This window comes from Micromonospora sp. LOL_013, assembly GCF_048060315.1.
Classification (GTDB): domain Bacteria; phylum Actinomycetota; class Actinomycetes; order Mycobacteriales; family Micromonosporaceae; genus Micromonospora_E.
The window spans coordinates 1-52996 of record NZ_JBHMIQ010000046.1; the positions used below are offsets into that span (position 1 = coordinate 1).

General features: G+C 71.1%; 57 protein-coding genes, 4 tRNA genes and 2 pseudogenes. 41 read left to right on the top strand and 22 right to left on the bottom strand.

Annotated elements, in window-relative coordinates:
* Nucleotides 1-2: 2 nt before the first annotated feature.
* Both ACFHWS_RS24690 and ACFHWS_RS24695 read right to left on the bottom strand, forming a co-directional pair.
* Nucleotides 3-1031: an IS630 family transposase gene (locus ACFHWS_RS24690; protein WP_416551391.1), complete on the bottom strand. Its 1029-nt coding sequence runs from the start codon at nt 1029-1031 to the stop codon at nt 3-5.
* A 51-nt stretch (nt 1032-1082) separates the two neighbouring features.
* A complete protein-coding gene (locus ACFHWS_RS24695) occupies nt 1083-1802 on the bottom strand; it encodes a helix-turn-helix domain-containing protein (RefSeq protein WP_416569200.1) in 720 nt (239 codons plus the stop codon).
* A 244-nt stretch (nt 1803-2046) separates the two neighbouring features.
* Here ACFHWS_RS24695 and ACFHWS_RS24700 point away from each other — a divergent pair, with 244 nt between their 5' ends.
* Together ACFHWS_RS24700 and ACFHWS_RS24705 are read left to right on the top strand one after the other, a co-directional pair.
* Entirely contained in the window at nt 2047-2346 is a 300-nt protein-coding gene (locus ACFHWS_RS24700; RefSeq protein ID WP_416569201.1) for a hypothetical protein, read from the top strand.
* A gap of 22 nt (nt 2347-2368) precedes the next feature.
* Nucleotides 2369-2638, top strand: a complete 270-nt coding sequence (locus ACFHWS_RS24705) for a hypothetical protein (RefSeq protein WP_416569202.1) — start codon at nt 2369-2371, stop codon at nt 2636-2638.
* Nucleotides 2639-2681: 43 nt separating this feature from the next.
* Here the strand turns inward: ACFHWS_RS24705 and ACFHWS_RS24710 are convergent, their stop codons facing one another.
* The 4 genes from ACFHWS_RS24710 to ACFHWS_RS24725 form a co-directional block, all read right to left on the bottom strand.
* Complete coding sequence (locus ACFHWS_RS24710) at nt 2682-3167, bottom strand: family 1 glycosylhydrolase (protein WP_416550799.1); 486 nt, start codon at nt 3165-3167, stop codon at nt 2682-2684.
* 94 nt (nt 3168-3261) lie between these two features.
* On the bottom strand, nt 3262-4647 hold the full coding sequence (locus ACFHWS_RS24715) for a dihydrolipoyl dehydrogenase family protein (protein ID WP_416569203.1): 1386 nt from the start codon (nt 4645-4647) through the stop codon (nt 3262-3264).
* Between the two features lie 64 nt (nt 4648-4711).
* Nucleotides 4712-6028 (bottom strand): cryptochrome/photolyase family protein, encoded by a 1317-nt coding sequence (locus ACFHWS_RS24720; protein WP_416550797.1) that lies wholly within the window; start codon nt 6026-6028, stop codon nt 4712-4714.
* A 4-nt stretch (nt 6029-6032) separates the two neighbouring features.
* A complete protein-coding gene (locus ACFHWS_RS24725) occupies nt 6033-7004 on the bottom strand; it encodes a phytoene/squalene synthase family protein (RefSeq protein ID WP_416569204.1) in 972 nt (323 codons plus the stop codon).
* Between the two features lie 65 nt (nt 7005-7069).
* Between ACFHWS_RS24725 and ACFHWS_RS24730 the strand changes: the two genes are divergently transcribed.
* The 20 genes from ACFHWS_RS24730 (at nt 7070) to ACFHWS_RS24825 (ending at nt 25206) form a co-directional block, all read left to right on the top strand.
* A complete protein-coding gene (locus ACFHWS_RS24730) occupies nt 7070-8242 on the top strand; it encodes a polyprenyl synthetase family protein (RefSeq protein ID WP_416550795.1) in 1173 nt (390 codons plus the stop codon).
* A 36-nt stretch (nt 8243-8278) separates the two neighbouring features.
* A complete protein-coding gene (gene crtI, locus ACFHWS_RS24735) occupies nt 8279-9766 on the top strand; it encodes a phytoene desaturase family protein (RefSeq protein ID WP_416550794.1) in 1488 nt (495 codons plus the stop codon).
* The gene (gene idi / locus ACFHWS_RS24740) at nt 9763-10389 is read left to right on the top strand and encodes an isopentenyl-diphosphate Delta-isomerase (protein WP_416550793.1); all 627 of its coding nucleotides are present in this window, start codon (nt 9763-9765) and stop codon (nt 10387-10389) included. The genes crtI and idi overlap by 4 nt, the downstream gene beginning before the upstream one ends.
* On the top strand, nt 10379-11335 hold the full coding sequence (locus tag ACFHWS_RS24745; RefSeq protein ID WP_416569205.1) for a MerR family transcriptional regulator: 957 nt from the start codon (nt 10379-10381) through the stop codon (nt 11333-11335). Before idi ends, ACFHWS_RS24745 begins: the two co-directional genes overlap by 11 nt.
* A gap of 133 nt (nt 11336-11468) precedes the next feature.
* Entirely contained in the window at nt 11469-12371 is a 903-nt protein-coding gene (locus ACFHWS_RS24750) for a polysaccharide deacetylase family protein (protein WP_416550791.1), read from the top strand.
* Nucleotides 12372-12495: 124 nt separating this feature from the next.
* Nucleotides 12496-12571, top strand: a tRNA-Glu gene (locus ACFHWS_RS24755).
* Between the two features lie 31 nt (nt 12572-12602).
* Nucleotides 12603-12676, top strand: a tRNA-Asp gene (locus tag ACFHWS_RS24760).
* A gap of 109 nt (nt 12677-12785) precedes the next feature.
* Nucleotides 12786-12859, top strand: a tRNA-Phe gene (locus ACFHWS_RS24765).
* A gap of 137 nt (nt 12860-12996) precedes the next feature.
* Nucleotides 12997-13416: a hypothetical protein gene (locus ACFHWS_RS24770; protein ID WP_416550790.1), complete on the top strand. Its 420-nt coding sequence runs from the start codon at nt 12997-12999 to the stop codon at nt 13414-13416.
* 9 nt (nt 13417-13425) lie between these two features.
* Nucleotides 13426-15069: a cation acetate symporter gene (locus ACFHWS_RS24775; RefSeq protein WP_416550789.1), complete on the top strand. Its 1644-nt coding sequence runs from the start codon at nt 13426-13428 to the stop codon at nt 15067-15069.
* Nucleotides 15070-15170: 101 nt separating this feature from the next.
* Nucleotides 15171-15941 carry an ABC transporter ATP-binding protein gene (locus ACFHWS_RS24780; protein WP_416550788.1) on the top strand — a complete coding sequence of 257 codons (771 nt, stop codon included), beginning with the start codon at nt 15171-15173 and terminating at the stop codon, nt 15939-15941.
* Nucleotides 15932-17665 carry an ABC transporter permease gene (locus tag ACFHWS_RS24785; protein WP_416550787.1) on the top strand — a complete coding sequence of 578 codons (1734 nt, stop codon included), beginning with the start codon at nt 15932-15934 and terminating at the stop codon, nt 17663-17665. The genes ACFHWS_RS24780 and ACFHWS_RS24785 overlap by 10 nt, the downstream gene beginning before the upstream one ends.
* Nucleotides 17666-17682: 17 nt before the next feature.
* Nucleotides 17683-18249 (top strand): flavin reductase family protein, encoded by a 567-nt coding sequence (locus tag ACFHWS_RS24790; protein WP_416550786.1) that lies wholly within the window; start codon nt 17683-17685, stop codon nt 18247-18249.
* 66 nt (nt 18250-18315) lie between these two features.
* A complete protein-coding gene (locus tag ACFHWS_RS24795; protein ID WP_416550785.1) occupies nt 18316-19293 on the top strand; it encodes an NAD-dependent epimerase/dehydratase family protein in 978 nt (325 codons plus the stop codon).
* On the top strand, nt 19290-20555 hold the full coding sequence (locus tag ACFHWS_RS24800; protein ID WP_416569218.1) for an LCP family protein: 1266 nt from the start codon (nt 19290-19292) through the stop codon (nt 20553-20555). Before ACFHWS_RS24795 ends, ACFHWS_RS24800 begins: the two co-directional genes overlap by 4 nt.
* Before the next feature lie 151 nt (nt 20556-20706).
* Nucleotides 20707-21927 (top strand): LCP family protein, encoded by a 1221-nt coding sequence (locus tag ACFHWS_RS24805; RefSeq protein ID WP_416550784.1) that lies wholly within the window; start codon nt 20707-20709, stop codon nt 21925-21927.
* Nucleotides 21928-21937: 10 nt separating this feature from the next.
* Nucleotides 21938-22273: a rhodanese-like domain-containing protein gene (locus ACFHWS_RS24810; RefSeq protein WP_416550783.1), complete on the top strand. Its 336-nt coding sequence runs from the start codon at nt 21938-21940 to the stop codon at nt 22271-22273.
* A gap of 64 nt (nt 22274-22337) precedes the next feature.
* Nucleotides 22338-23798 carry an ATP-binding protein gene (locus ACFHWS_RS24815; protein ID WP_416569206.1) on the top strand — a complete coding sequence of 487 codons (1461 nt, stop codon included), beginning with the start codon at nt 22338-22340 and terminating at the stop codon, nt 23796-23798.
* Nucleotides 23799-23809: 11 nt separating this feature from the next.
* Nucleotides 23810-24235: an ATP-binding protein gene (locus ACFHWS_RS24820; protein ID WP_416569207.1), complete on the top strand. Its 426-nt coding sequence runs from the start codon at nt 23810-23812 to the stop codon at nt 24233-24235.
* 89 nt (nt 24236-24324) lie between these two features.
* Nucleotides 24325-25206 (top strand): DUF5926 family protein, encoded by an 882-nt coding sequence (locus tag ACFHWS_RS24825; protein WP_416550780.1) that lies wholly within the window; start codon nt 24325-24327, stop codon nt 25204-25206.
* Nucleotides 25207-25218: 12 nt separating this feature from the next.
* Here the strand turns inward: ACFHWS_RS24825 and ACFHWS_RS24830 are convergent, their stop codons facing one another.
* On the bottom strand, nt 25219-26430 hold the full coding sequence (locus ACFHWS_RS24830) for an arginine deiminase (protein WP_416550779.1): 1212 nt from the start codon (nt 26428-26430) through the stop codon (nt 25219-25221).
* Nucleotides 26431-26596: 166 nt separating this feature from the next.
* Here ACFHWS_RS24830 and ACFHWS_RS24835 point away from each other — a divergent pair, with 166 nt between their 5' ends.
* The 5 genes from ACFHWS_RS24835 (at nt 26597) to pheA (ending at nt 30018) form a co-directional block, all read left to right on the top strand.
* Nucleotides 26597-27346, top strand: a complete 750-nt coding sequence (locus tag ACFHWS_RS24835; protein ID WP_416550778.1) for a hypothetical protein — start codon at nt 26597-26599, stop codon at nt 27344-27346.
* A gap of 180 nt (nt 27347-27526) precedes the next feature.
* Complete coding sequence (locus ACFHWS_RS24840) at nt 27527-28009, top strand: hypothetical protein (RefSeq protein ID WP_416550777.1); 483 nt, start codon at nt 27527-27529, stop codon at nt 28007-28009.
* Nucleotides 28010-28048: 39 nt separating this feature from the next.
* Nucleotides 28049-28447 (top strand): ACT domain-containing protein, encoded by a 399-nt coding sequence (locus ACFHWS_RS24845; protein WP_416550776.1) that lies wholly within the window; start codon nt 28049-28051, stop codon nt 28445-28447.
* Between the two features lie 4 nt (nt 28448-28451).
* Nucleotides 28452-29051 (top strand): hypothetical protein, encoded by a 600-nt coding sequence (locus ACFHWS_RS24850; protein ID WP_416569208.1) that lies wholly within the window; start codon nt 28452-28454, stop codon nt 29049-29051.
* A gap of 10 nt (nt 29052-29061) precedes the next feature.
* Nucleotides 29062-30018, top strand: coding sequence for a prephenate dehydratase (gene pheA / locus ACFHWS_RS24855; protein ID WP_416550774.1), 957 nt, complete (start codon nt 29062-29064; stop codon nt 30016-30018).
* Between the two features lie 58 nt (nt 30019-30076).
* Here pheA and ACFHWS_RS24860 read toward each other — a convergent pair whose 3' ends face one another.
* From ACFHWS_RS24860 to ACFHWS_RS24870, 3 genes are all read right to left on the bottom strand, one after another.
* A complete protein-coding gene (locus ACFHWS_RS24860; protein WP_416550773.1) occupies nt 30077-30769 on the bottom strand; it encodes an AIM24 family protein in 693 nt (230 codons plus the stop codon).
* 83 nt (nt 30770-30852) lie between these two features.
* A complete protein-coding gene (locus tag ACFHWS_RS24865) occupies nt 30853-31206 on the bottom strand; it encodes a metallopeptidase family protein (protein WP_278173063.1) in 354 nt (117 codons plus the stop codon).
* 174 nt (nt 31207-31380) lie between these two features.
* Nucleotides 31381-31812, bottom strand: a complete 432-nt coding sequence (locus ACFHWS_RS24870; RefSeq protein WP_416569209.1) for an OsmC family protein — start codon at nt 31810-31812, stop codon at nt 31381-31383.
* 74 nt (nt 31813-31886) lie between these two features.
* On the opposite strand from ACFHWS_RS24870, the gene ACFHWS_RS24875 reads away from it, so the two are divergent.
* The 5 genes and pseudogenes from ACFHWS_RS24875 to ACFHWS_RS24895 all read left to right on the top strand — a co-directional run bounded on the left by ACFHWS_RS24875 (nt 31887) and on the right by ACFHWS_RS24895 (nt 36478).
* Entirely contained in the window at nt 31887-32837 is a 951-nt protein-coding gene (locus tag ACFHWS_RS24875; RefSeq protein WP_416569210.1) for a hypothetical protein, read from the top strand.
* A 72-nt stretch (nt 32838-32909) separates the two neighbouring features.
* Nucleotides 32910-34175, top strand: coding sequence for a serine--tRNA ligase (serS, locus tag ACFHWS_RS24880; RefSeq protein ID WP_416550770.1), 1266 nt, complete (start codon nt 32910-32912; stop codon nt 34173-34175).
* A gap of 185 nt (nt 34176-34360) precedes the next feature.
* Nucleotides 34361-34651, top strand: coding sequence for a hypothetical protein (locus ACFHWS_RS24885; protein WP_416550769.1), 291 nt, complete (start codon nt 34361-34363; stop codon nt 34649-34651).
* 152 nt (nt 34652-34803) lie between these two features.
* Nucleotides 34804-35619 (top strand): annotated as a pseudogene (locus tag ACFHWS_RS24890) (HAD family hydrolase); the annotation flags it as partial.
* Nucleotides 35620-35623: 4 nt separating this feature from the next.
* A complete protein-coding gene (locus tag ACFHWS_RS24895; RefSeq protein WP_416569211.1) occupies nt 35624-36478 on the top strand; it encodes an HAD family hydrolase in 855 nt (284 codons plus the stop codon).
* Here the strand turns inward: ACFHWS_RS24895 and ACFHWS_RS24900 are convergent.
* Nucleotides 36433-37098: a bacterial proteasome activator family protein gene (locus ACFHWS_RS24900; protein WP_416569212.1), complete on the bottom strand. Its 666-nt coding sequence runs from the start codon at nt 37096-37098 to the stop codon at nt 36433-36435. The two genes, ACFHWS_RS24895 and ACFHWS_RS24900, sit on opposite strands and share 46 nt — an antisense overlap.
* A 226-nt stretch (nt 37099-37324) precedes the next feature.
* Here ACFHWS_RS24900 and ACFHWS_RS24905 point away from each other — a divergent pair, with 226 nt between their 5' ends.
* On the top strand, nt 37325-38530 hold the full coding sequence (locus tag ACFHWS_RS24905) for an ABC transporter substrate-binding protein (RefSeq protein WP_416550766.1): 1206 nt from the start codon (nt 37325-37327) through the stop codon (nt 38528-38530).
* 36 nt (nt 38531-38566) lie between these two features.
* On the opposite strand, the gene ddaH is transcribed toward ACFHWS_RS24905, so the two are convergent.
* Nucleotides 38567-39397, bottom strand: coding sequence for a dimethylargininase (gene ddaH / locus ACFHWS_RS24910; RefSeq protein ID WP_416550764.1), 831 nt, complete (start codon nt 39395-39397; stop codon nt 38567-38569).
* Nucleotides 39398-39465: 68 nt separating this feature from the next.
* Between ddaH and ACFHWS_RS24915 the strand changes: the two genes are divergently transcribed.
* Complete coding sequence (locus ACFHWS_RS24915; RefSeq protein ID WP_416550763.1) at nt 39466-39933, top strand: Lrp/AsnC family transcriptional regulator; 468 nt, start codon at nt 39466-39468, stop codon at nt 39931-39933.
* Between the two features lie 20 nt (nt 39934-39953).
* Here the strand turns inward: ACFHWS_RS24915 and ACFHWS_RS24920 are convergent, their stop codons facing one another.
* On the bottom strand, nt 39954-41039 hold the full coding sequence (locus tag ACFHWS_RS24920) for a T3SS (YopN, CesT) and YbjN peptide-binding chaperone 1 (protein ID WP_416569213.1): 1086 nt from the start codon (nt 41037-41039) through the stop codon (nt 39954-39956).
* A 185-nt stretch (nt 41040-41224) separates the two neighbouring features.
* On the opposite strand from ACFHWS_RS24920, the gene ACFHWS_RS24925 reads away from it, so the two are divergent.
* Nucleotides 41225-43495 (top strand): FdhF/YdeP family oxidoreductase, encoded by a 2271-nt coding sequence (locus ACFHWS_RS24925; RefSeq protein WP_416569214.1) that lies wholly within the window; start codon nt 41225-41227, stop codon nt 43493-43495.
* Here the strand turns inward: ACFHWS_RS24925 and ACFHWS_RS24930 are convergent.
* Entirely contained in the window at nt 43473-43733 is a 261-nt protein-coding gene (locus ACFHWS_RS24930) for a DUF6457 domain-containing protein (RefSeq protein WP_416550759.1), read from the bottom strand. The two genes, ACFHWS_RS24925 and ACFHWS_RS24930, sit on opposite strands and share 23 nt — an antisense overlap.
* Entirely contained in the window at nt 43730-44365 is a 636-nt protein-coding gene (gene mobA, locus ACFHWS_RS24935) for a molybdenum cofactor guanylyltransferase (RefSeq protein ID WP_416550757.1), read from the bottom strand. The genes ACFHWS_RS24930 and mobA overlap by 4 nt, the downstream gene beginning before the upstream one ends.
* Nucleotides 44366-44481: 116 nt before the next feature.
* On the opposite strand from mobA, the gene ACFHWS_RS24940 reads away from it, so the two are divergent.
* On the top strand, nt 44482-45279 hold the full coding sequence (locus ACFHWS_RS24940; RefSeq protein WP_416569215.1) for a DUF427 domain-containing protein: 798 nt from the start codon (nt 44482-44484) through the stop codon (nt 45277-45279).
* Between the two features lie 77 nt (nt 45280-45356).
* Nucleotides 45357-47075, top strand: a complete 1719-nt coding sequence (locus tag ACFHWS_RS24945; RefSeq protein ID WP_416569216.1) for a glycosyltransferase — start codon at nt 45357-45359, stop codon at nt 47073-47075.
* Here the strand turns inward: ACFHWS_RS24945 and ACFHWS_RS24950 are convergent.
* Nucleotides 47027-47986, bottom strand: coding sequence for a sulfotransferase family protein (locus tag ACFHWS_RS24950; RefSeq protein ID WP_416550752.1), 960 nt, complete (start codon nt 47984-47986; stop codon nt 47027-47029). The two genes, ACFHWS_RS24945 and ACFHWS_RS24950, sit on opposite strands and share 49 nt — an antisense overlap.
* Nucleotides 47987-48197: 211 nt before the next feature.
* Here ACFHWS_RS24950 and ACFHWS_RS24955 point away from each other — a divergent pair, with 211 nt between their 5' ends.
* The 4 genes from ACFHWS_RS24955 to ACFHWS_RS24970 all read left to right on the top strand — a co-directional run bounded on the left by ACFHWS_RS24955 (nt 48198) and on the right by ACFHWS_RS24970 (nt 50638).
* Complete coding sequence (locus ACFHWS_RS24955) at nt 48198-49184, top strand: glycosyltransferase family 2 protein (RefSeq protein ID WP_416550751.1); 987 nt, start codon at nt 48198-48200, stop codon at nt 49182-49184.
* 179 nt (nt 49185-49363) lie between these two features.
* Nucleotides 49364-49732: a hypothetical protein gene (locus tag ACFHWS_RS24960; protein ID WP_416550750.1), complete on the top strand. Its 369-nt coding sequence runs from the start codon at nt 49364-49366 to the stop codon at nt 49730-49732.
* A gap of 29 nt (nt 49733-49761) precedes the next feature.
* Nucleotides 49762-50607 (top strand): transposase, encoded by an 846-nt coding sequence (locus ACFHWS_RS24965; protein ID WP_416569219.1) that lies wholly within the window; start codon nt 49762-49764, stop codon nt 50605-50607.
* Nucleotides 50563-50638: transfer RNA gene (locus ACFHWS_RS24970), tRNA-Lys, on the top strand. Before ACFHWS_RS24965 ends, ACFHWS_RS24970 begins: the two co-directional genes overlap by 45 nt.
* Before the next feature lie 256 nt (nt 50639-50894).
* Here the strand turns inward: ACFHWS_RS24970 and ACFHWS_RS24975 are convergent.
* The 6 genes and pseudogenes from ACFHWS_RS24975 to ACFHWS_RS25000 all read right to left on the bottom strand — a co-directional run.
* Nucleotides 50895-51116, bottom strand: a complete 222-nt coding sequence (locus tag ACFHWS_RS24975; RefSeq protein ID WP_416569217.1) for a hypothetical protein — start codon at nt 51114-51116, stop codon at nt 50895-50897.
* 247 nt (nt 51117-51363) lie between these two features.
* The gene (locus ACFHWS_RS24980) at nt 51364-51480 is read right to left on the bottom strand and encodes an Imm1 family immunity protein (protein WP_416550748.1); all 117 of its coding nucleotides are present in this window, start codon (nt 51478-51480) and stop codon (nt 51364-51366) included.
* Between the two features lie 24 nt (nt 51481-51504).
* Nucleotides 51505-51642, bottom strand: coding sequence for a hypothetical protein (locus ACFHWS_RS24985; protein ID WP_416550747.1), 138 nt, complete (start codon nt 51640-51642; stop codon nt 51505-51507).
* A complete protein-coding gene (locus ACFHWS_RS24990; RefSeq protein WP_416550746.1) occupies nt 51642-52226 on the bottom strand; it encodes a hypothetical protein in 585 nt (194 codons plus the stop codon). The genes ACFHWS_RS24985 and ACFHWS_RS24990 overlap by 1 nt, the downstream gene beginning before the upstream one ends.
* Nucleotides 52223-52552, bottom strand: a complete 330-nt coding sequence (locus ACFHWS_RS24995; RefSeq protein WP_416550745.1) for a hypothetical protein — start codon at nt 52550-52552, stop codon at nt 52223-52225. Before ACFHWS_RS24995 ends, ACFHWS_RS24990 begins: the two co-directional genes overlap by 4 nt.
* A gap of 77 nt (nt 52553-52629) precedes the next feature.
* Nucleotides 52630-52996, bottom strand: a pseudogene (locus tag ACFHWS_RS25000) (hypothetical protein); the annotation flags it as partial.

Below are 52996 nucleotides of genomic sequence, written 5' to 3' on the forward strand. Positions count from 1 at the left end.
CGTCACGCCGCACCCCCTTCGATGAGTGTCGCTGTACTCATGCGACTTGCGTGTCGCACGATGCGGTTGAGCCAGGAACTGTTGGTCGGCGTGTAGGCGAACTCGACGTTGTTCGCGGCGGCCCAGTCGCCGACACGGGTGTCCTTCTTCGTGCTCAGGTGCGGGGAGTAGTTGTCGAGGACGATCGCGATTCGGGTCCGCGGCGGGTGCAGGCCGCGCAGGTAGCGGCAGAACTCCAGGAACCGTGTCCGGTGCTTCGTCGGCTTGATGTGGCCGTAGAGCTTGTCCGCGCCCAGGTCGTAGGCGGCGAACAGGTGGCGGACGCCGTGTGGGCGGTTGTATGTCGCCCGTCGGCGGGGCCTGGGCCCACGCTCGGGGTCCTTGTGCCGTCCGCCGCGTTCGGCCCACTGCCGTCCAGGGTGGGGCTGCAGATTCAACGGGCCGAACTCGTCCAGGCAGAAGATGACGTCGGGCTCACCGGCCTCGGGTACGACCTCGTCGTCGGCGATCGCGTAGAGGTGCTCGACGCGGGCCTTCTTGGCGGCGTAGTCGGGGTCGCGGGAGGTCTTCCAGGTCTTCACCCGTTGAAAGGACACGCCCTCCTCGCGGAGCAGGACCCGTAGGCCCTCGTGGCTGATGTCGTCGACCACCCCCTCAGCGACCAGGAAGTCGGCCAGCTTGGCCAGACTCCAGGTCGAGAACGGCAGACCGTGCTCGGCCGGCTTGGACTTGGCGATCTTCTTGATCTCGCGCCGTTCCGGCAGGGTGAACGTCCGGGGCCGGCCACCCTTGTACCTCGGGTAGAGCGAGTCGAAGCCGTCAGCGTTGAAGTTGTGGATCACGTCGCGGACCCGGTCCGCGCTGGTGAACGTCACCTCCGCGATCTTCCCCACTGGCATGCCCTGCGCGGACAGCAACACCATCTGAGCCCGTCGCCAGGTCACCACCGAGCCGGTGCCTCTACGGATGATCCGCAACAGGCGCTGGCCCTCGTCGTCGTCGATCTTACGGACGCGTACTCGCTCTCCCACCCGGACAGCCTGGCGGCACCCCACCGCCCGGACCAGCACCCGCACGGCGCGTCACGAGGCAAACGTTCCCTGACACGGCACTAGTTCCAGTTCGAGTACGTCACCAGCGGTGGTGGCGACGCGTCCTCGCAGCAGATCGTCCAGATAGCCGACCCGCCTCCCGTCGCTCATGGTGGCCAGCGCCAGCGGCCCACCGAGGCCAGCGTGGAGCCCGGCCGACTCGGGGACCGCACGGATCCGGATGTTCGGCCGGTGCCCGAGGTCGACCAGGTGGGCAAGCTGATCCTTCATCACCTCGCGCGGACCGCGACGCAACGCCGTCTCCTCGACCAGGGCCACCAGATCCACCGGGGGATCGCGGTCCAGCACCGCGCGCTGTCGCTCCTGACGGGTCGCGATCACCTCCTCGAACCGGACCCGGTTGGACGGCACGGCAGCGAAGACCTGCCGCATGTACGCCTCGGTCTGCAGCAGCCCAGGGACCAGGGTCGGCTCCCAGGCCCGCAGCAACACCGCGCGTCGCTCGTGATCGACCCAGGAGCGCAGCCACGGCTGGCGGTCCTCTCTGCCCTCCCTCGACAGCTGTTGAAGCTGGTCACCGGAGTTCAGTAACTTGTCGAGGTCCTTCGCGGTGTCCTCCTTCGGCACCAGCCGGCCGGTCTCGAAGCTGGCGATGAGCGACTTCGACACGCCTACCGCTTTGGCCAACTGGGTCTGGTTCATGCGCTGAGACAGCCGGAGCCGTCGAAGCTCTCCAGGTAGTTCAGTCATGTTTATAACCTCCAATAACTCGGGCTCATCTCTATCTCTGCGACTTTCATATTGCCCTATGTTCGGGTGGGAGTCCAGGGTGGATTGCGACGGGAAATTGACTCGATGAGTGAGGGGGCGACGGTGGAGGTGGGGGCGCTCGTCGGGGCGGCGCTGCTCGGCTTCTGTGCCGGGCTGTGGTCGTTCAAAGTGAAGTCCAGATGGTGCCCCAGCTGTGGGCGTGCGACCTGGCCGATGGAGCGCGGTGCCGACGGCGTCCAGCGGCCACGCGGCGATGGAAGGCCCGATGGGTAGCCGGCTGCTGCGGACGCCGGAGCCGAAACCAGGGGACGTGCTGTTGATCGGCCAGGAAGCGAGCATGCAGTTCGCCGGCGACCGGAGAATTCGATTTCGGGTCATCTCGGTGGACCGGAAACCGACCTACGACGGTTGGATCTGGCTCACCGGCTACGTAATAGACGAACGCGGATACGCCGCCGAGCGGCGGGAGATCTTCGTGCAACGCGACGGACTCTACCGACTGGCCAAACGGCAGTCGACGTGACAATTGATCAAGGAGAGAAAAGATGATCACAGAGATGGTACGGGACTGGTGGCTGCGCTGGCTCGACTGGCGTTCCGGCCGGTCCACGGCGTCCAGGCGCCTCGAACACCTGCGCCGCGAACGGCTCGGACAACAGCAACGCAGCCGTACGACGGCCCGGCACCGCCGGCTCGACGGCAACCGGGGACGCCACTGGTCGGCGGAGGCTACCGTCCTGGTCCCGACGCTGCGCCCACTGATGACGTACGGCCAACAACTCGGCTACCGGCTGCCGCCGCACGGCATGACCTGACCGGCGGCGTACCGCCGGATGATGAGTGGAGGGTGCGGGATGATCAGGGCAGGGCGCGGCTGGTTGCGACGGCGGCGTACCGGGCGGTGCTCGGCTTCGGGGTCCGAGCGAACGTCTCCCGGTCGACGGTGTGCAGGCCGAAGTGGAAGCGGTAGCCGGCGGCCCACTCGAGGTTGTCCAGCAGCGTCCAGTGGCAGTAGCCGAGCACCGGTACGCCGTCGTCGATCGCGTCGAGCAGACCGGCCAGCGACGGTTCGATGAAGTCCGCCCGCAGGGCGTCGTCGTCCACACCGACGCCGTGCTCGGTCACGAAGACCGGCACCCCGCTGACCTGGTACGCGTACCGCACCGCGCCGCCGAGTGACGTCGGGTCGATCACCGCGCCAGCTGATGGAGCCCGGCCGGATCGTTCGGCGAGGACCGTCGGCGTGACGTGCTCCAGGAACCAGGTGTCGCTGGTGTTGTCGCCCTCGGTCTGGTGACCGGAGGTGGCGACACCGAATAGGAAGCCGTCCGGGAAGCGTCTCATGGATGGACATTTCCGTGGCCGGCTCAAGATCACATGACGAAAAACTGGGACGCCACCGGCGTGTCGCCCGAATTTTCGTCAAGTGATCATGGAGTCAGGTGAGCTGCTGTACAGCGGACTGGATGGCGCGGTGCACCGTCGGGTACGCGTAGATCATGTGCCGCAGGCTGGTCAACGGCACCTCGCCGTGCACGGCGACGGCGAGTGCGCCGAGCACCTCGCCGCCGGTCGGTCCCGCCGAGGTCGCCCCGACCAGCACGCCCCGACTCGCGTCGGCGACCAGCTTGATGAAACCGTCGTTACCCGGCCCATGGATCCAGCCACGCGACGACTCGGCGACGTCGGTCACCGCCACCGCGACGTTCACGCCCTGCTCGCGGGCCTGGCGCTCGGTCAGGCCCACCGCGCCGATCTCCGGGTCGGTGAAGGTGACCCGGGGGACCGCCCGGTACTCGGCGGCCGGTCCGCCCTGGTCGAGGATGTCGCGCACCGCCACGTCCGCCTGGTACATGGCCAGGTGGGTGAAGGCGCCGTGGCCGGCGACGTCACCGACCGCCCACAGCCCGTCGGCGACCCGCGTCCGCTCGTCGGTGACCCGCATCCGCTCGTCGACCGGCAGGTGCCGGGCCGCCGGGTCCAGTCCGACGGTGTCGAGGCCGAGTCCGCCGAGGTCGCTGCGCCGGCCGGTGGCGACCAGCAGCCGCTGTCCGTTCTCCGGGCCGCCCTGCGACAGGTGCACGGCGAACGTGTCGTCGCGGTGCTCGACCCACTCGGCGCGGCTACCGAGCCGGAGCCGGATCCCGTCGTTACCGAGGGCGCGGGCGGCCAGCGCCGACGACTCCGGCTCCTCCCGGGACAGCAGCCGCTCACTGGGCTCGACGATGGTCACCCGTACGCCGAACCGGGCGAACACCTGGGCCAGCTCCAGCCCGATCGCGCCGCCGCCGAGCACGACCAGCGACTCGGGCAGGTCGGTGACCTCGATCGCTTCCTTGTTGGTCCAGTACGGCGTGCCGGCGAGCCCGTCGATCGGCGGCACCACCGGGACGGTGCCGGTGGCGAGCACCACGCCCCGGCGGGCGGTGAACACCTGCCCGTCGACGTCGACCCGCCCGGGTCCGGTGAGCCGGGCGGTGCCGTGCAGCACCCGTACCCCTTTGCCGGTGAGCCGGTCGACGGCGGCCGTGTCCGACCAGTCGGCGGTGGCCTCGTCGCGGATCCGTCGGGCCACCGGCGTCCAGCCCGGACGGATGTCGGCGGTGCCGGCCAGGCCGTCGATCCGGCGGCCCTCAGCGAGTGCGTTCGCCGCCCGGATCATCATCTTGCTCGGCACGCAGCCCCAGTACGGGCACTCGCCGCCGACCAACCGGCGCTCCACACCGACCACGTCCAGCCCGGCCTGGCTGAGCCGGCCGGCGACCTCCTCACCGGCCACGCCCAACCCGACGACGACGACGTCCACCTGTTGCGGCTCACTCATCCGGCCAGCATGTCACCACCGCCGGCAACCCGCAGACCGGGCGGCCCGCTGACCGGACGCCGACTCAGCGGTCCGACAGTGGCGGCGGGTAGTCCAGGCCGGCGCGGACGGCGAGCGGCAACCGCCACGGCTCATGCACCGCCGCCCCGGCGACACCGGCCAGCTCCGGCACCCACCGCCGGACGTACTCCCCGGCCGGGTCGAAGCGGTGCGCCTGGCGCAGCGGGTTGAAACCCCGGTACGGACGGGTGTCGTTGCCGGTGCCGGCGACCCACTGCCAGTTGCCGGAGTTGTTCGGCAGGTCACCGTCGAGCAACCAGCGATCGAACCAGCCGAGGCCGTCCCGCCAGTCCAGGCCGAGCTCCTTGGTGAGGTACCCGGCGGTGATCAGCCGGGCGCGGTTGTGCATCCAGCCTTGCGCCTGCAGTTGCCGCATGCCGGCGTCGACGATCGGCACCCCGGTGCGGCCGGTCTGCCAGGCGTCGAGGGCGTCGGCGTCGTAGCGCCACTGCTCGGCGGCCCCGCGCCGGTACGCGGTGGTCGCCAGGTCGGGGAAGGCGTTCGCGACCTGGTAGTGGAAGTCCCGCCAGCACAGTTGCCGGACGAACGGACCGGCGCCGTCCCCGGCGGCGGTGGCGACCTCCAGCGGCGACAGACAGCCGAACCGCAGGTAGGGGCTGAGCCGCGAGGTGGCGTCGCCAGCCAGGTCATCGTGGCTGTCGCCGTACCGATCGAGGCGGCTGCTGCCGTACCGGTCGAGGTCACCCAGCCAGTCGTGCAGCCGGCGCCGCCCGGCGGTCTCGCCCCCGGCGGCGGCCTGCGGCGACTCACCGTCCGGCAGGGCCGGCAGCCGTCCGACGGCGGGACCGCCGGGCAGCCGGATCCGCGCCGGATCGGCGCTTTCGGCACGCCAGTCGGCGCCGGCCCAGGCCCGGAAGTACGGCGTGAAGACCTTGTAGTGGTCGCCGTTGGTCGGGGTCAGCGCGCCCGGGTGGACGACGGTCAGCCCGGGAAAGGCGCGGTACGCGATCCGGTGCCGCTCGCATTCGTCGGACAGCCGCCGCTGCCGGTGCCGGGCGTAGTGGCTGACGTCGGCGGAGATGGCGACGCCGTCGGCGTCGACCTCGCGGGCCAGCCGGATCGTCTCGGCCACCGGGTCGCCGCGGCGGATCAGCAGGTCGCCGCCGAGCCCGCGCAGAGTCGCCCGCAGGTCGGCGAGGCTCTGGTGCAGGAACCGGTCGCGGTTGGCCGACCGGCCGGCCAACCGTGGGTCGAGGACAAACAGCGGCACCACCTGTTCGGCGGTGGCGCAGGCGGTAGCCAGCGCCGGCTGGTCGTGCACCCGCAGGTCGCGGGTGAACAGCACGACAGCGGTACGCACGGCGCTACGGTGCGGTCGGCGTGGCGGCGGTCGGCCTTGGGGCTGGCGCCGGCGTCGGCGGTGCGGGGACGTCGACCGGGCCGGGCAGGGTGACCGGGGTGCCGGCCGGGGTGAGCAGGGACCTTAACGCAACAGCGGCCCGGCGACGGTTGGGAACGGTGGCCCGGCGACGGAACACGTCGTAGCCCTGCGCGGCGATTTCGTCGAGGATGCCGCCGTACAGCGCGTACGCGGTGCGGATGCAGGCCTGCGACGCGGGTTCGAGCAGGATGACGCCGGGGGCGGCCGCCGCGTAGTGGCCCCTGGCCCGGCCGACCTCGTAGCGGATCATCTCGATGATCGGCGGAGTCGCCCGGCGCTGTCGGGCGGCGTCGACCAGGTCGGCCCGGGTGATCCCGAACCGCGCCAGGTCCTCGTCCGGCAGGTAGGTACGGCCACGGTCCAGGTCCTCGGCGACGTCCCGGATGAAGTTGGTGAGCTGGAAGGCGAAGCCGAGCTGCCGGGCCGGCTCCCGGGCGGCGGCCCGGTCGGTGCTGCCCAGGATCGGCAGCATCATGGTGCCGATCACCGCCGCCGAGCCCTCCATGTAGTCGAGCAGGTCGGTGTAACGCGGGTACGAGGTGACCGTCAGGTCCATCGTCATGCTGCGCAGGAACGCGGTGAAGTCCGCCTTGTCCAGGTCGAACACCGCGATGGTGTGCAGCACGGCGGGCAGCAGCGGATCGTCGACCGGGGCACCGTGCAGGCCGGCGAGGAACCGCTGCCCCCACTGGTCGAGTGCGGCTGCCCGGCCGGCGGGTGGCAGTTGGTCGGTGCGGTCGACGATCTCATCCGCGTACCGGGTAAATCCGTATAAAGCATGAACATGCCGGCGTTTCCACTGCGGGAGCAGCCGGGTCGCGAGATAGTAGGTGCGCCCGTGTCGTCGGTGCAGGTCACGGCAGTTCCCGTAGGCAGCGGACAGATCGACGTTCATCGGGCCCCCTCGGCTATCGACGCAAGAATCGACGCAACTTCTGGCCCTAGGGTACGCTCGATCGCGTGGCCAATCACACAGTTGCCGACACCGACCGAAGCGCGTCGGTCGACGAGCCGGCCGGGTCGGCCACCCCCGGCTCGCCCCCGGCCCGCCGCCGTGACCTGCTGACCGCAGCCGTCGACGACACGTTGATCGATTTCCTCTCCGCCGAGATCGACGCGCTCGACCGCATCGATCCGGCGCTGCGCCCGTTCGCCCAGATCGCCCGGGACACCGTGCTCGCCGGCGGCAAACGGCTGCGGCCGGTCTTCGCCCACTGGGGCTGGCGCGGGGTGGCCGGCCCGGACGCGCCGCTGGCTCCGGTGCTGCCGGCGCTGGCCGCGCTGGAGCTGCTGCACGCGTTCGCGCTGGTGCACGACGACGTGATGGACGGCTCCGCGACCCGTCGCGGCCGCCCCACCGCCCACCGCCGGTTGGCCGGGCAGCACCGGGCGGCCGGCCGCGACGGCGACCCCGACCGGTTCGGCGACGGTGCCGCCGTGCTGGTCGGTGACCTCTGTCTGGTCTGGGCCGACCGGCTGCTCGGCCAGGCCGGCGTGCCACCCCGGACCCTGCTGGACGTGCGGCGCCGCTACGACCAGATGCGGGTCGAGACGATCGCCGGGCAGTACCTGGACGTCCTCGGCGAGACCGAGGCCGACACCTGGTCGGTCGACCGGGCGCTGCGGGTGGCCCGGCACAAGACCGCCAGCTACACCGTGCTGCGGCCGCTGCACCTCGGTGCGGCCCTCGCCGGACCCGGCGCCGACCCGGCGATCCACGAGGCATACCGGCGCTACGGCATGAACGTCGGCGAGGCGTTCCAACTGCGCGACGACCTGCTCGGCGTCTTCGGTGACCCGGCCACCACCGGCAAACCCGCCGGCGACGACCTGCGGACCGGCAAGCCGACGGTGCTGCTGCTGATCGCCCGCGAGCTGGCCACCGAGGCCCAACGCGCCGAACTCACCCGGCCGCCGTCCGGCGCCGGACGGGAGTCCGGCCGGGAGATCGATCGACGGGTAGGCCGGCTGGCCGAGATCGTCGTCGAGACCGGCGCCGCCGACCAGGTGGAACAGCTGATCGAGCAACGGGTACGGGACGCGGTCGACGCACTGGGCGACGCCCCGATCGACGCGGCCGCCCGTCGTGTGCTCACCGGCCTGGCGGTGACCGCCACCACTCGGCAGGCATGATGTGAGCGGCGTTCAGAAGAAGGAGGTGGTCGCGGCATGCGTACCGTGACCGGGGCGACCGAACGCGTCGTCGTGGTCGGTGCCGGGCTCGGCGGGCTCGCCTGTGCCCTGCACCTGGCCGGTGCCGGACGGCAGGTCACCCTGCTGGAACGCGAGTCGGTGCCGGGCGGGCGGGCCGGTCGGCTGGCGCTCGACGGCTACGAGTTCGACACCGGGCCGACCGTGCTGACCATGCCCGAACTGATCGCCGAGGCGCTCGGCGCGGTCGGCGAGGAGCTCTCCGACTGGTTGGAGCTGATCCCGCTCGACCCGGCCTACCGGGCGTACTATCCGGACGGATCCACCCTGGACGTCGTTACCGACACCGCCCGGATGGCGGCCGAGGTGGCCCGGGTCTGCGGCCCCCGGGAAGCCGACGGCTACCTGCGCTTCGTCGACTACGCGCGGCGGCTGTGGCAGCTGGAGCGGGCCGACTTCATCGACCGCAACCTCGACAGCCCGCCGGACCTGCTCACCGGCAACCTGCTGCGGCTGCTGGCAGCCGGAGCGTTCCGGCGGATGCAGACCAAGATCGGGCAGTTCTTCACCGACCCCCGTACCCAGCGGATCTTCTCGTTCCAGGCGATGTACGCCGGGCTGGCGCCACACGACGCGCTGGCCATCTACACCGTCATCGCCTACCTGGACTCGGTGGCCGGGGTGTCGTTCCCCCGGGGCGGCATGCACGCGGTGCCCCGGGCGCTGGCCGGCGCCGCCGAGAAACACGGCGTACGGATCCGCTACGACACCACGGTGACCCGGGTGGAGACCGCCGGTGGTCGGGCGCGCGCGGTGCTCACCGCGGACGGTGACCGGATTCCCGCCGACGTCGTGGTGCTCAACCCCGACCTGCCGGTCGCCTACGCCGAGCTGCTGCCGCCGGCCCGCCGCCGGCGGCTGCGCTACTCGCCGTCCTGCGTGGTGCTGCACCTCGGCGCCCGGCAGGGCTACCAGCAGATCGCCCACCACAACATCCACTTCGGCCGGCTGTGGAAGGGCACCTTCGACGAAGTCATCCGCCGGGGCGAGCTGATGAGCGACCCCTCGCTGCTGGTCACCAACCCGAGCCGGACCGACCCGTCGGTGGCCCCGCCCGGCGGGCACACCTACTACGTCCTCGCTCCGGTGCCCAACCTGGACAGCGGCCGGCTGGACTGGCGCGGTGACCTGCCACAGCGGTACGCCGACCAGCTGATCGCCACCCTGGCCGAGCGCGGCTACCGGGGCCTGGCTGACGGGATCGAGGTCCGCGAAGTGCTCACCCCGGCCGACTGGGCCGACGCCGGAATGGCCGCCGGGACACCGTTCGCCGCCGCGCACACCCTGTTCCAGACCGGCCCGTTCCGGCCCGGGAACCTGCACACCACCCTGGAGAACGTGGTCTTCGTCGGCTCCGGCACCCAACCGGGGGTCGGCGTGCCGATGGTGCTGATCTCCGGCAAACTGGCCGCCGGTCGGATCACCGGTGCGGGGGGTGCCCGATGACCGGGACGTCGCGGGAAAGCCATCTGGTCGAGTTGGTCGACCGGGCCGGGCGACCGGTCGGATCGGCCACCGTCGCCGCTGCCCACCAGCCGCCGGGCCAACTGCACCGGGCCTTCTCGGTGATCCTGGTCGACCCGGCCGGCCAACTGCTGCTGCAACAGCGGGCTGCGGTGAAGACCCGGTTCCCGCTGCGCTGGGCGAACACCTGCTGCGGCCATCCGCTGCCCGGCCAATCGGTGACCGAGGCGGCCAACCGCCGGCTCGGCGAGGAGGTGGGCGTCGCGCCGGTGCCGTTGACCGAGCTCGGCGTGCACACCTACCAGGCCACCGACCCGGTCACCGGCCGGACCGAGTACGAGTACGACCATGTACTGCTGGGGGAGCTCGATCCGGCCTCCCCGCTGCGGCCGGATCCGGCGGAGATCGCGCAGCTGCGCTGGATGCCGCCGGATGAGCTGCGGGTCGGCCTGACTGACGACCCGCACGCCTACGCTCCGTGGCTGGCCGGCGTGGTCGACCAGTTGTTCGCGCCGGGCCGGCGGGACCACGACGCGGCTGCGGAGCGGAACGGCGCGAACGCGGAGCGGCACGGCGGGGCTGCGGAGCGGCCAGGTGAGCGATGACGCGCTGAGCGCGGGCAGCGTGGCACGCCGGCTCGGCGTGGCGGTGACCACGCTGCGCACCTGGCACCAGCGGTACGGGCTCGGCCCGACCCGGCACGTCAAGGGGCATCATCGCCGGTACAGCCGGGAGGATCTGGCCCGGCTGGAGGTGATGCGCCGGCTCACCGCCGAAGGCGTGTCCCCGGCCGAGGCGGCGCAGTGGGCACGCGGCAACGCGGCGTCTCCCACCGCTGAGCCTGGTCGGGCCGGCGGCGGGCACACCATCGCGGTCGGCACCGCCGGCCCGGCCGCCCGTGGCCTGGCCCGGGCCGCCGTACGCCTGGACGACCTGGCCATGCGGGAGATCATCGAGCGTGGGCTGCGTACCGACGGGGTGATCTCCACCTGGGACCGGGTGGTTCGCCCGGTGCTGGCCGGCGTCGGTGACCGGTACGCGGCCACTGCCGGCTTCGTCGAGGTGGAGCATCTGCTGTCCCGGTGCGTCTCCGCCGCGTTCGCGTCGGTGACCGGGCCGGCCCTGCCGGCCGCGGTGGGTCATTCTGCGGACGGCCCGCATGACGGCGGCGGCCCCGGAGCGCTCCTGGCCTGCACCGACGAGGAGCAGCACTCCCTGCCGCTGGAGGCGCTGGCCGCCGCACTCGTCGAGGTCGGCGTGGTCGCCCGGTTGCTCGGTGCCCGGGTACCGGCGACCGCGCTGGCCGCCGCGGTCGACCGGACGGGGCCGGCCGCCGTCGTGCTCTGGTCGCACACCCCGGCGACCGCAGATCTCGGGCAGCTGCGCGTGGCCCGATCCGGACGGCACCGTCCGGTGCTGGTTCTCGCGGTCGGGCCGGGCTGGCCGGTCACCGAGCTGCCGGACGGGGTCCGGCATTGCGCCGACCTGACCGACGCGGTGACGCTCTGCCGGTCCGCCGACCGAGTCGTCGCCCAGCAGCACGGCCCGTAGCTTTCTGTGGTACTGCCCGTCACAGCCGGCGGTCGGCGGCGCTCAGATCCGATGTGCGGGTTCGAGTTGAGCGGATTGATCGACTAACGTGTGCTTCGCTCGATCTCCGTCCACCCCCTCGCCCGGAGTCGACATGTCGAAACGCACCGTGTCGAAACGTGCCATGGTCGCGGCAGGCTTGGCGGTGTTCGCGCTGCTGGTCGGCAGCGAAAGCATCGCCGCGCTGCGTGGTGCCCGGCAGGCGCCGACTCAGGTGCCGGCCACCGCCGCCCTCGGTGTCGCGCCGGACCGCGCTGCTCCCACCCCTGAGCCGGTGCCCTCACCCGGCCCCCGCGACCCGGTGCCGGCACCGACCGCTGAGCCCGCCGACCAGCGATCCTCGGCCACCGAGACCGGCGGCTCACCCGAGGCGTCCGCCCGGCCCGCCGTCGACGAGAGCCTGCTGCAGCGGCGTACCGGTGGCCGGCAGGTGGCGTTGACCTTTGACGACGGCCCGCACCCGAAGTGGACACCGCTGATCCTCGACGAGCTGCGGGCGGCCGGGGCGCGGGCCACCTTCTGCGTCGTCGGTGCCCAGGTACGGCGGTACCCGGCCCTGATCGCCAGGATGGTTCGGGAGGGGCACGCCCTGTGCAACCACACCTGGAGCCACGAGCTCGATCTCGGGTTGCAGCCGCCCGACGAGATCCGGGCCAACCTGCTGCGGACCAACAAGGAGATCCACAAGGTGGTACCCGGCGTGCCGATCGAGCACTTCCGGCACCCCGGCGGCCTGTGGACGCCAAAGGTGGTCACCGTGGTCGAGGAGCTGGGGATGGTCCCGCTGGACTGGGACGTCGACCCGCAGGACTGGCGTAAGCCCACCAAGGAGGAGCTGGTGTCGCAGGTCACCGACGGGGTCCGGCTCGGGTCGATCATCCTGCTGCACGACGGTGGCGGTGACCGGTCGGCCACCGTCGCCGCGCTGCCGGTCGTGGTTAAGGAGCTGAGGCAGCGGTACGGCATCACCCTGCTCGGTGCTAGCCTTTCCCCCTGATCCGTCCGGTTCGCCGATCTGGTTTGGTCCGGGGCATACTCGTCACGTATGCTTTCGCAAGCTTCCGGCGGGGCCGGATGGGAGCACTACCGTCGGAGTCGCGATGTGCGATGATGACGGGGCCGCCCTCATCGTCTAGCGGCCCAGGACGCCGCCCTTTCAAGGCGGTAGCACGGGTTCGAATCCCGTTGGGGGCACCACCGGCCGGCCGACCGGCCGGAGCAAGACCGAGGTCCTGTGGAGCAGTCGGAGTGCTCGCCGCCCTGTCAAGGCGGAGGTCGCGGGTTCAAGTCCCGTCAGGACCGCGCAACGCCGATCGCCGTGCGTTTCCCACGCGCGGCGTTTCGTTTTCGGGGCCGACCCGACCGGTCCGGGTGTTCTCACCGGCAGGCGGGTATGATGTCCCGGACACCCGGCCAGGTAGCTCAGTTGGTACGAGCGTCCGACTGAAAATCGGAAGGTCGGCGGTTCGACCCCGCCCCTGGCCACAAAGCCTCTCGCCGGGCTTCAGCAGCGCCCAATCGCCTCCTGCGGTTGGGCGCTTCGCTGTCGGACGACGCGTCGTGGCTCCGTCTGCGCCGGGGACTGCCCTTGACATTCCGCGACGGGCCGTGAGACTGCCGGCATGGCCGAACACGACGGCACCGGCCCCGCCGCGGCGCCCCCGCCCGCCAATTCGCCACCCCGGCGGGTGCGGGTCGTGCTGGGCGAGGTCGGCCGGCGCGGGGACGCCGACCGGCTGCGTACCGACCTGGCTGAGCAGACGCAGATCGGCGAGGCACTGGTGCGCGGCCTGGTCCGGGCACAGTTGGCGTTGGCGATGCGGCTGGCGGTGGTGGTCATGGTCGGCCTCGGGTCGCTGCCGATGCTGTTCGCGATCGCCCCCGGCGTCGCCGAGATCAAGATCGTCGGCGTCAACCTGCCGTGGCTGCTGCTCGGGGTGGCCGCGTTCCCGTTCCTGGTGGCCGTCGGCCTGACCTACGTTCACCTCGCCGAACGCAACGAACAGGACTTCGTCGCGCTGGTCCGCCGGCCGGAACGCTGAGCGGCGCCGATGACCAACCCGTACGTGATCCCGGCGCTGGTCGTGGTCACTCTGGTAACCGTCGCGATTGGCTTCTACGGGCTGAAGCTGGCCCGGACCACGTCCGACTTCCTGGTCGCCTCGCGTACCGTCAGCCCGTCCTGGAACGCGGCGGCGATCAGCGGCGAGTACCTTTCGGCCGCGTCGTTCCTCGGTATCGCCGGCCTGATCCTCAAGTACGGCGTCGACGTGCTCTGGTATCCGGTCGGCTTCGCCGCCGGCTACCTGGCCCTGCTGCTGTTCGTCGCGGCCCCGCTGCGCCGGTCCGGGGCGTTCACCCTGCCGGACTTCTGCGAGATCCGGCTCAGCTCCCGGCGGCTGCGCCGGCTGGCCACCGTCTTCGTGATCTTCATCGGCTGGTTCTACCTGCTGCCCCAGCTGCAGGGCGCCGGGCTGACCCTGGCCACGGTCACCGGCGCGCCCTACCCGCTGGGAGCGTTGCTGGTCGGCGGGGTGGTGACCGCCAACGTGGCGCTCGGCGGCATGCGGGCGGTCACCTTCGTGCAGGCGTTCCAGTACTGGCTCAAGTTGACCGCGCTCGCCGTACCGGCGGTCTTCCTGGCCATGCAGTGGCAGTCCGACGGACGGCCGCCGGTCAGCCCACCGGACGGGTTGACCTTCACTCAGGCGACCACCGTGGTGGTCGAGCGGTCCGCGACGCTCAACTACGCCGACGGGCGGACCGAGCAGGTGACCCCGGGCACCGAGCTGACCTTCGCCGCCGGGGACCGGGTCCCCGAGGTGTCCGGGGCCGAAGCCTATTGGGGCGCCGCCTGGCTGCTGCCCGGTGACCCGGACCGAGGTGACCAGGGGCTGTTCGCCACCTATTCGCTGATCCTGGCTACCTTCCTCGGCACGATGGGGCTTCCGCACGTACTCGTGCGGTTCTACACCAACCCCGATGGTGCCGCCGCCCGCCGGACCACCCTGGTGGTGCTGGCCCTGGTCGGCCTGTTCTACCTCTTCCCCACCCTGTACGGGGTACTCGGTCGGGTTTACACGCCGCAACTGCTGATGACCGGACGCTCGGACGCGGTCGTGGTGCTGCTGCCGGAGGCGGCGCTCGGCGGCGGACTGCTCGGTCAGCTGCTCGCCGCGCTGGTCGCCGCCGGGGCGTTCGCCGCCTTCCTGTCCACCTCGTCCGGGTTGCTGACCAGCGTCGCCGGGGCCGTCTCGACCGACGTGCTGCGGCGCAACTCGGTACGCGGGTTCCGGCTGGCGGCCCTGGTCGCCGGCGCGGTACCGATGGTCCTCGCGCTGAACGTCTCCGGCCTGGACGTATCGCAGGTCGTCGGGCTGGCCTTCGCGGTGGCCGCGTCGAGCTTCTGCCCGCTGCTCGTGCTCGGCATCTGGTGGCGTGGCCTGACCGACGCCGGTGCCGCCGCCGGCATCGTCGCCGGTGGTGGCGCCGCCGTCGGCGCGGTGCTGTGGACCGTGCTGGGTCCGCCACTGACCGGCTGGCCGGCGGTCCTGGTCGCCCAGCCGGCGGCCTGGACGGTGCCGTTGGCGTTCGCGGTGATGATGCTGGTGTCGGTGGTCACCCGGCGGCGGTTGCCGGGTCAGGTGAACGCCCTCATGCTGCGACTGCACGCGCCGGAGAGCCTGCGCCCGTGACATCCTGCGTCGGTGTCGCCGTCGCCGTCGTACCCGGGTAGGAGAGCCGGATCCTCCCTCAGCGGGAGCGTATCCGGGATGCCGGTAGTTACCGTCGGACCATGACAGATGCTGCCCAGCCCGGCGGGCCGGCGCTCGTCCTGCGCGGCCTGGCCAAACGGTTCGACGACAAGGTCGCGGTCGCCGGGGTCGAGCTGGACGTCCCGGTCGGCTCCTTCTACGGCCTGCTCGGCCCGAACGGTGCCGGCAAGACCACCACGTTGTCGATGGCGGTCGGGCTGCTACGGCCGGACGCCGGCCACGCCCACGTCCTCGGCCACGACGTCTGGGCCGACCCGGTGCGGGCGAAGCAACTGCTCGGCGTACTGCCGGACGGGGTGCGGCTGTTCGACCGGCTCACCGGTGCCGAGCTGCTCGCGTACCACGGTCTGCTGCGCGGCATGGACCCGGCGGTGGTCGACCAGCGGGCCGGCGAACTGCTCGACGTGCTGGCGCTCGACGACGCCGGACGCACCCTGGTGGTCGACTATTCGGCGGGCATGAAAAAGAAGATCGGGCTGGCCTGTGCGCTGCTGCACGGACCCCGGCTGCTGGTGCTCGACGAGCCGTTCGAGGCGGTCGACCCGGTCTCCGCCGCGCTGATCCGCGACATCCTGCAGCGGTACGTCGGCGGCGGCGGCACGGTGATCTTCTCCAGCCATGTGATGGCCGTGGTCGAGCGGCTCTGCAGCCACGTGGCGATCCTCGCCGACGGAGTCATCAAGAAGGTCGGCACGTTGGACGAGGTACGGGCCGGGCGGTCGCTGGAAGAGGTCTTCGTCGACGTCGTCGGTGGTCGTACGGCCACCGGGGAGGAACTGGCATGGCTGTGACCGGGCCGGGAACCGGCGGTGCGGTCACCGGGTCGACCGCCGACGCGCCCGCCGTCGCCGGCCGGCGCCCGGTACGGGCCCGGCACTTCGTCCGCCTCAAGCTGCGGGTGATGGGCAACAACCTACGTGGCCAGGGCTGGCGGATCGCGTTGTTCATCGGCGGGATCATCGCCGGGCTGTGGTTCGCCGGCAACGGTTTCCTGATCCTCGCCGCGCCGGGGTTCGTCGACAGCGAACAGGGCATGCTGCTGGCCGCCGGGTTCGGCGGCTCCCTGCTGGTGCTCGGCTGGCTGCTGTTGCCACTGGCCTTCTTCGGCGTGGACGAGACGCTCGACCCGGCCCGGTTCGCGCTGCTGCCGCTGCCCCGGCGGACCATGGTCACCGGGCTGCTGGTCACCGGACTGATCGGCGTACCGTCGATCGCCACCGGTCTGGCCACCCTGGGGCTGGTGCTCAGCGCGGCGCTGCTCGGCGGCCCGCTGGCCGGCACGGTCCAACTGGTCGGGGTCGCCGCAGGTCTGCTGCTCTGCGTCCTGGGTAGCCGGGCGATCACCAGCGCGTTCGCCGGCATGCTGCGGTCGCGCCGGGTGCGTGACCTGGCCGCGGTGCTGCTCGCCGTGCTGGCCGCCCTGCTCGGTCCGCTGCAACTGCTGGTCATCGGCGGGCTCGGCAACGCCGACTGGGACCGGCTGGCTGAGGTGGCGGGAATCCTCGGTTGGACTCCACTGGCCGCCCCGTACACGATGGGTTTCGACGTGGTCGCCGGGCGGCTCTGGGCGGTACCGGTGAAGCTGGCGGTCACCGCCGTCGCGTTGGCCGGCCTGTACCGGTGGTGGTCGAGGTCGCTGGAGTCGGCGATGGTCGGCACCGCGAGCGGCGGCCCGGCCAGGTCGGTGGCCGCTGCGTCCGGAACCCCGGTGAGCCAGTTGTTCCCGCGGCTGCTTGCCCGGACCCCCCGCGACCGGTACGGCGCACTGGTCGCCCGGGAGGTGCGCTACTGGTGGCGGGACATGCGGCGGCGGGCAAACCTGATCACCGTCGCCGTGGTCGGGGTGTTCATCCCGGCGCTGATCAACGCCGGCGGTTTCAGCGCCTTCACCTACGATCCGGACGGTTCGGTGGGCACCGGACCGTCCGCGTCGGCGACCAGCGTCAGCATCTCGATGCTCTTCGTCGGCGCGCTCGCCGCCGTGACCCTGGCCAACCAGTTCGGATTCGACGGCAGCGCGTACGCGGCGAACGTGATCGCCGGGGTGCCGGGTCGGCTGGAGCTGCGTGCCCGGGTGGTCGGGTTCTCGGTCTACATCGGGCCGCTGCTGGTGGCGATCTCGGCCGGCTTCGGGTTGTTCCTGCGCGAACCGGGCTGGATCCCGGTCGCCGCCGGGACGCTGTTCGCCGCGTACGGTGCCGGGCTGGCGGTCAACCTGATCGTCTCGGTGGTCGGTGCCTACTCGCTGCCGGAGACGTCGAATCCGTTCGCGCTGAACAGCGGTGCCGGCGTGGCGAAGAGCATGCTGGCGCTGGTGGCGATGGTCGCGTCGGCGGCGGCCGCGGTGCCGATCGTGCTGGCCACCGCGCTGCTCGGCGAGGTCTGGTACTGGTTCGCCCTGCCGGTCGGCGTCGGATACGGCCTGGGTGCGGTGGCCCTGGGCCTGTACATCACCGGTGACCTGCTGGACCGACGGATGCCGGAGCTGGTCGCCACGGTGACGCCGCGCCGGTGACTCCCGACTGGGTCACAATGTTTCACGTGAATCATCCCGAGCCCGGTGCCGAGATCCACTATCGCGACCCGTTCGCCACGGCGAGTGAGGACCGTTCGCCCGCGCGGCGGCTACGTGGCCGGCTGGCCGTCCCGGTAACGCTGTGGACGGCCGGTGGTGGGTCGGCTCCACTCGCCGGATTGACCGTGTCGTCAACGGTGCTGGCCGACGGTGACCCGCCGCGACTGCTCGGGCTGCTCGACGAGGAGTCGCAGCTGTGGGAGGTGCTCCGCGAGTCGGGCAGGTTCGCGATGGTTCCGCTGGGTCCGGCGCATCGGCAGCTCGCGGACCGGTTCGCTGGGCTGATGCCGGCGCCGGGCGGACCGTTCAAGGCAGCGGACTGGCAGTTCACCGAGTACGGCCCGGTCCTGGCGGGGGCAAGCGGGTGGGCGGGCTGCCGGCTCGACGACGCCCGACCGTACGGGTGGGCGATGCTGGTGGAGGCGACTGTCGAGTCGGTCACGGTCGGCGACGAAGGCGACGCCGGGCCGCTGATCCACTACCGCGGCCGGTACCGCGAACTCGGCGAGCCGCGCGGCCGGTAGCTCGGTCCGGGCCGACCCGGGTGGCAACCGCTGGCCGGCCGGGGCGCTACCACTAGGCTCGGGAGCATGCTGCCTGTTCCCCGATTCGGCGACGGCCATCGAGTGTTGGTCACCGGAGGTGCTGGTTTCGTCGGAAGCCACCTCGTCGACCGGTTGGTCGCGCGTGGTTGTGCGGTGGTGGCGGTGGACAACTTCGTCACCGGCTCCAAGGAGAACGTCGCCCACCTCACCGACGAACCTCGGTTCACCCTCGTCGAGGCGGACATTTCGGACGGATTGCCGGATCATCACCCGGCGTTGCGTCAGCGGTTCGACGCGATCATGCACCTTGCCTCGCCAGCCAGCCCGACGGACTTCGCCACGCTGCCGATCGAGATCCTCCGGGTCGGCTCCCTCGCCACGTTGCACCTGCTGGACCGGGCGGTCGCCGACCGGGCCCGGTTTATCATGGCGTCGACCTCCGAGGCGTACGGCGACCCGTTGGTGCACCCGCAACCGGAGACCTACTGGGGCAACGTCAACCCGATCGGGGTGCGCAGCGTCTACGACGAGGCCAAGCGGTTCGCCGAATCGGCGACGATGGCGTACCACCGGTACCGCGGGCTGGACGCCGGCATTGTGCGGATCTTCAATACGTACGGGCCCCGGATGCGGCCGGACGACGGCCGGGCCATCCCCACCTTCATCAGCCAGGCGCTGCGCGGCGAGCCGATCACCGTGCACGGCACCGGCGGGCAGACCAGGTCGATCTGCTACGTGGCGGACCTGGTGACCGGGATCGTCGCACTGCTCGACTCCACCGAGACCGGGCCGATCAACTGCGGCACCGAGCATGAGTTGACCATGCGGGAGCTGGCCGAGCGGATCGTCCAACTGGTGGGCAGCTCGTCGACGATCAACCTGGTCGCCCGCTCCTCGGACGACCCGGAGATGCGCCGTCCGGACCTGACCCTGGCCCGCACCAGGCTCGGTTACCAGCCGACGGTCGATCCGCAGGACGGGCTGCGCCGCACCATCGCCTACTTCCGCCAGCGACTCGGCTGATCGGCGGCGACTCGGCTGATCGGCGGCGGCCCGGCAGTCGAGTCATCGGCGGGCGAGCGCCCGGTACGTACGCTGGAGGCATGCCAGCCAGCAACCAGCACGGTGACCGGTCAGTCAGCAGCCGCCCCGGTGGCCGGGCCGTCCCCGGCCGGACGACCGGTCCGGCCGGCACCGCCTACGGGTCCTCGAGCGGCCGGGCGCAGGTGCCGGTCGGCGGTCGTGCCGGCAACCAGTACGGTGGCCCGCCACGCCGGCTGCGGCCCCGCTGGGGGCGCATCGCCCTGGTCGGCGGGGTGGCGTTGGTGGTGCTGGCGCTGCTCGCCAGCGGTGGGCTCTGGGCGTACGCCCGTGGGCTGGACCAGGATCTGGGGCGGACCGATCCGTTCTCGCAGATCACCGAGGGGCGGCCGCCGGCCGCAGTCGACGGCGCGCTGAACATCCTGCTGATCGGCACCGACTCGCGGGATCCGGACGCCCCGGTCGACCAGGCCGGCAAGTGGCGGGCGGACACGATCATCGTGATGCACATCCCGTCGTCACACGACCGTGCCTATCTGGTGTCGATCCCGCGTGACCTGTACGTGCCGGTCCCGTCGGACGCCGCTGCGGCCTGCGAGACCGGCGAACGTGCCAAGATCAACGCCGCGTTCGCCTGGGGCGGGCTGCCGCTGGCGGTACGCACCGTGGAGTGTTTCACCGACGTGCGGATCAAACATGTGATGTCGATCGACTTCGCTGGTTTCGTCGAGGTCACCGACGCGCTCGGCGGGGTCGACCTGACCGTCGAGCAGGACACGACGTCGATCCACAAGCCGTACCGGCAGTTCAGTGAGGGCGTCAATCACATGAACGGCACCGAGGCGCTGGACTGGGTCCGCCAACGCAAACAGTTTCCGGATGGTGACTTCGCGCGTATGCGTCACCAACAAGAGTTCCTCCGCGCACTGATGGACAAGGCTGTGAGTTCCGGCACACTGTCGAACCCGGTCAAACTGAATGCGTTTCTCAAGGCGACGACCCAGGCGGTGACGGTCGACCAGGGCTTCTCCCTGGTCGACATGGCGCTGCAGTTCCGCAAGCTCAGGGGAGAGAGCCTGCACTTTCTGACCAGTCCGCACAACGGCAGCGAGACGATCAACGGCGAATCGGTGGTGGTCTCCGACCGGGAGAAAGCGTTGTCGATGTACCGGGCGATGGCGGCCGATCAGATGACCGCCTGGGTCCAGGCCAACGTCACGCCCAGTCCGGGTGCCAGTGACTGACAGCCCTGATCCGGTGACTGAGTGGATATTGCCGGTCGTCACCGGGTGACCGGTCAATCCGACACAAATCTGAAACCCGAGCAGGGTCGATAAGTCGACCAAGTTTCCGTACAGTGGGCTCGCCCTATTGTCACGCCCCCCAGGAGCAGGCATGCCGGTTCAGACCCGCCGACGTTCGACGTCGACCGAGTCGGGGAACCCGCTCGCCACCCGCGGCGCGGCCGGACGTCGGTCGAGCGGCCGGTCGGGTCCGGGCTCCGGCCGCAGCGGCTCGGGCCGGCGGCCCCGCCGCAAGGACCCGGTCTGGGCTCGCACGATGGTCGTGCTGGGTGCGCTGCTGATGATGCTCAGCGGCACCACGATCGTCGGCAGCAAGTGGCTGATCGCCCAGGCGACCAGCGGGATCGAGCAGTCGGACCTGCTCGGCGTCGCCGGCAAGACCGACGCTGAGGGCGGCGACAGCCTCGAAGGCCCGATCGACATGTTGCTGCTCGGCATCGACCACCGGGCCAGCTGGGCGGAGTCGGACACCCGGGCCGACACGATCATTATCCTGCACATCCCCGCTACTCACGACCAGGCCTACCTGATCTCCGTCCCCCGGGACACCGAGGTCGAGATTCCGCCGTTCGACAAGAGCGGGTGGCCGGGCGGGGTCGGCAAGGCCACCGAGGCGTTCTTCCACGGCGCACAGAACGGTGCCGGGCACAAGGGCGGTGCCCAGCTGATGGCAGAAACGATCAAGAACCTCACCGGGGTCAGCTTCGACGGCGCCGCGATCATCAATTTCAGCGGCTTCAAGTCGGTCATCGACAGCCTCGGCAGCGTCCGGCTCTGCGTCGATGAGGACACCCCGTCGATCCACATGACCCTGGTCGACGGCCAGCCGATGTGGAACTCCGACGCCGACAAGGTCAGCGGGGAGAAGCAGCAGGTCGTGCACAAGAAGGGCTGCCGCGAGATGCAGGGCTGGGAGGCGCTGGACTTCTCCCGGCAGCGATACGGGCTGGACAACGGCGACTACGACCGGCAGAAGAACCAGCAGAAGCTGATCAAGGCCATGGCCAAGAAGGCGATGTCCAACGGGGTGATGACCAACCCGCTCAAGCTGAACGAGCTGATCGACGCGGCCGGCAAGGCGTTCGTGCTGGACACCGGCAAGGTGCCGCTGCCGGACTTCGTCTTCACCCTGCGTGGGGTGGCCGCCAACGACCTGGTCATGCTGCGGACCAACGGCGGCAGCTTCAACGGCAACGACGCCGGCCGGGAGAACATCGATCCGCTCAGCCAGGAGATGTTCCAGGCGGTCAAGAACGACAACCTCGCCGAGTTCATCCTCGCCAACCCGTCGGTACTGGCGGGCCAGGAATAGGCTGTTCGGCATGCATGGGCCACCGATCCCCACCGTTGACGTCCCCGACGTATCCGCCGACGCGTACCTGCTGGACGTCCGCGAGCCCGAGGAATGGGCGGCCGGGCACGCGCCGGGCGCCCACCACCTGCCGATGATGGAGATCCCGCACCGGTTGGCCGACGTCCCGCAGGAGGGCGACGTGGTGGTGGTGTGCCGGTCCGGCGGCCGGTCCGGGCAGGTCGTCGCCTACCTCAACCAGCACGGCTGGGACAACGTCCGCAACCTCACCGGCGGCATGCAGGACTGGGCGGCGCACTCCCGACCGATGGTGAGCGAGTCCGGCGAAGCGCCCCGGGTCCTCTGATCGGCGGCGCGGCGCTGGCGGCCCGGCACTGCCCAAATCCGCCGGCACCGGGCAGACTCGAAGCATGCCGGAACGCCCCGACTATCCGAGTCTGATCGCTGGACACACCGTCGTCCTCGATATGATCAACAGCGGTGAGTCGGGGCTGCCGATCCTGCACCACCTGCTGCGACTCGCGCAGCGTGCGCTCGGCGCCGCCGGGACCTCGTTCGCCGAGTACGGACCACACAGGGGTCGGATCATCGCCGCCACCGGTGCCGCCGAATGGTCGGTCGGCCGACCCGTCGACCTCGACGAACCCGCCACCGCCCGGCTGCTCACCGGACCGCGGACCGTCGAGTTCCCGGTGACGGCGCTCGCCGCCGGCCCGGCCGACCAGATCGCCGGCCGAGGCCTGCATCGGATGCTGATCGCGCGCGCCGAGATCGGCGGGGTGCTGATCGGCAGCCTGCACGCCTACTACCCGGATCCGGACCGGAGCGCCGGCCCTGACCATCACACGCTGATCGCCTACCTGGCGTCCTGCATCGCCAACATGTACGGCGACCAGACCGGGCTGCCGGTGCACGGCGACGGGCCAGTGGTCGCCGCGCTCGCCGACGGACTGGCCATCGTCGATGACGAATCCTGCGTGCGGCTGTGGAACCCGGCGGCTGAGCGACTCACCGGCAGCACCGCACAGGACCGGCTGCACCGACCGATCCCGTTCCCGGTGCCGCCCCCCGGACAGGTCGTGGACCATCAGCAGCCGGACGGCCGGTGGCTGCGGATCACCTCCGGGGAGCTACCGGGCTTCGCCGCCTCCCGGGTGGTCACCTTCCGGGACATCACCGACCAGCACCACCGCGACCACGACGTCGACCTGTTCATCGCGGTCACCAGCCACGAGCTACGCACCCCGGTCACCGTGATCAAAGGGTACGCGGAGACCCTCAGTGATCACTGGGAGTCGTTGACCGACCGGGACCGACGGGAGGCCGCCCGGGTGCTCGGGCAGCGGGCCACCGAACTGGCCCGGCTGGTCGACCGGCTACTCTCCGCCGCCAATGACTCGGGACCGGCAGCCGGCACGCCGTCCGCCCCGTTCGATCTGGTCGAGGCACTGCGGGCCACTGTCGAGAATCTGCCCGCCGGACTGCGTCAGCGGCTCACCGTCGAGCTGCCCGACGACCTGCCGAAAGCGGTCGGAGACCGGGCGAGCCTGATCACCGTACTCACCGAACTTGCCACCAATGCCGACAAGTACTCGCCATCGGGCAGCCCGATCGAGGTCACCGCCATCGCCGACGAACGCTCGGTGGCCTTGCGGATTAGTGATCGCGGCATCGGGGTACGTCCGGAACACGTGGAACGAGCGTTCGATCGGTTCTGGCAGGGCGAGTCGGGCGACCAGCGCCGTTACCCCGGCGCCGGACTCGGCCTGTACCTGGTCCGACAGATCGTCGAGCGCCAACACGGCTGGGTGTCCCTGCGGCCCCGTGACGGCGGAGGTACGGTCGCCGAGGTGCGGCTGCCCCGCAGTTGAGAGGAGGCGGCGTGACCTCGGCACTGGCGGGACGGGTGTGGAGCATGCTGGTACCGCACCATGCCAGCGGTGCCCGGTTCGCCCGTCACCAGCTCGCCCGGACGTTGGCCGACCGGATCCGCCCCGACTTCCTGTCCGACGTGATGACGGTCGTGGCCGAACTGGTCGGCAACGCCGTACGGCACGCCCGGCCGCTTCCGGACGGAACGATCCGGGTGACCTGGCAACTGACCCCGCGCCGGCACAGCCGCACGGTCCTGCTGCGGGTGACCGACGGCGGGTCCGAGGACGTTCCGCAGGCCCGGACCGCCCCGTCGGATGCGCTCAACGGCCGTGGCCTGGGCATCGTCGCCGCCCTGGCTCGCCGGTGGGGGGTAGAGCCCGCCGGCTCCGGCCGTTGCGTCTGGGCAGAGATCGGCGAGCCGAATTCGGGCTGAGCCGGGCCGGGGGCAGATTCCAGCGGTCGCAGACCCGGGGGCCGGGCGGATCCCCCGGTGGCGGGCCGGTTCCTCTAGGCTGTCTGGCCGTGGGCAAGCGCCGAAAGCAGGACCGGGCCGCCAGCGGCGGCAAGCGGGAGAAGATCCGCGACGTATTCGTGCCCCGGCCGTTCGCCGGGCTGGCCGACGAGCCGGACTGGGTCGCGCTGCGCGAACTCGTCCCAGCGGCCACCGCGCCGTTGATCCTCGAAGCCGAGCTGGCCGGCAAGTACGCCGACCGGACGGTGACGCTGGCCACCGTGCTGCCGATGGCGGCCCCGGCCGTCGTCCGAGCCGACGGCCAGGTCATGATCGGGCTGCAGCGGCACGCCCAGTCCGGGGACGTCTCTCGCGACCTGGCGGCGGCGTTGCTGGCCGCGCTGGAGACCGAGCCGGGCGACACGGTGCCGGTGCCGCCGCTGCCCGGCCCCGGCCCCCGGCTGCAGGACGTGCTCGCCGACGGGGCGCTGACGGTCCAGGTGCACGACAGCTTCGCGTTCTGGGTGGAGCCCGAAACGGCCGCCAACCCGGCGGTGCAGGCCTCCCTGGAACGGGCCGACGCGTCCATCTATCCGACGACCCGGATGGCGGCGGCGCCCGCCGCGTACTGGTGCCGGGTGGGGGAGCGGGCGCACGTGCGCTGGGTACTGCCCGGAGACGAGGACCGGACGCTGGACACGCTGGCCCGGCTGAGCGCCGCCGGTGACCTGCCGATCGGGCCGCAGACCCGGTTCGCCGGGATGTTCCGGGCACACGGGCTGCTGGTGCCGGTGTGGGACCTGCCGTCCGGGCCGGAGGCCGCCGAGTGGGAGCAGCCGTTGGCCGAGTTCGCCGAGCGGCTCGCGGCGGCGGCCAGCGTCACCGATCCGCTCGACGCCGCCGCCCGCCGGTCCCGGCAGGGGCTGCTGGGCCGGCAGCTCACGCTGCGCTGACCCGGCGGCCGGTCAGTCGGGCCGGAGCGGATCCCGGACCAGGGGTGCCGACATGCACCGTGGGCCGCCCCGGCCGGACCCGAGTTCGGCGCTGGGGATCGTCACCACCTCGATCCCGGCCCGGCGCAGCTGCGTGTTGGTCGCCGTGTTCCGCTCGTACGCCACACACACCCCGGGAGCCAGCGCCAGGGTGTTGTTTCCGTCGTCCCACTGCTCCCGTTCCGCGGTGACCGGGTCCAGCCCGGTGCCGACCAGCCGGAGCCGGTCGATGTCCATCGCGTCGGCGGCAGCCCGCAGGAACGGCGCGGGTCCAGCGACCTGCAGGTCGCCCGAGGCGGTACGGATCACCGTGTACGCGGCGAGCTCCTCGGCCATCGGCGGGTACATCAGCACCGCGTCCACGTCAACCAGCGTGCAGATGGTGTCCAGGTGCATGGTCGCCCGTCGTTGGGTGATCGGCACCACCAGGACGGTGTGGGCCAGCCCGTCGCCGAGCACCCGCCGGGCCAGTCGCTCCACCCCGGCGGGTGTGGTCCGTTCGCCGACGCCGACGGCCAGCACGCCAGGGGCGAGCAGCAGCACGTCGCCGCCTTCGACGTGTTCCTGGTCCGGCCGGTGGATCAGCTCGGTCCCGGCGAACCGCGGGTGGTGCCGGTAGATCAGGTCGGTGAGCCGGCCCTCCCGGCGGCGGGCAGGCATCGCCAGGCTGGTCACCGCCACCCGGTCGCGGATCCAGACCGATGAATCGCGAGTGAACAGCAGATTGGGCAGCGGGTCGATGATGAAGTCGTGCTCGCGCAGCAGGGCATGCACCAGCCCGGCCGGCCGGTCGTCGCGGCGGGGAAGTTCGCCACGGGCCAGGCCGGCGACGAGCACCCGGGCCAGTCCGGCCGGGTCGAGGTAGGCGAGCTGCTCGGCGACCCGGTCGCGCAGGGTTTCGCCCAACCGGCGGCCGGCCAGTACGGTCGCCACGGCCTCGGCGCGGGCCGGGGCGGCGGCGAGCGTCTCAGTGAGCAGTTGTTCGAGGTAGAGCACCTCGACACCGCGCTCGCGCAGCACGGCGGCGAACGTGTCGTGCTCGGCCTGGGCGCCGGCGACCCAGGGGATCGCGTCGAAGAGCAGGGCACCGGTGTTGCGGGGGGTCAGCCGGGCCAGCTCGCTGCCCGGACGGTGCAGCATGACCACCCGGAGGTGGCCTACCTCACTGTCGACGTAGTGCGTCACACTCGCAGCCTATGGCAGTCGTTTGGCACCATCTGTTGAAAGAGTCGTGGGGTGAATAGGGCATTCATCCCTACTCACTCCGGCCTGGTGTCTTGCTTTAGTACCGGTGTCGCCACGTACGGTAGTTGGTAGTCCATCGTCCAGGGGACCTTTGCCGGAGGTCGTGATGACTGTCTTCCATGAGCGCCGCGTGCTGCCCGCCCAGCGGGCGCTGCCCCGACCGGATGAACGGGCGATGGAGGAGTCCGCACCTGGCACGTTGGAGGCCATCCGGCCGTCGCCGATGGAGTGGGCCCGACGCCGTCGGGCCGAGCGTGGCGCCAAGCGGATCGAGGCGGCCGGTGCCCGTGCGCTGAACCGTCTTGATCAGCTCGGCCCGTCCTGGCACGTGGTGAACTGGCCGCGTACCGACAGCCCGGACCGGGTGCTCGGGCTGGAGACCGCCGGCCGCGAGGAGCGTGCCGGGTTCCTGGCCATCGGGCCCAGCGGGCTCTTCGCGGTCACCGTCGTCGACCACGGCCGCAGCCGGGTCCTGGTCGCCGGTGACGTGGTGCAGATCAACGGCAAGCGACCGACGTACGTCGCCGAGGCCCGCCGGGACGCCAAGCGGGCGAGCAAGGCGATGTCCGCCGCGGTCGGGCACACCATCCCGGTCGCTCCGGTGCTCACCTTCGTCGGTTCCGGGGTGATCAGCGTGTACGGGCTGCCCAAGGAGTGCATGGTCACCACCCATCGGGAGCTGGATCGGCTGCTCATCGCCGGGGGCACCCGGATCAGTTCGGCCACCGCCGAGAAGCTGTACCAGGTGGCCCGGCACCCGGAGACCTGGCTGAACGCTCCGTACCGCTCGGCGACCGACTACCGGTGGTACGGGGCCGGCCGTTCAGCCGCTGACAAGCCGACCAGCCGGCGGTAGCCTTCGGGGCGAAGGCGCTGACGACCTCACTACGGCGTACGTCCCGCTGCCGACCAGCTTATGACGACTGCACCCGTTCACCCCGGTCTGTCCGATCCTGAGCCTGCTCGGCATCAGTCGACGGACCCGGCAGAGACCGGATAGCGTTGCTGTTGTCCGGTTGAGTCAGGGGAGGCGCGGGTGGCGCACGTCGAGCTCTCGATCTCGGAACCGCTGGTCCCTCAGGCCCGCGAGCCGATCGAGCCGATGCGCGTGGACAACTTTCAGCTGTGGGCGGCCACCGCCGCTACCGCGCTGGAGCCGTGTCTCGTCCTGCGCCAGGACCTGACCGTCGCCGCGATCTCCCGGTCCTGCTGCGACTTGCTGGGCCTCGGCGAACCCGGCCGGGTCGAAGGCCGGCCGCTGCTGGCCGGCCTGCGGCTGGTCGACTTCACCGCGCAACGCGGCGAGCTCGACGAGACCGAGATCGACAAGATCCCGCCGCTGCTCGCGCTCAGCTCCGGGCGGCTCGCCCGCGGCCTGCTGCGAGTCGACAGTGACGCGGCCACTGCCCAGGGCGACGGCACGGTGGACGCGATCGCCACCCCGGTGTGGACCGGCAAGAAGGTGACCGGGTCGCTGACCTTCTTCGCACCGATCACCACCGCGTACTCGGCCGGATGACCGGCCCGCCGGTCGACGCCTCTGCCGTACGCTGCCCTCATGCTCGACCTGGACTTGCTGCCAGCGGAGTACGCCGTCTGCCGCCTACCGGCCGGGTCCTCGCTGCCGGCCGAATACCTGGCCGGCCCCACCGCCGGGGTCGTCTCGGTCACCTGGACCGAGGACGAGGTGTCGGTGATCTGCCGCACCGACCGGGTGCCGCCCGGTGCCAAAGTCGAGACGCCGTGGCGCTGCCTGCGGGTGGTCGGCCCACTGGACCTCGCGCTGACCGGGGTCCTCGCGTCGCTCGTCGGTCCGCTGGCTGAAGCCCGGGTCAACATCGTGGCATTCTCGACCTTCGACACGGACTATCTGCTGGTGCCGACCGTCCGGCTGTCCGAAGCTCTGGCCACGCTGACCGGCAGCGGCCACCGGGTCGCCGGCGCAGCCGTACCATGAGTTGGTGCTGTCCGCACGTCGACGGTCCCGGGCCGGCAGCCGGCACCCCGGCCGGCGCGCCGGCTTCGGACTGCTGCTGATCAGCGCGGCACTGCTCGGCGTATCGACGGTCGCCGGTTGCGGTCGGCCGCCCGGGGTCGACGCCTCAACGGCGGACGCGGCGCCGGCGCCGGCACTGACCGGCACATCGCCGCCGACCGCACCGCCAGGTACGCCCACGCCGACGCCGGCCAACCCGCCGTCGGCCACCCCGAGCAGCTCCCCGACGGCCGACGGCTTCCCGGTGGCCGTCGCCGTCGACTGCGCCGGGCGGCCCACCGCCGCCCAGGTGGTGGCGCTGCTGCGCCGCACCGACGGGCTGCTACCAGCCGGCGCCCAGGTCAGCGTGCCGGTGGCACCCCGGTGCGCCGGCAGTTGGCAGTACACGGTGGTGCAGATCCCGTCCCGGGAGCCGTTGCAGGTGGTCACCGAAGGGTCGCCGACCTCGTTCACGTTGGTCACCGCCGGTACGGACGTCTGCGTCATCCCGGTCCGGGTCGTCGCGCCGGCCGGGATCCGTACCCTCGCCTGCGAGTCGGTGCCGATCCCGCCGACCACTCCGTAAGCTGGCCGGCATGTCCGTCCCTGCGCCGACCCGATTCGCCTTCCTCGGCCCCGAGGGCACCTTCGCTGAGCAGGCCCTGCTGACCATCCCGGCGGCCCGGCAGGGCGAGCGGGTCGTGGCCCGCAGCGTGCCGGAGGCGCTCGACGCGGTCCGGGCCGGCAACGTCGACGCGGCCCTGGTGCCGCTGGAGAACTCGGTCGGCGGAGCGGTCGGCGTCACCTTCGACGAGTTGACCAACGGCAAGCCGCTCGTGATCACCCAGGAGGTGGTGCTGCCGGTCGACTTCGTGCTGGCCGCACCCGCCGGCACCACGTTGGAACAGGTCCGCACCGTCGCCGCCCACCCGCAGGCGTCCACCCAGTGCCGGTCCTGGCTCCGCCGGCAGGTGCCGAACGCCGCCGTGGTCGACGTACTGTCCAACGGCGCGGCGGCCGTCGGCGCGGCGGCCGGTGAATACGACGCGGCGATCTGCGCGCCGATCGGCGCCAGCGGCCACCGACTGACCGTGCTGGCCGACAAGATCGCCGACCACGTTGACGCGGTGACCCGGTTCGTCCTGGTCCGGCGCCCCGGACCGCCGCCGGCCCCGACCGGCGACGACATCACCACCCTGGCGGTCTACATCGCCCACGACCGGGTCGGCGCCCTGCTCGCGGTGCTGATGGAGCTGGCCGTCCGGGAGGTCAATCTCACCCGGATCGAGTCCCGGCCGACCGGGGAGGCACTCGGCCGGTACGCCTTCTTCCTGGACTGCTCCGGGCACGTCGCCGACGACCGGCTCGGCGACGCGCTGCGCGGGCTCCGCCGGGTCTGCGCCGACGTACGGTTCCTCGGCTCCTACCCGCGGCACGACTGGCCGCCGGCGGCCGGCGCCCGCACCACGGGCGGGCCGGCCGGCCGGCACGACGACGAGTACGCGCAGGCAGCCGCCTGGCTGGCCCGGATCCGCGCCGGCCAACTGGACTGAGCCGACCGGACACCGCCAACGGGGTCAGTCACCCGGCGCGTCCCGCGCGTCGGTCGGGCTACTGGGGGACCTGGCCGGCGCCGCGCACCGGCGGCTCCTCGGACGGCTGGACGATCACGAAGCCCTGGCCGGCGAAGCTCATCGTGAACGCCTCCCCGGTACGCCGGCCGAGCAGCGTACCGATGCCCAACTGTTCGGCCCGGTGGTAGCCGGTCTGCAGGCTGGCCGACCAGCAGACGGCGGCCTGCGGGTCGACGTAGGTCGGCTGGTCGACGGAGAGCACGACCGGAGTGCCCTTGGTGGTGATGGCCAGCCGTCCCTGCCCGGTGAAGACACAGTTGAACAGGCCGGAGGAGGAGGCGAAGCCCATTCCCTGGACCATCCGGATGTCGTACTGGAGCGTGGAGTCGAAGGCCAGCACGCTGGAGCCGTTGATGGACAGCGCGTCGCCCGGCTCCAGATCGATCAGGTGCACGTCGGCGGCCTCGTTGGCGAGGAACACGTCACCCTGGCCGGTCAGCTTCATCAGCGGTACGCCTTCGCCGGTGAGCTTCTGCTTGATGAAGTTGCCGAGACCGCCGGAGCCGAGCGCCTGGAACTGCACGTGGCCCTGGTAGGCGACCATCGAACCGGTCCGGGCCATCGCTTCGCCGTTGAGCTCGATCTTCAGCAGTTTGGAGTTCTGCAGCCGCAGCCCGGGCTGGGCGGACTCCTTCTCCAGGTGATCGGCGGAGAACAGGGCACTGCGCATGGGTTCCTCCTGGTCAGGTTGATCGACCGAAGGGTAGGTAACCCGCGCAACCGCACGTCATCGCCCGGCCGGACCATCCTTGGTCAACCCCAGCCCAGATCGTGTAGCCGTTCGTCGTCAATGCCGAAATGATGGGCGATCTCGTGCACCACGGTGATCGCGATCTCGTCGACCACGTCGGCCTCGGTCGCGCAGATCCGCAGGATCGGGTGCCGGAAGATGAGAATCCGGTCCGGCAGTACGCCGGCGTAGTCCCAGCCCCGACTGGTCAGGGCGTGTCCCTCGTACAGACCGAGCAGCTCCGGCTCGCCCGGCGGGGTCTCGTCCTCGACCAGGATCACCACGTTGCTCATCAGCCGCAGCAGCTCCGCTGGGACCTCGTCCAGCGCCTCCCCGACCAACTCCTCGAAGCGCTCGCGGCTCATGTCGACCGGCATCGGTCCATTCTGCCGCACACCGGCTCCCCGGGGCGTTTTCCGGGCCTGCCGGGTATCGATCACCGGGCTTGCTTCGGTATCGATCCCGGGCTCGTCCAGACACCGGCGAACGTGAGATCGGTCGACGGCGCCGGACAAGCCCAGGATCGTCAGGGTGGCGTCGTGGGCGGGCGGTCAGACGGAGAGGCTGGCGTTCAGGGTGATCTCGGCACCCGGCGACAGCAGGCGGGAGATCGGGCAGTTCGCCTTCGCCGCCTCGGCCAGCTTCTGGAAGGTCTCCGGGTCGACACCGGGTACCTCGCCCACCGTCTCCAGGTCGATCCGGGTGACGGTCATCCCGGAGTCCGTCTTGTCCAGGTGCACACTTGCGGTGGTCTGCACCGACGTCGGGGTGAACCCGGCGTCCGCCAGACCCTTCGAGAACGCCATCGAGAAGCAGCCGGCGTGGGCGGCACCGATCAGCTCCTCGGGGTTGGTGCCCTCGCCCTCATCGAAGCGGGACCGGAACGAGTAGTTTCCTTCGTACCCGCCTTTCCCGGTGCGGATAGTGCCAGAACCCTCGGTCAGATTGCCCTGCCAGCGGGCAGATGCGGTACGGATAGGCATGGGCATGACGCTAGCTCACCTCGATGCCCGACGCGACGATGCCCGTGCAAGGTCACCGAGGAGGCTCGGACCCGATGCCCGACGACGGCCGCCGTACCGGCGCGGAACCCGCCCTGCCCCGCCCGCCGGCCGACCAGCCGGCGGTGATCGAGCTCGGCGGCGACGACACCCCGCTGGCCGACGGCCCAGGTCCTGGGTCCGAACCGAGCCCTGGCCCCGGCAGGTGGACCGTCGTCGCTGAGCGGCTGTCCGGCGCGACCGCCGCGACCGTCGACCGGGCCCGTGCCGCTGCCGTAACCCGGTTCGGCTCGGCTGGCCGCGGCAACCTGCCGAGCCTGCTGCTCGCCGCCGTCGGGGTGCTCGCCGCAGCCGGCTCGCTCGGCGGCGTGTGGCTGACCTTCGAGATCCCCGGAACCGACGTCGGAAACGGCGGTCCCTATGCCGCCGCCGTGCGGCTCGCCGAACTCGGTGCTTTCGGCACCGGGTACCTGCTCGGTCTGCTGGCGTTGCTGGTCTGTGCGGCCCTGACACTGTTCGGCTCCCACCGCAACCGCCCCGACACCCGGATCGCCGGGCTGACCATCGGTGCCGGGCTGGTCGCCCTGCTGGTCACGGTGATGCTGAACGGCGACGAGCTGATCCGATCGTCGTTGCAGGTTCCCGCCGAGATGGAGGTGCTGGTCAGCCGTGGTACGGCGGTGACCGCCGGCCTGGTCGGCGTCGGCGCGTTGCTGCTGGCGCTGTACCTGGCCGGGCGGACCGCGGCCGGCCGTAGCGGGACCACTGGGAGTGGCGGTGCCGACATCGAAGGCGGTGTCGACCATGGTCGGGGGCTCGACGGGAGCGAACGACCCGCGACCGGCGACCCGGCGGGTCCGGCGCCCGCCCCGACCGACCTGCCGTGGCGTCGGCCGCGGGACACCGCTCCGGAACCGGGCGGGGGTGCACCCGCCGATTTGACGGTCGGGCCGACCGCCCCGTTCGTCCGGCCGGACAACCCGCCGCACCAGACACCCCACTGGTGAGGACGCACCGCTGGCGAGCCGGCCGAAAACCTGCGCGCGGGCCGACGCGGTGGGCCGGTATCGTTGACTTCCGTGATCGATCTCCGACTGCTCCGTGACGACCCGGACCTCTTCCGTGCCAGCCAGCGTGCCCGCGGCGAGTCCGAGTCCCGGGTGGACGATCTGATCGCCGCCGACGAGACGCGCCGCGCGGCGGTGCAGGCCTTCGAGGCGCTGCGCGCCGAGCAGAAGCAGCTCGGCAAGCGACTGCCCCGGGCGGAACCGGCTGAGAAGGCCGAGCTGCTGACCCGTACCAAGGAGTTGTCGGCCCAGGTGAAGGCGGCCGAGACCGCCGCCACCGAGGCCGAGCAGACGCTGCGCCGGGCGCAGTTGGCCTTCCCCAACCTGATTGAGGTCGGCGCGCCAGCCGGCGGCGAGGACGACTACGTCGTCCTGCGGGAGGTCGGTGAGCGCCCCGACATCGACGCACCCCGCGACCACCTGGCGCTCGGTGAAGCGCTCGGCGCGATCGACGTCGAACGAGGCGCGAAGGTCTCCGGCAGCCGCTTCTACTACCTGACCGGCGTCGGCGCGCTGCTGCAGCTCGGTCTGCTGCAGCTGGCCATCGCCCAGGCCGTCGAGTACGGCCTCACCCCGACGATTACCCCGGTGCTGGTCAAGCCGGAGTCGATGGAAGGCACCGGCTTCCTCGGCGAGCACGCCAGCGAGATCTACCGGCTCGAAGCCGACGACCTGTACCTGGTCGGCACCAGCGAGGTGCCGCTGGCGGCATACCACTCGAACGAGATCCTGACCCTCGACGGGCCGGTGCGCTACGCCGGCTGGTCGTCGTGCTTCCGGCGGGAAGCCGGCTCGTACGGCCGGGACGTGCGTGGCATCTTGCGGGTGCACCAGTTCGACAAGGTGGAGATGTTCTCCTTCTGCCCGCCGGAGCAGGCCCATGACGAGCACCTGCGGCTGCTCGCCTGGGAGGAGGAGATGCTGGCGAAGGTGGAGATCCCCTACCGGGTGATCGACGTCGCCGCCGGCGACCTCGGCACCAGCGCGGCCCGCAAGTACGACTGCGAGGCGTGGGTGCCGTCGCAGGGCCGCTACCGCGAGGTCACCTCCACGTCGAACTGCACCACCTTCCAGGCCCGCCGGCTGAACATCCGCTACCGCGACGCTGACGGTCGTAGCCAGCCGGTGGCCACCCTCAACGGCACCCTGGCGACGACCCGGTGGCTGATCCCGATCCTGGAGAACCACCAGCAGCCGGACGGCTCGGTACGGGTGCCGAAGGCACTGCAGCCGTACCTCGGCGGCCGCGACGTCCTGGAACCCCTGGCCACCGCCTGACGTCCCGCCCTGCCAAGGGAGCGACGGGTGCGGCGTTCACCAGTCGAGGTGCCGTTCCGGCATTTGCCGGTCGACCAGTCCGACGTCAGGTACCGGCACGGCCCCGACTCGCTACGCCAACCTGGTGTCCCGGCTGGCCGGACCATCGAGTCGACCGGACAGACAGCGCCATCTACCCGGGTACGGTGCGCAAGTTCTGGGTGCACCTGCCGGCGCATTCACAGCCGACACAGCCGGCGGCGTTGTTGGTGTTCCAGGATGGCTGGTGGTACCTGGATCCGGCCGGCGGGGTGCGGGGCGCGATCGTGCCGGACAACCTGATCCAGCACGGCGACATCCCGCCCACGGTCGGCGTCTTCGTCGACCCCGGGGTCATCACTGACGATGGTGCTGGCGTTGACGGTGCTGGTACTGGCACTGGCGGCGGTGGAGGCACCGCGTTCGGGCCGGTCCGGCGGTACCTGATCATGCTCTGACGTCGGACACCGATGCCTGGTCAGTGTGCACGCGGTCGTCGCTTGGAAGTCATGGTCAGGTCACGGTATGCGAGGTACGGTTGCTGCCCCGTCGACCGAGGAGATCATCGACCACGGAGATCGTCGACCACGGGGGGATCAAGGAGGACAGCATGCCGCGCCCCGGTCTACCCAAGTTGATCGCGACCGACCTCGACGGCACTCTGGTCCGCAGCGACGAGACCGTCTCCGCGTACACCCATGAGGTGCTCGACCGTGCCCGCGACCTCGGCATCCCGGTCGTCGGGGCGACCGGCCGCGGACCAAGGCTGATGGAGTTGACCCGCAACGACATCCGAGCCGCCGACTACTTGGTGATGGCCGGCGGCGGGCGGGTGGTCGACCAGAGCGACCCGACCGGCGTACGGGTGCTGCGCGACGAGCGGCTGCCCGCCGACGTGCTGGCCCAGCTGATCACCGAGTTGGAGGCGGCAGTCGGTCCGCTGATCGTAATGGTCGAAGCGTCCGACGAGCACGAGGCGCCGCTGTGGGGCGACTTCGACCCGCAGTGGCGCTACCCGGAGCGGTTCGAGGCTCGTACCCGGGAGCAGTGCCTGGCCACCGACGTGATCAAGGCGTTCGCCCGGACGCCGTCGCACGACGTGGACGCGCTGCTCGCCGCCGCGGTGCAGGTCGTCCCACCGACGCTGGCGACGGTCACCCAGGCCGGGCTGGGCTTCATCGAGATCTCTCCGCCCGGTGTCGACAAGGCCAGCGGTCTGGCGGTCGTCGCGGAGTCGCTCGGCGTCGACCCGGCGGACGTGCTGGTCTTCGGCGACATGCCCAACGACCTGCCGATGTTCGCCTGGGCCGGGTGGTCGCGGGTGGCGGTGTCGAACGCCCATCCGGCAGTACGCCGTGCCGCCGATGAGGTTACACTGCGTAATGATGATGACGGCGTAGCGATTTACCTCGACCGGCTACTGTCCGGAGATGGAAGTGCATCCACGTCTGGTCGCCACCGACCTCGACGGGACACTGCTGCGGCCCGATAAGTCGCTCAGTGCCCGGACCGCCGCCGCGCTCGACGAGTTCCAGCTGCGCGGCGGGCAGGTGGTGCTGGTCACCGGCCGGCCGGTGCGCTGGCTGTCGGCCGTCTACGAACAGCTACAGGCCCCGGTGCCGGCGGTCTGTGCCAACGGTGCCGTGGTCTACGAGCCGCGTACCGACACCGTGCTGCGCGCCGACCCGCTCGCCCCGGAGATCATGGCCGAGGTCGCCCGGCGACTGCGCGCCGAAGTCCCGGATGTGGTCTTCGCCGTCGAGGTGGAGGATGGCCGGTTGATGCGGCACGGCATCGACTGGCCGGCGCACTGGAACAGCGATCACCCCACCGCCCGGCAGGTCACCGACTCGACGGAGCTGCTCACCGCGCCGGCGGTGAAACTGCTGGCCCGCAGCAGCCACGATGACCCGGAAGTGTTCGTCCGGATCGTCGCCGGAGCGCTCGCCGGGCTGGCCGAGGCCACCCACTCGTCGAAGTCCGGGTTGGTGGAGATCTCAGCTGCCGGGGTCACCAAGGCGGCCGGGCTGGCCTGGCTCTGCGCCCGTTGGCAGATCGGCGCCGCCGACGTGGTCGCCTTCGGCGACATGCCGAACGACGTCCCGATGCTGACCTGGGCCGGGCAGGCGGTCGCGGTGGCGAACGCCCACCCGACGGTGCAGGAGATCGCGGACGCGGTGACGGCGTCGAACGCCGACGACGGGGTGGCTGCCTACCTGGAGCAGTTGCTGGCGCAGAGTCAGAGGTACTGGCCGGTGCGGGTGCTGCCGCCCTCGCCCGGCTGACCGGCCTGACCCGGCATGCCAGGGATCATCCCACCTGGGCCGACCGGCAGTGCCGGCCGCCCGCCGGAACGCATCTGCTCAAGCTGCAGCCGGGCTGCCATCTGCTGGGCCATCAGCGCCGCCTGGATGCCGTGGAACAGCCCTTCCAGCCAGCCGACCAACTGGGCCTGGGCGACTCGCAGTTCACTCTCACTCGGGGTGGCGCCGTCCTCGAACGGCAGCGAGATCCGGGCCAGCTCCTCGCGCAGCTCCGGTGCCAGGCCGTCCTCCAGCTCGGTGATGGAACGCCGGTGGATCTCGCGCAGCCGCTGCCGGCTCGCCTCGTCGAGCGGGGCGGCGCGGACCTCCTCCAGCAACTGTTTGATCATGCTGCCGATCCGCATCACCTTGGCCGGCTGCTCGATCAACTGCGACGGGTCTTCCGGGTCGACCGGCTCGTCGCCGGCACCGGTGGCCCCGCTGGTGCCGCCGGGGGCACCGGTGCCGGCACCGCCGGCGTTCACCGTGCCGACCGGTCGCCCGTCCGGGCCGACCACCACCACCGCGCCGGGCCGGCCAGCCGCCGGGCCGGACTCGTTGGTCTCTTCCGGGGAGCCTGACGTCTCGGTCATAGGCTCCATCTTGACGCAGCACCAGGGCCGGCCGCTCGCCGGTCCCCGATCACGCCGCCCGTAGGTCCCCCCCCGATCACGCCGCCCGTCGGCGGCGTGAACCGGCAGATCACCTAGCATTGACTGGACGCAGCCGAGCGGGTAGAACGCCGAGTGGACTGTTGACCAGCTCGCCACCGTCGGCGTACTCCACCTGCGCGACCGACCGTCGTATCCATGGGAGAGGACCACCCCTGTGCCTCACATCGACCGCCGGCAAGCCCTGAAGCTGCTGGCCGCGCTCGGCGCCACCGGGCTGGCCAGTGCCTGCAGCGTCGGCGCGGGTGACGACTCGAACGACGACGACGGCCTGGTCAGCGACCGGCCAGTACGCATCGGCCTGATCGTCCCGCAGACCGGCGGTTACAAACCGATCGGCGACGAGATGCTCAACGGCTTCCAGCTCTACCTGGACACCCACCAGCAGCGGCTGGGTGGCCGCCCGGTCGACCTGGTGATCGCCGACGAGGGGGAGACCCCCGAGTCCGGGCGGGCGGCGGTCGACTCGCTGCTCCAGCAGCAGGTGCTGGCGCTCACCGGGGTGGCCAACTCGGCGGTGATGCTCGCCATCCGGGACGCCGTGGAAGAGGCCCGGGTGCCGTTGATCGGCTCGAACGCCTCGCCACGCAGCCTGCAGAGCGTCGTCTACATCTGGCGTACCTCGTACGTCGCCGACGAGCCCGGCCTCGCCCTCGGCGGTTACCTGGCCCGAGAGGTGTCCGCCAACGGCGAGGTGGCGATCGTCGCCGCCGACCAGCCCGCCGGCCGCGACGTGGTGCAGGGGTTCCGGGAAAGCTTCGGCGCCAGCGACGGGCGGATTTCCGGGGCGGTCATCTGGGCCAATGCCACCCCGAATCCAGGTCGGGACACCTTCGTCGAGCCGATCCAGGAGGTGATCCTCCGGGATCCGGAGGCGGTCTACTGCCACTTCACCGGCTCGGCGGCGGTCGAGTTCATCCGGCAATTGCGCGACGCCGGCTTCGAAGGTCCGATCTACGGTCCGGGTTTCCTCACCGAAGGCAACGTCATCGACCAGTTGGGTGAAGAGGCGAGCGGTATCGTCACCGCTCTCAACTACTCGGCCGACCTGGACAATTCGGCCAACCTGCAGTTCGCCACCGGTTACCGCAAGCGGTACGGGGCGTCGCCGACCACGTACGCGATGTCGTCCTACGACGCGGCCCAGGTGCTGGACAAGGCGATCCGGTCCGCCGGACCGAGTTTCTCGTCCCAGGAGCTGAACCTGGCGCTCGGCCGGGTGGGGCAGATCGACAGCCCGCGTGGGCCGTGGCAGTTCAACCAGCCGCGTACGCCGCAGCAGAAGTGGTACCTGCGTGAGGTGCTGCGCGACGGCCCAGTGCTGTCGAACGTGCTGATCACCGAGCTCGCCACGCTGGGCTGAGCGCCAGGCACGCGCTGGGCTGAGCTGGAGCCGTGGTCAGCCGCGTAGTTCGGCGACGCAACACTTCACGCTGCCGCCGCCCTTGTGCAGCTCGGTGAACTCGACCGGCAGCGGCTGGTAGCCGGCGGTAGCCAGCTTGTCGGCCATCCCGGTCGCCTCGCTGTTGACCACCACGTGCCGGCCGTCGCTGATCAGATTCAGCCCGAAAGCCAGCGCGTCGGACCGGTCGGCGATCACCGCCCCGGGGAACAACTGCCGGAGCACCCGCTGTGACGCGGGGGAGAAGGCCTGCGGGTAGTAGACGACAGTCTCGTCGTCGAGGGCGGCCAGCGCGGTGTCCAGGTGGTAGAAGTGCGGGTCGACCAGGCGCAACGACACGACCGGCCGGCTCAGCGTCTCCTGGAGCCGGCGGTGCGCGTCCGGGTCGGTACGGAACCCGTAGCCGGCGAGGATCGTGCCGCCGTACGCTCCCGGCAGGTAGGTGAAGTCGCCTTCGCCCTCGTTGGCCTCGGTGGGCCGCACGTACCGCCAGCCGAGCTCCTCGTAGAACTCCCGATGCGCGATGGCCTCCGCGGCCCGCTGCGGGTAGGTGAACCGGGCACCGAAAACGGTGCGGTCGACCGAGAATGCACCGTTCGCGGCGAACACCATGTCGGGCAGGTCGGCGCGGGCCGGCAGCAGCCGGACCTGGTGCCCGATACCGGTCAGCGTCTCGCGTAACCCTTCCCATTGTTTGACGGCGAGTTCGGTGTCCACCGGCAACTGCGGGTTCATCCACGGATTGATCGCGTACTCGACTGCGAAGTGCTCCGGCGGACACATCAGGTACGTCCGGGGCTGCCCGGCGGCAGCGCGCACGTGGGTCACGGGTACCAAGAGTAGGTATGCTGTCACACAGTAAAAAGTCTTGATCGTTGCGCCTGAAGGACTAAACGTTGCAGATCGACGCCGTGGACCAGCGAATCATTGCGTCGCTGGTGGCCAACGCCCGTTCGTCCTACGCGGACATCGGCGCCCGGGTGTCGTTGTCCGCCCCGGCGGTCAAACGCCGGGTCGACCGGCTGCGGGCGGCCGGGGTGATTCGCGGCTTCACCGCCGTCGTCGACCCGTCCGCCGTCGGCTGGACCACCGAGGCGTTCATCGAACTGTTCTGCACCGGGCGGACCACACCGGCCCAGATCGCGGCGGCCACCCGCCAGCACCCGGAGGTGGTCGGGGCGTACACGGTAAGTGGTGAGGCAGACGCCCTGGTGCACCTGCGGGCAGCCGACATCGCGCATCTGGAACAGGCCCTCGAACGGCTGCGGGCCGAGTCGTTCGTCACCGCCACGAAGAGCATGATCGTGCTCTCCCGGCTGGTCGACGCACCGCCGCCGGTCGCCGTGCCCGACCCGCTGGCCTGACCGGCAAGTGCCTGACCGGTTCAGAGGTACATGCCGGTGCGGTGGTCCCCGGTGTCGCCCCGGGACGGCTTGTCCCCGTCGCCAAAGAACCGCTTGCCACCGAACTCGCCATGCAACCGGTCGTCCAACTCGTCGGCGAGACCGGTCATCACCTGCACCGCGAGCATCAGATGGGTGGGCTGGAAGTTGCGGCCGAACACCGGTACGGACGCCCACACCGTGTCGTTGGTGCAGTACAGCCGCCCGATCGGCATCCGGTTGGTCAACTCGGACAGCTTCACGTACAACTGCTCGGTCGGCTCCACCTCGGTCAGGATCGGCGAGAAGACGTCCACCAGCGGCGGATTGTCCCGGATCCGGACGAAGACCATCGCCGAGCCGGCCCGGATCCCGATGTCGCCGTCAGCGTCCACATGCAGATGCTCCGGGGTGCTGCGCATCATCGTCGCGACCACCGTACGAACCCGCTCGTCGAGCGGCAGCGCGTCACCCGGACCGTCGTCACCGTCCCCCGGCACCGGGTCGCCGGTCGGCAGCCCGAGATGGTCGTCGAGGGACGCCGCCGGTCGGGCGGTGCCGAGCGGCTCGACCTCGATCGGCGAGTCGCTGTCGTCGCCCACCGAGTAGACGACGAAGGCCGGATGCGGGGCCCCGTAGACCTGGCGCAGCGTATGGGTGATCACGGAGGCCAGCCGAGCGACGTCCTTGGTCGTCGTGGCCAGCCCGAAGTTGTCACCGCAACCCGGCACCACTCCGGGCGGCGACCAGCCGAGCGCGACCAGTTCGGCGACGGCGTCCCGGTCCATCCGGTAGTCCGGCGGCAGTGTGGCGTTGCTCACCGCCGACGCGGTCAACCGGTCCTGCAGGCCGATCGAGACATCCACCGAGTAGATCGCGTCGCCGGTGCCGGACGCTGTCGGATCGAGCGTGAGCTCCACCTGTGCGCCGGCCGGCAGCGTCGGCAGCATGGCGGCCATCGCGGCGGCGAAGTCCCGCCACGCCTGGGTCACCTTCTCCCGCAGGTCGGCCGTGCTCGGCTCGTCGAGCAGGAGCGGCTCGTGCGCCGCCGGCTGACTCCCGGACGCCTGATCCCCTGATGCCGGCACCTGCTCCCCCACGATGATCAACTCAGTCCCGTTGTGCGCACACCCTACCCAGACGAGCCACCACACCGGCTAGCCCCGGTTGCCGTCGGATAACCGGCACTGGCCGATCGCAGTTCGCCGTACCGCCGTTGGCCTGCGCCTTTTGGACGTAGCCGGCGGATCGCAGCACGTGAGAAGGTGGCAGCATGGCCCGTTCCGCCCCCCGAGACGACGCCGGCGACCGCGACCTGCGGGTCGACCAGCCGGCGACCAGCGCGGCCGGACTGCCGGGCGTCACCCACGCGCTGCGCGCCGGCGTCGCTCAGATGGGCGTACGCCGTACCGCGCTCACCCTGGCGCGGGTCAACCAGCCCGGCGGCTTCGACTGCCCCGGCTGCGCCTGGCCGGAGCCGGCCGCGCAGCGCCGCGCGCACGCCGAGTTCTGCGAAAACGGTGCCAAGGCGGTCGCCGAGGAGGCGACCCTGCGCCGGGTCACCCCGGAGTTCTTCGCCGAGCACCCGATCAGCGAGCTGGCCACCCGATCCGACCACTGGCTCGGCCAGCAGGGCCGGCTCACCCACCCGGTGATCCGCCGACCCGGCGCCGACCACTACACCCCGATCGGCTGGGACGACGCGTTCCGGCTGATCGGCGACGAACTGCGGGGCCTCGACTCGCCGGACCAAGCCGCGTTCTACACCTCCGGCCGCACCTCAAACGAGGCCGCCTTCCTCTACCAACTGTTCGCCCGGTCGCTGGGCACCAACAACCTGCCGGACTGCTCCAACATGTGCCACGAGTCGTCCGGGGTGGCGCTACTCAGCACCATCGGCATCGGCAAGGGCTCGGTGACCCTGGCCGACCTGCACCGGGCGAAACTGATCGTCGTCGTCGGGCAGAACCCGGGCACCAACCACCCCCGGATGCTGTCCGCGCTGGAGCGGGCCAAACGGGACGGCGCCACCATCGTCGCCGTCAACCCACTGCCTGAAGCCGGGCTGATGCGGTTCCGCAACCCGCAGCGCGCCGGCGGTCTGATCGGGGCCGGCACCCCGCTGGCCGACCACTTCCTGCAGATCCGCATCGGCGGCGATCTGGCGCTGTTCCAGGCGATCGGCGCGCTGCTGGTCGAAGCCGACGCCGTCGACACCGACTTCGTCGACAGCCACACCAGCGGGTACGCCGAGTACCGCGCCGCCCGCGCCGGGCTCGACTGGTCGGCGGTGACCGCCGCCACCGGGCTGTACAAGGCACAGATCGTCGAGGTGGCGAAGCTGTTCGCCGCCTCCGACGCGACCATCGTCTGCTGGGCGATGGGGCTGACCCAGCGGCAGGACTCCGTCGACGCGATCCGCGAGATCGTCAACGTGCAACTGCTGCGCGGCATGATCGGCAAGCCCGGGGCCGGTCTCTGCCCGGTGCGTGGACACTCCAACGTGCAGGGTGACCGCACCATGGGCATCTGGCACGAGCCGCCGGCCTGGCTGCCGGCGCTCGGCCGGCGACTCGGCGTACCGATGCCGACCGCGACCGGGCTGGACACGGTCGGCGCGATCCGGGCGATGCGCGACGGCGAGGTAGGCGTCTTCATGGCCCTCGGCGGCAACTTCGCCGCTGCCAGCCCGGACACCGACGTGACGGTCGCCGCCCTGGCGTCGTGCGCGTTGACCGTGCACGTGTCGACCAAACTGAACCGCTCGCACACCGTGCCCGGCGCGACCTCGCTGATCCTGCCCTGCCTGGGCCGCACCGAACGGGACCGGCAGGCCGGCGGCGACCAGTTCGTCACCGTCGAGGACTCGATGTCGGCGGTGCACGCCTCCCGGGGCCGGCTCGCCCCCGCCTCCGACCAACTGCTCTCCGAGGTGGCGATCGTCGCCCGGCTGGCCCGCGCCACGCTGCCCGACTCGCCGGTGCCGTGGGAGGCGTACCAGGCCGACTACCGGACGATCCGGGCGACCATCGCCGAGACGGTGCCGGGCTTCGCCGACTTCGAACGCCGGGTCGCCGAGCCGGACGGATTCGTGCTGCCGCACCCGCCCCGGGACCGGCGGACCTTCGCCACCGCGTCCGGCAAGGCCGCGTTCACGGTCAGCCCGCTGACCGTGATCGAGGTGCCGCCGGGCCGGCTGCTGCTGCAGACCATGCGCAGCCACGACCAGTACAACACCACGATCTACGGGCTCGACGACCGCTACCGCGGCATCCGGGGCGGGCGCCGGGTGGTCTTCGTCCACCCGGACGACCTGACCGCACTCGGCTTCACCGACGGCGACCAGGTCGACCTGGTGTCGGAGTGGTCGGATCAGGTCGAGCGCCGGGCCAGCGCCTTCCGGGTGGTGAGTTACCCGACGGCGCGCGGCTGCGCGGCCGCGTACTTCCCGGAGGCGAACGTGCTGGTGCCGCTGGATTCCACCGCCGCAGGGTCGAACACCCCGACGTCCAAGCAGATCGTCATCCGCCTGGAGCCGGCCTGACCTCGCCGGCACCGTAGGCACGAGCCAGGGCGGCCAGCCGGGCACCGGCCTCGACCGGGTCGGCGCCACGGCCGACGGCCAACCCCAACAGGTACGCGGTGACCGGCGCACCCGGGCGCAGCACGTTGTGCGCCACGTCGCGGGCCAGGTCCAGCACCACCGGCACCGGCACCTCGCCGGGGTCGAGCCCGAGTTCGGCGGCGGCTGACGCCACCCAGCTCGTCATCGTGTCGCTCATCGCACCCACTCCCGTGCCTGCCGGACATCCTGGTCGGTGTCGCAATCGAACCACGGCGCCGCGCCGGCGCCGGACCAGGTCACCTCGGCGACGGACAGGCCGCCGAACAGCGCCCGCATCGACGCCCCGACAAGGCCGCCGCCGCGCTGCGCGGCGAGCCGGTCGACCGCCGCACGCAGCCGCTCGGTACGCCACACACCGCAGAGCAGTTGCCGCCGGCCGGTGGCGTCGACGTAGAGCGCCCCGTCGACACCACCCGCCCGTACGGTCCGCGTCAGCAGGTCCACCGCATCGGCGGTGAGCAGCGGCAGGTCGCCGGCGAGCAGCGCGACCAGGCCGGCCGGCTCCGCGAACGCGGCGGGACCGGTGCGGCCGGCGGCCTCGGCGAGTGCGGCGAGGCCGGCGGCCGTGGCGGCGACCGGACCGGCCCCGGGCGGCTCCTCGCGTACCGCCAGGACACCCGGCGGCGGGTCGGCCAGCGGGCCGACGACGACGCGCGGGTCGGCGCCCGCGACGGCGGCCAGCACCCGGTCCCGCATGGCTACCCCACCCACCGGTACGTCCGGTTTGTCGACGCCGCCCATCCGTCGGGCCGCGCCACCGGCCAGCACCACCGCCGCGAATCCGGTCACGTCGCCGACGGTACCGCGAGGTGAAACCTGTCGGTGCGGTTGACATCGAAGCCGGCCGGCCGGCGGGAAACATCCAGCCCTCGATGATCGTTGCCGGTGGTATGGATGATTCCGGGGTGAGCGGACCCGACACCGGCAGTGAGACGTCCCACGCCGGCCCGGCCCCGGGCCGGCGTGGCACGGTCCGGGTGGAACCGGGCCAGAAACGGGTCCGGGTGTACCTGCACGGCGAGGTGGTGGCCGACACGACCGCCCCGCTACTGGTCTGGGAGAAGCCCTACTACCCGACCTACTACCTGCCGGCGGCGGACGTCCGCGCGACACTCGTCGCGACCGGTGCCACCGATCGGTCGCCGAGCCGTGGCACCGCCGAGATCCTCGACGTGGTCACCGGGGACGGCCGGACCGCCGCCGGAGCCGCCCGCCGCTACCCCGACTCACCGTTGAAGCAGCTACGCGACGCGGTACGCCTGGACTGGGCGGCGATGGACGAGTGGTTGGAGGAGGACGAGCCGGTCTACACGCACCCGCGTGACCCGTACACCCGGGTCGACATTCTGGCCAGCAGCCGGCGGGTGCGGATGGAGCTGGACGGGGTGACGCTGGCCGACTCCGGCTCCTCCCGGATCCTGTTCGAGACCGGGCTGCCGCCGCGCTACTACCTGCCCCTGACCGACCTGCGGCGGGACCTTCTGGTGCCGTCGCAGACCCGCACCCACTGCCCGTACAAAGGGACCGCCGAGTACTGGTCGGTGCGGCTCGGCGAGCGGACGTACGACGACCTGGTCTGGATCTACCGCGCGCCGTTGCCGGAGAGCCAGAAGATCGCCGGTCTGGCCTGCTTCTACAGCGAAAAGGTCGACCTGTACGTCGACGGCGTCGCCCAGCAACGGCCGCGTACGCAGTTCAGCTGAAGCCGGCGCGACACCCCGCCGGCCGTACGTGCGGTGCGTGTCGTCCGGTGGTCACCTTCCCCTGCTAACTTCTGCCCGTGGCGCAGGCAGACGGATCAACCACAACGGACGGGTCCGGGACACTCGACGGATCCGGGGCAGTCCGGCAGCCGGCGGGCGTCGTCCCACGGGTCGTCCGCAACGACTGGTCGTCGGTGGCCGTACCCGATCTGGACAGCTGGCGGCCCACGATGACGGTGAGCGTCGTCATCCCGGCCTTCAACTGCCAACCCACGCTGGATCTGACCCTGGCGTCGTTGAGCCGGCAGACGTACCCGGCAGACCTGCTCGAGGTCGTCGTGGCCGACGACGGCTCGGACCCGCCGTTGACCCTGCCCGAGGTCCGGCCGGCGCGGACGAAGATCGTCCGGGTCGGTGCCGGCGGCGAGGCTGGTTGGGGGCGGGCCGCCGCCCTGCGCTGCGGCGTCGCGCACAGCACCGGCGAGATCCTGCACTGGCTGGACGCCGACATGATCGCCTTTCCCGAGCATGTGGCGGCCCAGGTCCGCTGGCAGCATGTGCTGCCGTACGCGGTCACCCTCGGCTACAAGCGCTTCGTCGACCCGGACGGCGACGGGCGGTGGCCGTCGGCGGAGACGGTCGCGCGGACGCTGGCTCGCGGCGCGGCAGCGGACCTGTTCGGTGGCAACCCCGGTGAGCCGCACAGCTACGTCGAGCGGTACGTCAACCAGACCGACCAGCTGCGCATCGCCGACCATCATGCGTTCAAGATCCACGTCGGCGCGACCGCCGCGCTACGCCGCGACCTGTACCAGCGGGCCGGCGGGTTCGACGCGCAGCTGCGGCTGGGCGAGGACACCGAGTTCGGCTACCGGCTCGCCCAGGCGGGTGCCGTGTTCGTGCCGGAGCCGGCCGCGCGGAGCTGGCACCTGGGGCGCACCCACGTGATGCGCGCCCGCAGAGAGATCGCCCGCTGGAACCGCCCGTTCTTCGCCGACCGGATCCCGTACCCACGCAGCTGGCGCAAGGTGGGCGGGACATCCTGGTCGGTCCCGCTCGTCGAGGTGGTCACGGCAGTCGGTGACCAGCCGCTGGAACGGGTACGGGCGGCCGTCGACTCGGTGCTGCGCGGCAGCGAACACGACATCCGGGTCACTCTGGTCGGCCCATGGGATCAGCTCGACGACGCGCGGGTACGGGTGCTCACCGACCCGCTGCGCGACCTGCGACTGATCGCCGCGACCTACCGGGGTGAACCACGCGTCCGGCTGGCCACCGAGCGGCCCGGCAGCGTCTTTCCCGCGCCGTACCTGCTGGACCTGCCGGCCGCGTACGGTCTGGCACCGGACGCCCTGCGACGCCTGATCGACGTCGCCGACCGCCACCAGGCCGGTGTGGTCCGGGTTGACGTCGGCGAGCCCGGAGCGGACCCGGCGCGGGAGGCCGGCGTACGGCTGTGGCGGACTGCGGCGCTCAGCCGGGCGCGCTGGGTGCGCTCCGCCGACGAGCCGCTGTTCGACGCGGTGACCTCGGTGTACGGGCACCGCGACGTGCCTGCCGAGGAGGTCGGCGTCGTGGACCTCACCGGGTTCGAGTTGGCCGACCTGGCGAACGGCATACCCCGGCCGTCCCGGCGTCGCCGGGCATCCGCCGCGCTGGTGCCGACCACGGTCGAGGTGGCCGGCGTACGGTCGCTGGCCAAGGCGACGGTGGTGGTCGCCTGGATGGCGGGCCGGCGGGTACGGGCTCAGTGGGCCGGGTCGGTGGTGCGGCGCAGAGCCGGCCACAGCGGGTAGCGGTAGCGGGGCAGCAACGGCATCGACACCGTGGTCGAGATCAGCCGTTGGCCCCGGGCCTGCTGGTCGATCCAGCGATCGTCCAGTTTCAGCGACACCTCGCCGGCGCGGAACCGGCTCGGGTTGCCGGAGACCGTGTGGTTGGGCCGCAGTCGCACGGTACGTCGGTCGACGAACGGCCCGCCGGCCGGCGGCGAGACGACCTCCTCCGGCAGGCCGACGAAGCGGAGCAGACCTTCGACGGTGCCCCGGGGCTCGATCATGAAGTCCTCGTACCGCAACCGTCGGTGCCGGCCGGGAAAGGCGCGGGCGGTCCGCTCGATCAGCAGGTTCCAGCCGAGCCACAGCCGGCTGCTTTCGGCCGGGCTATGGTGGTGGGTCAGGCCGGGGGTCGAGGCATCGTGGTGGGAGGTCGTCCGGGACCAGGAGTACGCCACCGCTCGCGGGTCGCGCACCACGTGCAGCAGGTACGGCTGCACGCCGGCGACACCCGACAGCATCGCGGCGTCGGCGGGCGACTTGGACGAGTCGACGATCAACGTGGCCCCGGTGACGTCCGCGACGGCACGGTAGAGCGAGGCCATCAGCCGTCGGTAGCGCTCGACGTCGGGGCCGGGCCGGGCACGCAGTAGGGCGGGCGTGTGGCGGACCCGCAGCGCGCGCCGCTGCAGCGCGTACACCTCGGCGGCCGACGGCGGGTCGTTCCCGTACGCGGCGCGGAGGATCTCCTGCCAGAGCGGGCATTCGGGGACCGGGACGCCGCAGCCGCACGGCCGGCGCTGCTGCAGCCCGCGTAGCCAGAGGTAGGTGAGCTCACCGACGGTGAAGACCGACTCGTACGAGTTGAGAATGTTGTCCAAGATGGTGGTGCCGCTGCGTCCCCACGCCGCGATGAACAGAACCTTGGTCACACCGCTCCCTCCACAGGCTGCGGCCGGAGTCTAGCCAGGGTGCGGTGCCGATCCGGTCCACTCCTCGGGCCTCGACAAGCCAGGCGCCGGGGCCGGATGCCGGGTCGGCGCCGGTGCGTCGTCCGATCGCCGAGGGTGTTCCCGACCCGTACGGATGATGACTACCCAGATTTCACCCAACGGTCGCTCACGGTCGCCATCGTCAGGCGTGATGTCCGATACCCCAGCCGTCAGTGTGGTCATCCCGACCCGCAACCGCCCGGACCTCGTGACCCGCGCCGCTCGCAGCGCCTTGGCGCAGAGCGTCGAGGAGATCGAGGTGATCGTCGTGGTTGACGGGCCCGACGCGGCGACCCGGTCCGCGCTCGACGCGGTCGCCGACGCCCGGCTGCGGGTGGTCGAGCTGCCGGCCAGCGGCGGCGCGCCGGCGGCCCGCAACGCCGGGGTACGGCAGGCCCGCGCGCCCTGGGTGGCGCTGCTCGACGACGACGACGAATGGCTGCCGCACAAGCTTGCCGCCCAGCTCGACGTGGCCCGCGTGGCGTGCGCGCCGCTGCCGATCGTCGCCAGCCGGCTGGTCAACCGGACCCCACGGGCCGAGTTCGTGATTCCCCGGCGGCTACCGGATCCGGGTGAGCCGCCGAGCGAGTACTTCACCGTCCGGCGCGGACTGTTCCACGGCGACGGTTTCATCCAGACGTCGACGATCATGGCGCCGACCGAGCTGTTCCGCCGGGTGCCGTTCGATCCGACGGTGCCCCGGATGCAGGAGCTCGACTGGTCGCTGCGCGCACTGAGCCACGACGACGTCGCGCTCACCTTCGCCGACGAGCCGCTGGTCATCTGGCATCAGGATGAGAACCGGCCACGGATCAGCCTGGACTCGCCGTGGCAGGCACAGTTCGAGTGGCTGCGGCGCAGCCGTCCGCTGATGACGCCCCGCGCGTACGCCGCGCTCACAATGAGCGTGATCAGCTCGATGGCGGCACCGACCCGCAGTGGCAAGGTCTTCGCGACACTGCTGCGTGAGGCGCGCCGGCATGGGCAGCCGGGTACGTTGGACTACCTCACGTTCACCCAGATCTGGCTGATCCCGCCGGACCTGCGCCGTACTGTGCGGGACATGATCCTCAAGCGCCGCCGCCAGGCGCAGCCCGAGCAGCCGGCGGGCATTGAAACGGACGCGCTCCAGCGGTAGCTCCGCTTCACCCACCAGCCTCCCCCAGTCAGCGGGAGAATTAGGTCATCGAGGCCGGTAAGGGAAAGATGCACCTGGCCTGCAAGGATGTGAGTGTCGAAGTCATATCCATAGCAGAAACCGGTGCACCTTTCCGGTGAGTAAGAGTACGGGATGGGCCACACGGTTTGCGGGTAGCCGTGGGCGGCAAGGGTCTGGTCGGGCACGCGGGCGCGGTACTGCTACGGCAGTGCGCGGACCGGACCGGTCTGACCTCGACGTTGAACAAGGTCCTGCCGCGCGGGAGCGGGCCGGGGTGGTGGGACCGGGGCACGGTGCTGGTCTGTCTGGCGACCGCGATCGTGCTCGGCGCGACGAGCATGTCCGACATCGGGCTGCTGGCGCGTCAGGCCCTGCTGTTCGCGGATCCGCCCTCGGAATCGACCGTCCGCCGCGCCCTGGCAGGGTTGGACGAGACATCGCTGCGCCGGATCGCCACCGCGCGGGCGAAGGTCCGCGTCCGGGTGTGGGACCTCCTCGCCCGCCGCCCGCAGGGGTTCCGTGGCTGACCGTGGCCGGGAAACCCTTGATCGGATGGGTGGTCATCGACATGGACGCCACGTTGATCACCGCACACAGCGACGAGCAGGGCGCGGCCGCCACGTTCAAGAAGGGCTACGGACACCACCCCCTCGGCGCGTGGTGCGCCAACACCACGGAAAGCCTGGCCATGCCGCTGCGCCCCGGCAACGCCGGATCGAACACCGTCAGCGACCACATCCGGGTACTCGACGACGCGATCGCCCAACTACCGGCGTCCTACCGGCGGAAGATCCTGATCCGCGTCGACGGCGCCGGCGCCACCCACGACCTCATGACACACCTGGAGCGGCTGAACCGGACACGACGCAACGTGCGCTTCACCGTCGGCTGGGCCATCACCGACGCCGACGAGACCGCCATCGCCCGGCTACCCGAGACCGCGTGGACCGACAGCCTCGGCCAGGACGGCACCGCCACCACCGGACAGGCACACACCGCCGAGCTGACCGGCCTCGACCAGCGCCTCGACAACTGGAACACCGGGCTACGGCTGATCGTGCGACGCACCAGACCCTCGGCCCGGCACGCGAAGAACCTCACCGCCCTGGAACGATCCACCGGCTGGCGGTACGCGATCGTCGCCACCGACATCGGTCGCCTCGGACGGGTAGCCGGCTCGCACCAGCCACAATGGCTCGACGCCCTGCACCGCGCCCACGCCCAACCTGCGACTGAGGACACCAGATCGCCCGACGCGTCACCGGACGTCACCCGTCAGCCGCGACAGCCCCAGACCCGGGCAGCAGACGGGCGGGTGCAGAAGCCGCGGCCAGGCGGAGTAGGGTTGGCCCTTGACGGGCCGTTAGCTCAATCGGCAGAGCTGAGGACTTTTAATCCTTAGGTTCTGGGTTCGAGTCCCAGGCGGCCCACCACATGACCTGGGAAAATAGCCACCAGTCGATGGCTGATCTGTTCTTTATCCGGCCAAATTCGTCGGATATGACCCGCTATGCGGGGAGCACCCAGCGAACACCCAAGACGCCCACGACCGCGTCGGCGTCGACGGCTGCAGCCCGGACTACAGGGTGTGGTATCCAGGGCGGGGGGGTTGGGGGAGGCCGGGCCGGGTGACCATGCTCGCCGCCGGGTGCAACCCGGCCATTCCGGGCGGCTTCATGTAGAAGTTCGTCAACTACCGGCTGCGGTTGGTCGTGGTCGGCGATGGCCGCACCGCTGGCGCGCGCCCTGTCCGCTGGCCCGGTCCTTCAGCAGTTCCAGGTACCGCTCGTCGTCGGGCGTCCGGTTCACGCGTAGAGACGCCAGCCGCTGGGTGCGGAGCCGGTTGGCGACCTGCGCGTCGACGATCGGCGCGGCGTTCGGGTCAGCGATGCCATCGACGGCCGTGGTCATGAACAGCCGCGTGGTGAAAGAACGCCCCGCCGGTACGCGACGGGTCGGCCGTCGGTGTGCAGCCTGGGCCTGACCGCCCACAACGCCCGTGTGCCGGGCGGGGCTGGTGGACCCGAACGGTTGTGAGCCCGAGGTGCTCGACGCGGCCTGTCATATGCTGCGCTCGGGCGGCGCTGCACCATCTCCATGTCGATCTCCCGCAAGAGTCGATCGCGCCGCCCCAACCCCTTCCCGGCATCACCCCGGGTCATTGGTGCTCTGCCTGCCAGGTGAGGCAGGTGGGTCGGCGGCCTGTGGCGGCGTATTCGGCGACGGCGCGGCCGGGGTCGGGCAACGGCTCGCGGTGGCCGTGGTAGTCCGTCATCACCGCAGTCAAAGGTTATCCCCTCTATCGGTCGGTCGGGCCGTCTGGCTGGCGGCCGAGGCGTCTGGCTGTCTGGTCGATCAGCGTGTCGGTGAGGTCGTGCAGGAATGCGAGCGCCGTGTCCGTCTCTGCGGTGGGTGTCAGCGCCTGCACGTACGACATCACGACCAGGTTCTCGTCGCGGACGAGGTGAGTGATGTCGATCTGGGTGGCTCCGAGGCCGCCGCCGGTGGTGCTGCTCGCGTCCAGGTCTTCGACGGTTTCGCGAACGATATTCCGCTGTCCTCCCACCAGCCGGTGAGGTCGGCGGTGGTGGTGCCGGGTGTGGTGTCGTCCCACAGGTCGATGTAGCGGACGGCGTCCTGGTTGTACGCCTCGACCGCGCCTGGAACGTCGTCGTAGACCCGGACCTGTATTCCGCCGACGGGTTTGAAGCCGCCGAGTTTGGTGGTGAAACGCCCGTCGGTGGCGTGGGCGACGTAGATGCAGTTCGCAAACCAGTGGGTCCGTCCCACGCTGTAGGTCGTGTGGTGGTCCCGGGCGGGAGCGAGGGTGAGCCCGAATCGCCGGAACAGGTCCTCCGACCGCAGCCGGCTGCACAGGTTGAGGGGCATCTCGTCATACGGCGGTGTCGGGTCGGGCCGCGGGTCCTCGGTGTCGGTCCCGCACCCGCCGGCGACGCTCACGAGTACGGCGGCGGCCAGACACGCGGCGAGGATGCCCCGTCTACTGGTGGTGGGGTTCATCGCCGCTCCTCGGGAGGGGTGTCCAGGGTGAGGGAACAGGTGACCAGTCGGTGGTCCGATGGCGGCGGCTGGCCGGGGTCGGGTAGGTGGACGCGGTAGGTGCCGGGCAGGACGTGGGGTGTCATGGCGTCGTTGGCCAGGAGCCAGTCGATGAGCAGACCGCCGCCGGGGTCGATGCCGGGGTTGACGGTCGGCGCGATCGGCTGGGTGGGATCGGCACGCCATGCCATTTCGGCGACGGAGTGCAGGCCGCAGCCGTTGGTGCGCTGCCGGGTGGTGGCGTCCCAGTCGCCGATGAGGTGGTCGACCGCGCGGGTGTCCGGCACCCACGTGCCGTCAGAGGCCAGTTCGGAAGATTACGTCCTTTTCGGGGCGAGAGTGAATACTCCGGGTTCGTCTTCGGTCAGGACGCGGCGGTTGACCATGCGTTTGAGCTTCGCGCGGGTGCCTTCGACGTGCTTCGGTGAGGGTTCGACGCCGAGTGCGAGCAGATGCCCTTCGCCCGCATTCCGGCGGGTGCGGCGGCGAGGACTTCCAGGATCTGCTGGTAGGGGGTGCTGGCGATCGTCGGGTCGTCGGCGGTGAACTCGGTGGCGGCGAGCGTGCGCAGGGTGGTGCGGGTGGTGGCCAGGGCGGCCAGTTCGCTGTCGACGCGGCCGAGTTCGGCGGTGAGTGTGGCGATCTGGTCGCGTTGGTTGATATTTCTGTATTGGGTGGTGCGGCGGGCGTGAGGGAGTCGCCGATCACGTGATCGGCTTGCTCCGAGGGTG

Coding starts and splice junctions, on each gene's coding strand:
- ACFHWS_RS24750 (WP_416550791.1), top strand. CDS start 11,469: ATGTCGAAACGCACCGTGTCGAAACGTGCCATGGTCGCGGCAGGCTTG.
- ACFHWS_RS24875 (WP_416569210.1), top strand. CDS start 31,887: ATGCCCGACGACGGCCGCCGTACCGGCGCGGAACCCGCCCTGCCCCGC.
- ACFHWS_RS24865 (WP_278173063.1), bottom strand. CDS start 31,206: ATGCCGGTCGACATGAGCCGCGAGCGCTTCGAGGAGTTGGTCGGGGAG.
- ACFHWS_RS24835 (WP_416550778.1), top strand. CDS start 26,597: ATGACTGTCTTCCATGAGCGCCGCGTGCTGCCCGCCCAGCGGGCGCTG.
- ACFHWS_RS24770 (WP_416550790.1), top strand. CDS start 12,997: ATGGCCGAACACGACGGCACCGGCCCCGCCGCGGCGCCCCCGCCCGCC.
- ACFHWS_RS24895 (WP_416569211.1), top strand. CDS start 35,624: ATGGAAGTGCATCCACGTCTGGTCGCCACCGACCTCGACGGGACACTG.
- ACFHWS_RS24955 (WP_416550751.1), top strand. CDS start 48,198: ATGTCCGATACCCCAGCCGTCAGTGTGGTCATCCCGACCCGCAACCGC.
- ACFHWS_RS24975 (WP_416569217.1), bottom strand. CDS start 51,116: ATGACCACGGCCGTCGATGGCATCGCTGACCCGAACGCCGCGCCGATC.
- ACFHWS_RS24790 (WP_416550786.1), top strand. CDS start 17,683: ATGTTTCACGTGAATCATCCCGAGCCCGGTGCCGAGATCCACTATCGC.
- ACFHWS_RS24805 (WP_416550784.1), top strand. CDS start 20,707: ATGCCGGTTCAGACCCGCCGACGTTCGACGTCGACCGAGTCGGGGAAC.
- ACFHWS_RS24900 (WP_416569212.1), bottom strand. CDS start 37,098: ATGGAGCCTATGACCGAGACGTCAGGCTCCCCGGAAGAGACCAACGAG.
- ACFHWS_RS24925 (WP_416569214.1), top strand. CDS start 41,225: ATGGCCCGTTCCGCCCCCCGAGACGACGCCGGCGACCGCGACCTGCGG.
- ACFHWS_RS24845 (WP_416550776.1), top strand. CDS start 28,049: ATGCTCGACCTGGACTTGCTGCCAGCGGAGTACGCCGTCTGCCGCCTA.
- ACFHWS_RS24985 (WP_416550747.1), bottom strand. CDS start 51,642: ATGTCGTACGTGCAGGCGCTGACACCCACCGCAGAGACGGACACGGCG.
- ACFHWS_RS24870 (WP_416569209.1), bottom strand. CDS start 31,812: ATGCCTATCCGTACCGCATCTGCCCGCTGGCAGGGCAATCTGACCGAG.
- pheA (WP_416550774.1), top strand. CDS start 29,062: ATGTCCGTCCCTGCGCCGACCCGATTCGCCTTCCTCGGCCCCGAGGGC.
- ACFHWS_RS24715 (WP_416569203.1), bottom strand. CDS start 4,647: ATGAGTGAGCCGCAACAGGTGGACGTCGTCGTCGTCGGGTTGGGCGTG.
- ACFHWS_RS24815 (WP_416569206.1), top strand. CDS start 22,338: ATGCCGGAACGCCCCGACTATCCGAGTCTGATCGCTGGACACACCGTC.
- ACFHWS_RS24710 (WP_416550799.1), bottom strand. CDS start 3,167: ATGAGACGCTTCCCGGACGGCTTCCTATTCGGTGTCGCCACCTCCGGT.
- ACFHWS_RS24775 (WP_416550789.1), top strand. CDS start 13,426: ATGACCAACCCGTACGTGATCCCGGCGCTGGTCGTGGTCACTCTGGTA.
- ACFHWS_RS24725 (WP_416569204.1), bottom strand. CDS start 7,004: ATGAACGTCGATCTGTCCGCTGCCTACGGGAACTGCCGTGACCTGCAC.
- idi (WP_416550793.1), top strand. CDS start 9,763: ATGACCGGGACGTCGCGGGAAAGCCATCTGGTCGAGTTGGTCGACCGG.
- ACFHWS_RS24980 (WP_416550748.1), bottom strand. CDS start 51,480: ATGACGGACTACCACGGCCACCGCGAGCCGTTGCCCGACCCCGGCCGC.
- ACFHWS_RS24785 (WP_416550787.1), top strand. CDS start 15,932: ATGGCTGTGACCGGGCCGGGAACCGGCGGTGCGGTCACCGGGTCGACC.
- ACFHWS_RS24810 (WP_416550783.1), top strand. CDS start 21,938: ATGCATGGGCCACCGATCCCCACCGTTGACGTCCCCGACGTATCCGCC.
- ACFHWS_RS24795 (WP_416550785.1), top strand. CDS start 18,316: ATGCTGCCTGTTCCCCGATTCGGCGACGGCCATCGAGTGTTGGTCACC.
- ACFHWS_RS24695 (WP_416569200.1), bottom strand. CDS start 1,802: ATGACTGAACTACCTGGAGAGCTTCGACGGCTCCGGCTGTCTCAGCGC.
- ACFHWS_RS24780 (WP_416550788.1), top strand. CDS start 15,171: ATGACAGATGCTGCCCAGCCCGGCGGGCCGGCGCTCGTCCTGCGCGGC.
- ACFHWS_RS24705 (WP_416569202.1), top strand. CDS start 2,369: ATGATCACAGAGATGGTACGGGACTGGTGGCTGCGCTGGCTCGACTGG.
- ACFHWS_RS24990 (WP_416550746.1), bottom strand. CDS start 52,226: ATGAACCCCACCACCAGTAGACGGGGCATCCTCGCCGCGTGTCTGGCC.
- ACFHWS_RS24930 (WP_416550759.1), bottom strand. CDS start 43,733: ATGAGCGACACGATGACGAGCTGGGTGGCGTCAGCCGCCGCCGAACTC.
- ACFHWS_RS24860 (WP_416550773.1), bottom strand. CDS start 30,769: ATGCGCAGTGCCCTGTTCTCCGCCGATCACCTGGAGAAGGAGTCCGCC.
- crtI (WP_416550794.1), top strand. CDS start 8,279: ATGCGTACCGTGACCGGGGCGACCGAACGCGTCGTCGTGGTCGGTGCC.